This is a genomic window from Acinetobacter sp. OYA S30, from assembly GCF_033599315.1.
Classification (GTDB): Bacteria; Pseudomonadota; Gammaproteobacteria; order Pseudomonadales; family Moraxellaceae; genus Acinetobacter; species Acinetobacter baumannii.
Genome location: NZ_JAWVAV010000003.1, coordinates 1 through 57,400, shown reverse-complemented (window position 1 = coordinate 57,400; position 57,400 = coordinate 1). Strand labels below are relative to the sequence as shown.

Annotated in this window: 58 protein-coding genes, 1 tRNA gene and 2 pseudogenes; 21 read left to right on the top strand and 40 right to left on the bottom strand. The window is 37.3% G+C overall.

What is annotated here, in order from left to right; all coding sequences use genetic code 11:
• Nucleotides 1-68 precede the first annotated feature (68 nt).
• Complete coding sequence (gloB, locus tag R5R67_RS02465; protein ID WP_001270564.1) at nucleotides 69-800, top strand: hydroxyacylglutathione hydrolase; 732 nt, start codon at nucleotides 69-71, stop codon at nucleotides 798-800.
• A gap of 356 nt (nucleotides 801-1,156) precedes the next feature.
• Nucleotides 1,157-1,360 (top strand): hypothetical protein, encoded by a 204-nt coding sequence (locus tag R5R67_RS02460; RefSeq protein WP_000758190.1) that lies wholly within the window; start codon nucleotides 1,157-1,159, stop codon nucleotides 1,358-1,360.
• 234 nt (nucleotides 1,361-1,594) lie between these two features.
• Here the strand turns inward: R5R67_RS02460 and R5R67_RS02455 are convergent, their stop codons facing one another.
• Both R5R67_RS02455 and R5R67_RS02450 read right to left on the bottom strand, forming a co-directional pair.
• Nucleotides 1,595-2,893, bottom strand: a complete 1,299-nt coding sequence (locus R5R67_RS02455) for a dicarboxylate/amino acid:cation symporter (RefSeq protein WP_000347180.1) — start codon at nucleotides 2,891-2,893, stop codon at nucleotides 1,595-1,597.
• 427 nt (nucleotides 2,894-3,320) lie between these two features.
• Nucleotides 3,321-3,887, bottom strand: a complete 567-nt coding sequence (locus tag R5R67_RS02450) for a TetR/AcrR family transcriptional regulator (RefSeq protein ID WP_001151710.1) — start codon at nucleotides 3,885-3,887, stop codon at nucleotides 3,321-3,323.
• Between the two features lie 139 nt (nucleotides 3,888-4,026).
• Between R5R67_RS02450 and R5R67_RS02445 the strand changes: the two genes are divergently transcribed.
• A complete protein-coding gene (locus R5R67_RS02445) occupies nucleotides 4,027-5,229 on the top strand; it encodes an MFS transporter (RefSeq protein WP_001066089.1) in 1,203 nt (400 codons plus the stop codon).
• Nucleotides 5,230-5,286: 57 nt separating this feature from the next.
• Here the strand turns inward: R5R67_RS02445 and R5R67_RS02440 are convergent, their stop codons facing one another.
• The gene (locus R5R67_RS02440; protein WP_001166574.1) at nucleotides 5,287-5,739 is read right to left on the bottom strand and encodes a GNAT family N-acetyltransferase; all 453 of its coding nucleotides are present in this window, start codon (nucleotides 5,737-5,739) and stop codon (nucleotides 5,287-5,289) included.
• A 27-nt stretch (nucleotides 5,740-5,766) separates the two neighbouring features.
• A complete protein-coding gene (locus tag R5R67_RS02435; protein ID WP_000957810.1) occupies nucleotides 5,767-7,134 on the bottom strand; it encodes a PQQ-dependent sugar dehydrogenase in 1,368 nt (455 codons plus the stop codon).
• A gap of 350 nt (nucleotides 7,135-7,484) precedes the next feature.
• Here R5R67_RS02435 and yddG point away from each other — a divergent pair, with 350 nt between their 5' ends.
• A complete protein-coding gene (yddG, locus tag R5R67_RS02430; RefSeq protein WP_000042007.1) occupies nucleotides 7,485-8,396 on the top strand; it encodes an aromatic amino acid DMT transporter YddG in 912 nt (303 codons plus the stop codon).
• A 14-nt stretch (nucleotides 8,397-8,410) separates the two neighbouring features.
• Here yddG and R5R67_RS02425 read toward each other — a convergent pair whose 3' ends face one another.
• On the bottom strand, nucleotides 8,411-9,139 hold the full coding sequence (locus tag R5R67_RS02425) for an aspartate/glutamate racemase family protein (protein WP_000848617.1): 729 nt from the start codon (nucleotides 9,137-9,139) through the stop codon (nucleotides 8,411-8,413).
• 137 nt (nucleotides 9,140-9,276) lie between these two features.
• Between R5R67_RS02425 and R5R67_RS02420 the strand changes: the two are divergent.
• From R5R67_RS02420 to R5R67_RS02405, 4 genes and pseudogenes are all read left to right on the top strand, one after another.
• A pseudogene (locus R5R67_RS02420) lies at nucleotides 9,277-9,782 on the top strand (GNAT family N-acetyltransferase).
• Nucleotides 9,783-9,936: 154 nt separating this feature from the next.
• Nucleotides 9,937-10,509 (top strand): nuclear transport factor 2 family protein, encoded by a 573-nt coding sequence (locus R5R67_RS02415; RefSeq protein ID WP_000692363.1) that lies wholly within the window; start codon nucleotides 9,937-9,939, stop codon nucleotides 10,507-10,509.
• Nucleotides 10,476-10,970, top strand: a complete 495-nt coding sequence (locus tag R5R67_RS02410; protein WP_000350280.1) for a chalcone isomerase family protein — start codon at nucleotides 10,476-10,478, stop codon at nucleotides 10,968-10,970. Before R5R67_RS02415 ends, R5R67_RS02410 begins: the two co-directional genes overlap by 34 nt.
• A 17-nt stretch (nucleotides 10,971-10,987) precedes the next feature.
• Entirely contained in the window at nucleotides 10,988-11,683 is a 696-nt protein-coding gene (locus R5R67_RS02405) for a response regulator transcription factor (protein ID WP_000526534.1), read from the top strand.
• On the opposite strand, the gene R5R67_RS02400 is transcribed toward R5R67_RS02405, so the two are convergent.
• The 10 genes from R5R67_RS02400 to R5R67_RS02355 form a co-directional block, all read right to left on the bottom strand.
• Nucleotides 11,680-13,008, bottom strand: a complete 1,329-nt coding sequence (locus R5R67_RS02400) for a sensor histidine kinase (RefSeq protein ID WP_016653888.1) — start codon at nucleotides 13,006-13,008, stop codon at nucleotides 11,680-11,682. The two genes, R5R67_RS02405 and R5R67_RS02400, sit on opposite strands and share 4 nt — an antisense overlap.
• A 32-nt stretch (nucleotides 13,009-13,040) precedes the next feature.
• Nucleotides 13,041-14,087, bottom strand: coding sequence for an SAM-dependent methyltransferase (locus R5R67_RS02395; protein ID WP_000345898.1), 1,047 nt, complete (start codon nucleotides 14,085-14,087; stop codon nucleotides 13,041-13,043).
• An 8-nt stretch (nucleotides 14,088-14,095) separates the two neighbouring features.
• Nucleotides 14,096-14,875 (bottom strand): DUF1295 domain-containing protein, encoded by a 780-nt coding sequence (locus tag R5R67_RS02390; protein WP_000498735.1) that lies wholly within the window; start codon nucleotides 14,873-14,875, stop codon nucleotides 14,096-14,098.
• Between the two features lie 29 nt (nucleotides 14,876-14,904).
• Complete coding sequence (locus R5R67_RS02385) at nucleotides 14,905-16,104, bottom strand: SAM-dependent methyltransferase (protein WP_000598001.1); 1,200 nt, start codon at nucleotides 16,102-16,104, stop codon at nucleotides 14,905-14,907.
• Nucleotides 16,101-16,892, bottom strand: coding sequence for a DUF1365 domain-containing protein (locus R5R67_RS02380; protein WP_000925860.1), 792 nt, complete (start codon nucleotides 16,890-16,892; stop codon nucleotides 16,101-16,103). Before R5R67_RS02380 ends, R5R67_RS02385 begins: the two co-directional genes overlap by 4 nt.
• A 21-nt stretch (nucleotides 16,893-16,913) precedes the next feature.
• Entirely contained in the window at nucleotides 16,914-18,176 is a 1,263-nt protein-coding gene (locus R5R67_RS02375; protein WP_000684184.1) for an NAD(P)/FAD-dependent oxidoreductase, read from the bottom strand.
• Complete coding sequence (locus R5R67_RS02370) at nucleotides 18,173-19,144, bottom strand: acyl-CoA desaturase (protein WP_000032710.1); 972 nt, start codon at nucleotides 19,142-19,144, stop codon at nucleotides 18,173-18,175. The genes R5R67_RS02375 and R5R67_RS02370 overlap by 4 nt, the downstream gene beginning before the upstream one ends.
• Before the next feature lie 119 nt (nucleotides 19,145-19,263).
• Entirely contained in the window at nucleotides 19,264-19,827 is a 564-nt protein-coding gene (locus R5R67_RS02365) for a lipocalin family protein (protein ID WP_000770554.1), read from the bottom strand.
• A gap of 96 nt (nucleotides 19,828-19,923) precedes the next feature.
• Complete coding sequence (locus R5R67_RS02360; RefSeq protein WP_001009557.1) at nucleotides 19,924-21,327, bottom strand: heavy metal sensor histidine kinase; 1,404 nt, start codon at nucleotides 21,325-21,327, stop codon at nucleotides 19,924-19,926.
• Nucleotides 21,324-21,995: a heavy metal response regulator transcription factor gene (locus R5R67_RS02355; RefSeq protein ID WP_001221365.1), complete on the bottom strand. Its 672-nt coding sequence runs from the start codon at nucleotides 21,993-21,995 to the stop codon at nucleotides 21,324-21,326. The genes R5R67_RS02360 and R5R67_RS02355 overlap by 4 nt, the downstream gene beginning before the upstream one ends.
• 125 nt (nucleotides 21,996-22,120) lie before the next feature.
• On the opposite strand from R5R67_RS02355, the gene R5R67_RS02350 reads away from it, so the two are divergent.
• On the top strand, nucleotides 22,121-22,588 hold the full coding sequence (locus R5R67_RS02350; protein ID WP_085941192.1) for a GlcG/HbpS family heme-binding protein: 468 nt from the start codon (nucleotides 22,121-22,123) through the stop codon (nucleotides 22,586-22,588).
• 10 nt (nucleotides 22,589-22,598) lie between these two features.
• Nucleotides 22,599-23,000 carry a hydroxyisourate hydrolase gene (gene uraH / locus R5R67_RS02345; protein ID WP_000167347.1) on the top strand — a complete coding sequence of 134 codons (402 nt, stop codon included), beginning with the start codon at nucleotides 22,599-22,601 and terminating at the stop codon, nucleotides 22,998-23,000.
• 58 nt (nucleotides 23,001-23,058) lie between these two features.
• On the opposite strand, the gene R5R67_RS02340 is transcribed toward uraH, so the two are convergent.
• The 6 genes from R5R67_RS02340 to R5R67_RS02315 form a co-directional block, all read right to left on the bottom strand.
• Nucleotides 23,059-23,766, bottom strand: coding sequence for a membrane integrity-associated transporter subunit PqiC (locus tag R5R67_RS02340; RefSeq protein ID WP_000791368.1), 708 nt, complete (start codon nucleotides 23,764-23,766; stop codon nucleotides 23,059-23,061).
• On the bottom strand, nucleotides 23,756-25,423 hold the full coding sequence (locus R5R67_RS02335) for an intermembrane transport protein PqiB (RefSeq protein WP_002040619.1): 1,668 nt from the start codon (nucleotides 25,421-25,423) through the stop codon (nucleotides 23,756-23,758). The genes R5R67_RS02340 and R5R67_RS02335 overlap by 11 nt, the downstream gene beginning before the upstream one ends.
• 7 nt (nucleotides 25,424-25,430) lie before the next feature.
• Complete coding sequence (locus R5R67_RS02330; protein ID WP_001062698.1) at nucleotides 25,431-26,237, bottom strand: paraquat-inducible protein A; 807 nt, start codon at nucleotides 26,235-26,237, stop codon at nucleotides 25,431-25,433.
• On the bottom strand, nucleotides 26,225-26,842 hold the full coding sequence (locus tag R5R67_RS02325) for a paraquat-inducible protein A (protein ID WP_000768111.1): 618 nt from the start codon (nucleotides 26,840-26,842) through the stop codon (nucleotides 26,225-26,227). The genes R5R67_RS02330 and R5R67_RS02325 overlap by 13 nt, the downstream gene beginning before the upstream one ends.
• A 232-nt stretch (nucleotides 26,843-27,074) precedes the next feature.
• Nucleotides 27,075-27,965: a DMT family transporter gene (locus tag R5R67_RS02320; RefSeq protein WP_318754741.1), complete on the bottom strand. Its 891-nt coding sequence runs from the start codon at nucleotides 27,963-27,965 to the stop codon at nucleotides 27,075-27,077.
• Between the two features lie 234 nt (nucleotides 27,966-28,199).
• The gene (locus R5R67_RS02315; RefSeq protein ID WP_000792948.1) at nucleotides 28,200-28,754 is read right to left on the bottom strand and encodes a TetR/AcrR family transcriptional regulator; all 555 of its coding nucleotides are present in this window, start codon (nucleotides 28,752-28,754) and stop codon (nucleotides 28,200-28,202) included.
• A gap of 650 nt (nucleotides 28,755-29,404) precedes the next feature.
• Between R5R67_RS02315 and R5R67_RS02310 the strand changes: the two are divergent.
• The 3 genes and pseudogenes from R5R67_RS02310 to R5R67_RS02300 form a co-directional block, all read left to right on the top strand.
• Nucleotides 29,405-29,527 (top strand): annotated as a pseudogene (locus R5R67_RS02310) (ADP-ribose pyrophosphatase); the annotation flags it as partial.
• 389 nt (nucleotides 29,528-29,916) lie between these two features.
• Nucleotides 29,917-31,404 carry a glycine betaine/L-proline transporter ProP gene (gene proP / locus R5R67_RS02305; RefSeq protein ID WP_001260521.1) on the top strand — a complete coding sequence of 496 codons (1,488 nt, stop codon included), beginning with the start codon at nucleotides 29,917-29,919 and terminating at the stop codon, nucleotides 31,402-31,404.
• A gap of 429 nt (nucleotides 31,405-31,833) precedes the next feature.
• On the top strand, nucleotides 31,834-32,067 hold the full coding sequence (locus R5R67_RS02300) for a hypothetical protein (RefSeq protein WP_000437833.1): 234 nt from the start codon (nucleotides 31,834-31,836) through the stop codon (nucleotides 32,065-32,067).
• Nucleotides 32,068-32,124: 57 nt separating this feature from the next.
• On the opposite strand, the gene csuE is transcribed toward R5R67_RS02300, so the two are convergent.
• The 6 genes from csuE to csuAB all read right to left on the bottom strand — a co-directional run bounded on the left by csuE (nucleotide 32,125) and on the right by csuAB (nucleotide 38,146).
• Complete coding sequence (gene csuE, locus R5R67_RS02295) at nucleotides 32,125-33,144, bottom strand: Csu fimbrial tip adhesin CsuE (RefSeq protein WP_001022720.1); 1,020 nt, start codon at nucleotides 33,142-33,144, stop codon at nucleotides 32,125-32,127.
• The gene (csuD, locus tag R5R67_RS02290) at nucleotides 33,141-35,639 is read right to left on the bottom strand and encodes a Csu fimbrial usher CsuD (protein WP_000603300.1); all 2,499 of its coding nucleotides are present in this window, start codon (nucleotides 35,637-35,639) and stop codon (nucleotides 33,141-33,143) included. Before csuD ends, csuE begins: the two co-directional genes overlap by 4 nt.
• On the bottom strand, nucleotides 35,636-36,469 hold the full coding sequence (gene csuC, locus R5R67_RS02285; RefSeq protein WP_157832715.1) for a Csu fimbrial biogenesis chaperone CsuC: 834 nt from the start codon (nucleotides 36,467-36,469) through the stop codon (nucleotides 35,636-35,638). Before csuC ends, csuD begins: the two co-directional genes overlap by 4 nt.
• Nucleotides 36,463-36,981 (bottom strand): Csu fimbrial biogenesis protein CsuB, encoded by a 519-nt coding sequence (csuB, locus tag R5R67_RS02280; protein ID WP_000876480.1) that lies wholly within the window; start codon nucleotides 36,979-36,981, stop codon nucleotides 36,463-36,465. Before csuB ends, csuC begins: the two co-directional genes overlap by 7 nt.
• A 5-nt stretch (nucleotides 36,982-36,986) precedes the next feature.
• On the bottom strand, nucleotides 36,987-37,535 hold the full coding sequence (gene csuA, locus R5R67_RS02275) for a Csu fimbrial biogenesis protein CsuA (RefSeq protein WP_000577000.1): 549 nt from the start codon (nucleotides 37,533-37,535) through the stop codon (nucleotides 36,987-36,989).
• Nucleotides 37,536-37,609: 74 nt separating this feature from the next.
• A complete protein-coding gene (gene csuAB / locus R5R67_RS02270; protein ID WP_000790104.1) occupies nucleotides 37,610-38,146 on the bottom strand; it encodes a Csu fimbrial major subunit CsuAB in 537 nt (178 codons plus the stop codon).
• A gap of 583 nt (nucleotides 38,147-38,729) precedes the next feature.
• On the opposite strand from csuAB, the gene R5R67_RS02265 reads away from it, so the two are divergent.
• Entirely contained in the window at nucleotides 38,730-39,368 is a 639-nt protein-coding gene (locus R5R67_RS02265) for a TetR/AcrR family transcriptional regulator (RefSeq protein WP_000590088.1), read from the top strand.
• A 68-nt stretch (nucleotides 39,369-39,436) separates the two neighbouring features.
• Here the strand turns inward: R5R67_RS02265 and R5R67_RS02260 are convergent, their stop codons facing one another.
• Together R5R67_RS02260 and R5R67_RS02255 are read right to left on the bottom strand one after the other, a co-directional pair.
• Nucleotides 39,437-39,628, bottom strand: coding sequence for a hypothetical protein (locus R5R67_RS02260; RefSeq protein WP_000637306.1), 192 nt, complete (start codon nucleotides 39,626-39,628; stop codon nucleotides 39,437-39,439).
• Nucleotides 39,629-39,655: 27 nt separating this feature from the next.
• Nucleotides 39,656-40,354, bottom strand: coding sequence for a FadR/GntR family transcriptional regulator (locus R5R67_RS02255; RefSeq protein ID WP_000572520.1), 699 nt, complete (start codon nucleotides 40,352-40,354; stop codon nucleotides 39,656-39,658).
• Between the two features lie 96 nt (nucleotides 40,355-40,450).
• Between R5R67_RS02255 and R5R67_RS02250 the strand changes: the two genes are divergently transcribed.
• Nucleotides 40,451-41,353 (top strand): ATP-binding protein, encoded by a 903-nt coding sequence (locus R5R67_RS02250; protein ID WP_000423653.1) that lies wholly within the window; start codon nucleotides 40,451-40,453, stop codon nucleotides 41,351-41,353.
• A 52-nt stretch (nucleotides 41,354-41,405) separates the two neighbouring features.
• On the opposite strand, the gene gltS is transcribed toward R5R67_RS02250, so the two are convergent.
• On the bottom strand, nucleotides 41,406-42,641 hold the full coding sequence (gltS, locus tag R5R67_RS02245) for a sodium/glutamate symporter (RefSeq protein ID WP_000397471.1): 1,236 nt from the start codon (nucleotides 42,639-42,641) through the stop codon (nucleotides 41,406-41,408).
• A gap of 360 nt (nucleotides 42,642-43,001) precedes the next feature.
• On the opposite strand from gltS, the gene R5R67_RS02240 reads away from it, so the two are divergent.
• The 4 genes from R5R67_RS02240 to R5R67_RS02225 all read left to right on the top strand — a co-directional run bounded on the left by R5R67_RS02240 (nucleotide 43,002) and on the right by R5R67_RS02225 (nucleotide 46,698).
• Entirely contained in the window at nucleotides 43,002-44,153 is a 1,152-nt protein-coding gene (locus R5R67_RS02240) for an alpha/beta fold hydrolase (RefSeq protein ID WP_000054919.1), read from the top strand.
• A gap of 158 nt (nucleotides 44,154-44,311) precedes the next feature.
• Complete coding sequence (locus R5R67_RS02235) at nucleotides 44,312-45,148, top strand: AraC family transcriptional regulator (RefSeq protein ID WP_000097862.1); 837 nt, start codon at nucleotides 44,312-44,314, stop codon at nucleotides 45,146-45,148.
• Between the two features lie 50 nt (nucleotides 45,149-45,198).
• Complete coding sequence (locus tag R5R67_RS02230; RefSeq protein ID WP_000429466.1) at nucleotides 45,199-45,804, top strand: LysE family translocator; 606 nt, start codon at nucleotides 45,199-45,201, stop codon at nucleotides 45,802-45,804.
• A 567-nt stretch (nucleotides 45,805-46,371) separates the two neighbouring features.
• The gene (locus tag R5R67_RS02225) at nucleotides 46,372-46,698 is read left to right on the top strand and encodes a hypothetical protein (RefSeq protein WP_000469224.1); all 327 of its coding nucleotides are present in this window, start codon (nucleotides 46,372-46,374) and stop codon (nucleotides 46,696-46,698) included.
• On the opposite strand, the gene R5R67_RS02220 is transcribed toward R5R67_RS02225, so the two are convergent.
• The 6 genes from R5R67_RS02220 to R5R67_RS02195 all read right to left on the bottom strand — a co-directional run bounded on the left by R5R67_RS02220 (nucleotide 46,695) and on the right by R5R67_RS02195 (nucleotide 50,949).
• The gene (locus R5R67_RS02220) at nucleotides 46,695-47,165 is read right to left on the bottom strand and encodes an AnBLUF65 family BLUF photoreceptors (RefSeq protein WP_001102887.1); all 471 of its coding nucleotides are present in this window, start codon (nucleotides 47,163-47,165) and stop codon (nucleotides 46,695-46,697) included. The genes R5R67_RS02225 and R5R67_RS02220 overlap by 4 nt on opposite strands.
• A 163-nt stretch (nucleotides 47,166-47,328) precedes the next feature.
• A complete protein-coding gene (locus R5R67_RS02215; protein WP_000721826.1) occupies nucleotides 47,329-47,691 on the bottom strand; it encodes a NirD/YgiW/YdeI family stress tolerance protein in 363 nt (120 codons plus the stop codon).
• A gap of 286 nt (nucleotides 47,692-47,977) precedes the next feature.
• Complete coding sequence (locus tag R5R67_RS02210) at nucleotides 47,978-48,622, bottom strand: glycosyltransferase (protein ID WP_000690470.1); 645 nt, start codon at nucleotides 48,620-48,622, stop codon at nucleotides 47,978-47,980.
• Nucleotides 48,619-49,218: a class I SAM-dependent methyltransferase gene (locus R5R67_RS02205; protein ID WP_025466909.1), complete on the bottom strand. Its 600-nt coding sequence runs from the start codon at nucleotides 49,216-49,218 to the stop codon at nucleotides 48,619-48,621. Before R5R67_RS02205 ends, R5R67_RS02210 begins: the two co-directional genes overlap by 4 nt.
• Nucleotides 49,193-49,987 (bottom strand): PIG-L deacetylase family protein, encoded by a 795-nt coding sequence (locus R5R67_RS02200; RefSeq protein WP_000536983.1) that lies wholly within the window; start codon nucleotides 49,985-49,987, stop codon nucleotides 49,193-49,195. Before R5R67_RS02200 ends, R5R67_RS02205 begins: the two co-directional genes overlap by 26 nt.
• Entirely contained in the window at nucleotides 49,975-50,949 is a 975-nt protein-coding gene (locus R5R67_RS02195) for a hypothetical protein (protein ID WP_000947662.1), read from the bottom strand. Before R5R67_RS02195 ends, R5R67_RS02200 begins: the two co-directional genes overlap by 13 nt.
• Before the next feature lie 298 nt (nucleotides 50,950-51,247).
• Between R5R67_RS02195 and R5R67_RS02190 the strand changes: the two genes are divergently transcribed.
• The gene (locus R5R67_RS02190; RefSeq protein WP_001094391.1) at nucleotides 51,248-51,481 is read left to right on the top strand and encodes a DUF2171 domain-containing protein; all 234 of its coding nucleotides are present in this window, start codon (nucleotides 51,248-51,250) and stop codon (nucleotides 51,479-51,481) included.
• Between the two features lie 149 nt (nucleotides 51,482-51,630).
• On the opposite strand, the gene R5R67_RS02185 is transcribed toward R5R67_RS02190, so the two are convergent.
• From R5R67_RS02185 to R5R67_RS02175, 3 genes are all read right to left on the bottom strand, one after another.
• Nucleotides 51,631-53,028 carry an amino acid permease gene (locus R5R67_RS02185; protein ID WP_001058173.1) on the bottom strand — a complete coding sequence of 466 codons (1,398 nt, stop codon included), beginning with the start codon at nucleotides 53,026-53,028 and terminating at the stop codon, nucleotides 51,631-51,633.
• A gap of 103 nt (nucleotides 53,029-53,131) precedes the next feature.
• Entirely contained in the window at nucleotides 53,132-54,700 is a 1,569-nt protein-coding gene (locus R5R67_RS02180; protein ID WP_000181278.1) for a CoA-acylating methylmalonate-semialdehyde dehydrogenase, read from the bottom strand.
• A gap of 106 nt (nucleotides 54,701-54,806) precedes the next feature.
• Nucleotides 54,807-56,189 (bottom strand): aspartate aminotransferase family protein, encoded by a 1,383-nt coding sequence (locus R5R67_RS02175; RefSeq protein ID WP_085943472.1) that lies wholly within the window; start codon nucleotides 56,187-56,189, stop codon nucleotides 54,807-54,809.
• A gap of 97 nt (nucleotides 56,190-56,286) precedes the next feature.
• Between R5R67_RS02175 and R5R67_RS02170 the strand changes: the two genes are divergently transcribed.
• Complete coding sequence (locus R5R67_RS02170) at nucleotides 56,287-57,204, top strand: LysR family transcriptional regulator (RefSeq protein WP_000802863.1); 918 nt, start codon at nucleotides 56,287-56,289, stop codon at nucleotides 57,202-57,204.
• A gap of 57 nt (nucleotides 57,205-57,261) precedes the next feature.
• Here R5R67_RS02170 and R5R67_RS02165 read toward each other — a convergent pair.
• Nucleotides 57,262-57,335, bottom strand: a tRNA-Trp gene (locus R5R67_RS02165).
• Between the last annotated feature and the right edge of the window lie 65 nt (nucleotides 57,336-57,400).

Sequence of the window (57,400 nt, the reverse complement as noted above, 5' to 3'; positions counted from 1 at the left end):
GGTAATTTCTGTTATTATCAAAATTAGCCCGTAGATACTGCTTTTGGATTTAGTTTCAGGATAAAAAAATGCGTTATAGAATTCATTATATTGATGTGCAAAATGCCCTACAAAACTATATCTGGATTTTAGAAGATACTGAGACTCATGAAGCTGTTGCAGTTGATCCAACAGAGGCTGAGTTAGTCACACACTTTTGCCAAGAACATCAATTAACTCTAAAACAGATTTGGCTTACCCATTGGCATAAAGACCATATCGGCGGTGTTGCTGATTTAACGGCTAACACGCCTATGGCGGTATATGGCCCAAGAGATGAACTAAGTAAAATCCCTGGCATTACTCATCCCTTACAACACGATGATCATCTAAAATTTAATGATTTAAAAGTAGAGATTATTGCAACACCAGGCCATACCTTAGGTCATATTGTATATTTTATTGAAGAGCTTAATGCCCTCTTTTGTGGAGATACCTTATTTGCAATGGGATGCGGGCGACTATTTGAAGGTACAGCAGAACAGATGTACCACTCACTAAATCGTCTTGCTGCACTACCCACTGCAACAAAAGTGTATTGCACACATGAATATACACTTTCTAATGCGGAATTTGCCTTAAGTGTAGAACCTGAAAACCACGCACTGCAAGAACGTGCTGAACAAGTCCGCATGCTTCGTCAAGAAGGTAAAATTACCTTGCCAAGTAGTATTGAACTTGAACTAGCAACAAATCCCTTTTTACGTGCTGAAAGTGTAGATGAGTTCGCTCACTTACGTAGCTTAAAAGACAATTTTTAAAATTATAAGCTTTCAACCAAGATACAGTTTAATTTTATGAACTGTATCTTTTTGAATAAAGCATGTTGCATGAAATTATTTTTTACATTTATTGATTTTAGATTAATTTAAATTGATTAAATTTTAACCCAATATCATTATTTTAAAATCTATATAAAAAACAAAAACTTAAAATTTATAAATATCCAGATTAATTACATAAAAACTTAATAAATTTATAAAATGAAGGATATTGCTTTATCTATTTTACTTTTTTTACAAGATGCAAAATAAAACAAAGTTTTCCCCCTTTAAAAAATTCGAGTAAATCCCTATTAATAAATAAGGTGTAAGACACGGATAGAAGGAGTTCTCACGTGAAAAAGGTTGTTAAAGCGAAAAATTTAATTGCGTTCCGTATTTGGTTAGAAAAATTAGGGTATTCGGTTAAAAACCTTGCTGATGGAAAAGGTTTTACTTTCAGTTTTAAAAAAGAATATGGCTTAGTGACCTGTGATTTGGCAGGTAATGCTTTAGCAATGCAATTAGGTGAAGAGTTTGAGGATCACTTAAAAGCATAAACCCAGGCGAGTTTGTATACTATTTTTATAGTGTAGATAACTCAAAAGTTCTGCTTTTTAAAAAGTAGTTCTATACGAGAATTTGCGAAATTTTTATAGTGGCTTTCCTTAATAACTATTAATGAGTAGATAGTTTTTAAATTATATTTTTTGATCATTAAATAATAAAACCTGTAGCACAGCACCTCTCCCGATTTGCCAGTTGCTACAGGTTTTTTATTTCGAATTAAAAAATTAATTCGTTTTCGATTTGCGTAAAGCTTTATCTAGAACGTCCTTGTCCAGAGCTTTGTCCCAACGGGCAACCACAATGGTTGCACATGCATTACCAATTAAATTGGTTAATGCACGACACTCAGACATAAAACGGTCAATACCTAAAATAAGCGCCATACCTGCCACTGGTACAGCAGGTACTACCGATAAAGTAGCTGCGAGTGTAATAAAGCCTGCGCCCGTTACCCCTGCCGCACCTTTAGAACTCACCATTGCCACTAAAAGCAATGCAACCTGCTCACCAATTGATAAATCAACATTACATGCTTGTGCAATAAATAAAGCCGCCATAGTCATATAGATGTTAGTTCCATCAAGGTTAAATGAGTAACCTGTCGGAATGACAAGACCTACTACAGATTTTTCACAACCTGCTTTTTGCATTTTATCCATTAAAGATGGTAAAGCAGCTTCAGAAGAGCTTGTACCTAAAACTAACCAGAGTTCGTCTTTGATGTAACGAATTAAATCGATAATTGAAAAGCCATTGTAGCGTGCTACAGCCCCTAAAATGATTAATACGAACAGCACTGCCGTGATATAGAAGGTCATAATCAATAGTAATAAATTACCGATTGATTCGATTCCATACGCACCGATAGTAAATGCCATAGCACCAAAAGCTCCAATTGGTGCAAGTTTCATTAACATGCCCACCAAATAGAAAACCGGAGCCGTGAGGTTATTTAAAAAATCAGTAATTGGACGTGCACGGTCACCCAAGGCAGCTAAAGAAATACCAAATAGGACTGCCACAAATAGAACCTGCAAAATTTCACCACCAGCAAGCGGACTCACTAATGTTTGCGGGATAATATTCATGAAAAAGTCAGTGATATTTGTAGCATGAGCTTTTTCAACGTAACTATTTACTTTATCGTTGACTAAGGTTGCCGGGTCAATATTTAAGCCTTTACCAGGTTGAATGATATTAGCCACAATCATACCAACCACAAGCGCAAGGCTAGAAAAAGTAAGGAAGTATAGCATTGCCTTACCTGTCACTCGCCCAACTCGACTCATGTTCGTCATGCTGGCAATACCGGTAACCACTGTCAAAAAGATTACGGGAGCAATAATCATTTTGACGATTTTGATGAATGCATCACCAAGCGGTTTTAAGCTCTCGCCAAGTTCTGGGTAAAAATGACCAATTAAAATGCCCAAAATAATTGCAAAGATGACCTGTACATACAAAATTTGATGAAACTTTTGTTTTTTCTGTACCGTTTCTTGGTCAAGGGTATTGAAATCCATTATCTAAATACCTTTTCGATGGTGATAAAAAAATAAAATATAAAGCGTGCACCACAAGCTGCTTTAAATGAAGTGGAGCCATTGTAAAGAATAAAAAACACCCTGTGTCATAAATTTAAAAAATGTAAAATTTAAAAACCATGCATATTTTTGTATAGAAAATATTTATCTTAATAAGTTTCATAAAACTCAAAGTCTTTAAAAATTTACATAAATGCATGTTTATAAAATAATTTAATTAATTACATCATGCATTATCTATGTTTATTTTTGATTTTTAAATGAGCAGAACAAGTATTTCAAAAATAAATGATTAACTCATTCTCATACCAATCTCAAATTATGAGAATTTATTTTTTAAATAATAAAAAATATTGATATATGTTTATTTAATAAAAACAAGGGACTAGTTCTTTTATAGATCTATCTACTTATTTTTTATAAAAAGACGGTTTAAAAGGTCATATACATACTCAAGACTAAGTTCATGATTGGTGAATAAAATTCGAAATAACATAGGTGCAATCACTGCCTCGATGATTACCTGATTAGGTATAGTAAGCTCATTACGTAATTTTGCCCTGTTTTGAATAATATCGAGTTGCTGGATAATTAAAGTCTCACATTTACGGGCATTAGAATCCGAGTTTGATGTATAGAGTACATCTCGCAATAAGTCTTGCCCAACCTCTGAAGCATATTCTTCAAAATATTGCTCAACCCATGCTGTAATATCTTGTTGGAACGAACCTAAATCTTTGGGTTCCATATCAGGTTTGAGTTCATTTAAAGCTACATCTGAAAATAATTGATTGATGTCACCCCATCGACGGTAAATGGTTGAAGGCGTAACCCCTGCCTGCGCTGCAATCATAGGAATAGTAATTTGGCTTTGCTCAAAATGTTTTTGTAGTTCTTTTACAGCTTGATGTACCGCAGTTTGTATTCTTTCGCTGCGTCCACCAGGGCGTAATCCAGTAACAACTTTTGCCATTTATAAACTCTGTAAAGGGATAAAAAAAAATTTATAAATATTTATAACTATATACAAAATACACTAAAGCTAAGGATTTGCTTTAGTGGAAAAATAATGTATAAAAGCTAAATATTTGCTTTTATGTTATTCATCTTATATGAACAATTCAAGTTCAAAACAGTCAAGAGCTGTTTTTCAATTAGATGCGGCAAGTGCTTTGACACTTAATACCATCACGCTCATGACATTCATGGCTGCATCTAGTGCGCCGACACCACTCTACCGCCTATACCAACAGCTTTGGCAATTTTCACCAGTTACATTGACTTTGATTTTCGCCACCTATGCTTTTACGCTGCTTGGCTCATTACTCATTATTGGTTCTTTGTCTGACTATATTGGACGCCGCCCAGTCATTATTGCAGCTATTTCTCTACAAATTATTTCAATGAGCTTTTTCTTATTTGCTTCAGATGTTTCGATGTTATTCATTGCACGAGGCTTACAAGGAATCGCAACAGGGCTTGCTGTTTCAGCTATAGGCGCAGCAATTTTAGATTTTAGTAAGCTTCATGGCTCACTGATTAATAGTATTGCACCAATGATAGGTATGGCTGTTGGGATTTTTCTGACTTGTTCTATTTTGCAATTCTCTGCCCACCCCTTACAGCTTGTTTTTGAGTTCTTATGTTTTCTTCTTATTTGTGAACTCATTTTAAGTTTTCTTACTCCAGAAACCGCACAAAGAAGATCCGGTGCACTTGCTTCATTAAAACCCAATATGGCTATTCCCCCACAGACAAAAAGCGCTTTATTGAGTATTAGCCCGATTAACATTGCACTTTGGATGGTCAGTGGTTTCTTCCTATCGCTTATGCCATCTTTACTGGCAAAAATTTTCCACACGTCATCGGCATGGCTAAACGGGATTATGTTTATGGCGCTCGCCCTTTCCGGTGCGGTAGGTATATTAACGCTTAGGAAGTCGACAAATTTCCGTATTTTATTAACCGGTACGCTCTCGATTGCTATTGGTGCCATTGTCTTATTCATCGCCATTAACCTAACCAATGCAGTAGTTCTATTTTTAGGTTCTATTATTACTGGAGTTGGTTTTGGTACGGCGTTTATGGGGGCTATTCGTAGTGTAATGCCATTGGCACTTCCCGAAGAACGTGCGGGTCTTATGGCTGCTTTTTTTGTTGAAAGTTATTTGGCTTTTAGTATTCCTGCAATTTTAGCTGGCTATTTTGTAGGAAAAATTGGGCTGATGAGTACGGCAAATAGTTATATTGGTTTTATTATCTTATTGTCACTGGTCGCCCTTCTAATGATTATTAAAAATTTTAAAAATAAATAAGCCATAAAAATAGCCTCACTAGAGGCTATTTTTTTAATAGATGCTCTTTAAGTTCTATTAAAAAGTATCTGCTACATACATACGTACCATCTCGCCTTCCTCATCCTTTACCAACGTTAAAAACCGCCAACCACATTTTTCATAAAACTCGGTATGGTCTGTTATTAAATAAAGTGTTTGGATGCCCTGATTACTCAAGTCTTCACGTACAAAATCTAAAATGTGTTTTGCAATGTTTTGGTTTCGATAGTTCTCTTCTACAAATAAAGCACATAAGTTTGGTGTTAAATCTTTACGCTCATGGAAGTCATTATCAATGACTCCTGCTCCAGCAATTAAATGCTTATTTTCATTTAAAACAATGTACCACTGTGGAATAGCATGCCTTTGATCAATGGAAATCTGAATACTCTCAAGATAGGCTTCCACAGGGATTTGCCATTTTTCAGAAAACCACTGTGCAGCCATTTCTTTGTATTGAGGGTAATCAGATAACCGTAATATTTGCATAAAATAAACCTATTTTGCCCAACCTTTTTAAGGTTGAGTTACTGAACTACGAATGGATTGCTGGGTTGGACTCTCATAAGTTGTTTCAGCAACTGGTGAAACACGCCATATTGTATTACCAACATCATCTGCGACTAATACTGCACCCGAAAAATCAATTGCTACCCCGACAGGACGCCCATACGCTTTGCCTTTTTCACTTAAAAACCCTGTCAAAATATCTTGCGGTGGACCAGAGGGCTGACCACTTCTAAATGGCACAAAAATGACTTTATATCCACTATGTGGTTTACGATTCCAAGAACCATGCTGTCCAATAAATGCTCCGCCTCTAAATTGTGGCATGAGTTCGGCTGTATAAAATGCAAGACCTAACGAAGCAGTGTGGTTACCTAGAGCATAGTCTGGTTTAATTGCTCGAGCCACCATGTCAGGATTTTGTGGTTTGACTCGTACATCTAAGTGTTGACCATAGTAACTATAAGGCCAGCCATAAAAAGCGCCATCTTGTACCGACGTCATATAGTCGGGCACTAAATCACTACCAATTTCATCGCGCTCATTTACAACTGTCCAAAGTTTGCCACTTTGAGGTTGCCAAGCCATACCATTTGGATTACGCAGTCCTGTTGCAAATGGACGTGACTGACCACTTGCAATATCAAACTCCATAATTTGTGCACGGCCTTTTTCTTGATCTAGACCATTTTCGGCCACATTACTATTGGAGCCAACGGTAATGTAGAGCTTTGTCCCTTCACGATTGGCAATAACATTTTTGGTCCAATGGTGGTTTAGAGGCCCACCCGGTAAGTCCAATACTTTAGTACCAGTTGAAGTAATATGGGTTTCACCTTCTTGATAAGGAAAACGCATGAGTGAATCCGTATTGGCAACGTATAAATGATTACCTACCAGTGCCATACCAAACGGTGAGTTTAGGTTTTTAAGGAATACCGTTTTTTGGTCAGCTATACCATCGCCATTCGTATCACGGAGTAAACTAATTCGGTTTGCACTTGGATGAGATGACCCTGCCCGTCTCATTACGAAGGTCATAATATTGCCTTTAATCCCTTTGCTGTCTTCAGGTTTAGGCGGAGCATCCGTTTCAGCCACCAGCACATCACCATTTGGTAACACATAAAGCCAACGTGGGTGCTCAAGTCCTTTAGCAAATGCTTTTACTTTTAAACCTTCTGCCGGAGTCGGCATAACACCACTTGGCCAACCTTGTGCCGGTGCTATATTTACGGTTGGAAATAAGCTTGTTTTCGGTTCAGGCAACTTTGGTTCCGGACCATAACTCTCGTTAATCGGATATTGAGAGGAAGAAGCACAGCCTGTAACTAAAACGGTAGTGCCCAAAATCGGCAGTAAAAAACGTGTAAGCATCTTTTATCTCCATTTATTATTTTTTCGCAATAAACACAGGGTAATGCTTTAGAAGAGAGACTTATAGTTGATTTATTTAACTGTACTGAGCATTACAGTCTATATTTTTAAAATTTTAATACATAACTGGGTGTTTTCTAGAGGTTTAGCTTACCCTAATGCTTAGCTATAAATTAATACCTGACATTTAGTTTAATTACCCAAAGTATTTATGTTGGCTGATAATACTTATTAAGTAATTTGGTTTATTGTGCCTATTTTTTAATTAAAAATTCCATTACCCTGACTTACCTTAATTATTTTTAACTTTCACTGTAGCTCAGGTGTTCAATTAAGTTCATTTATTTCTTATGTCAAAAAATTTAGCAACTTTGATTGGTTTAAGTGCCATCCTAATGTGGGCCTCTATGGTGGGTTTTGTAAAACATATTACGACCGCAATCGGTCCAGATGTTGGCATTACGCTGATCTATTCCTTAAGTGCTTTACTCCTGCTCATTATTTTTAGGGTGCCAAATTTTAAATTAATTTCTAAAAAATACTTAATTTTAGGGGCAATTTTATTTATTGCTTATGAGCTTTGCTTTTCGTTTGCACTTGCCTATTCAAAGACGGCGCAACAAGCGATTGAAGTAAGTATTGTGAACTACCTTTGGCCAAGCCTGACTGTTTTAGCTTTTGTTATTTTTAGAGAGTTAAAATTTAATGTGTTTATTATTTTAGGATTACTCATTTCAATTTCCGGTATCATTTTTATTCAGACCGGGAACGGAGATTTTAGTTTAGGTAGTGTTGTCGATAATTTTCATAGTAATCCTTTAAGTTATGTTTTGGCCTTTATAGGTGCCATTATTTGGGCTTTTTACTGTGTGTTGACCAAGAAAATGGGTAAAGGACAAAACCCTATTTCTATTTTCTTTCTTGGTGTTGCCATAACCTTATGGCTAAAATTGCTTTTTAGCGGCCAAGTGAGTTTGCCTTCACTCGATTTAAATACAATTTTATCTTTAATCGTTGCTTCTGCTGCAATTGGCCTCGGTTATGCAGCATGGAATATTGGCATTATTCATGGCAACATTACCATGCTGGTGGTTGCTTCTTATTTTACCCCAATCATTTCATCTTTACTTGCCATGCTGGTTTTACAGACAGAGTTATCAATCAGTTTTTGGCAAGGTACAGCCATGGTCACGGCGGGTTCACTTATCTGCTGGCTGTCAACAAATTGGGCTGTGATACGTTCCTATTTCAGAATAAATTAAAAGCTGATGAGTATTTATACCGAACTAGCAGCAATAGAACGGGCTGCCGTTTTTTGCTCTAATGCAAAATTTACAGCTTCTTTCGCATGAATGGTGGTGGTATCAAATAGAGGCACAGAAAATTTGATATCACCAATCAACATACAAATTTCGGTACACCCCAAAATAATCCCCTCGGCACCCTGCTCAATCAACTCTTCAACAATGGTCATATACTTGTTTTGCGAATCGGGGTTGATCACACCTAAACAAAGCTCGTCATAGATAATGCTATGTACTATTTTCCGATTTGCATCATTTGGAATAATCACCTCAATTCCATGATCTTGTAATCTGGCTTTATAGAAGTCTTGCTCCATGGTGAAAGCTGTCCCCAACAGTGCAACTTTTCGGATATTTTGACTTAAAATTTCTTTTGCTGTGGCATCAGCAATATGTATAAATGGAACCGTAATGGCATCTTCAATTTGAGGTGCTACCTTATGCATGGTATTAGTACAGACTAAAATACAGTCTGCCCCTGCTTTTTCTAAATTTTGTGCTTGCTCAGCTAAGTAGGCTCCAGCTTCTTGCCACAAACCTTTCGATTGTAATACTGCTATTTCTTCAAAATCGACACTATTTAGAATGATTTTGGCTGAATGTAGTTTCCCTAACTTGTTCTGAACCATTCTATTAATTTGTTGATAGTAAAGTGCTGTAGACTCCCAGCTCATGCCGCCTAATAAGCCGATTGTTTTCATTATTGAATCCTTCTATTTATGCAAAACTTATCTATATCTCTTATGGGTAAAGCGCAGCTAGAATAAAATTGCTTTCTTTATTGAATTATTATTCATCTTATAAGCTATAATTTTTTAAACTATTTAATAAGAACTCTATGTTAGAAACAGAACGTTTAATTTTACGGCCATTCCTTGAAGAAAACTTACCTATTATGTTGGAGATGTTTCAAGACAAAGATTTTATGGCTTTTTCACCTCATGGTGCCTTATCAACTGAGGCAGCAACTGATCGTTTTTTAGAAATTTTGGAGCACTATAAAAATCATAATTTTGGCAAGATGGCTATCGTTTTAAAAGATACCCATAAAATTATTGGTTATTGTGGTTTTGAAACTTGTGAGGTTGATAGCAAGACAGAAGCTGAACTAGGTTTAGACTTATTAAAACTGAGCGAAATAAAGGTTATATTGTTGAAGCTTCACTTAAGTTACTAGAAGACATGCAAAGTCGAAACTTTAAGCATGTGATCGCTTTTTCAGAAAAAGATAATTTACCTGCCCACAACCTATTAAATAAACTTGGTTTTGAAAAAACAAATTCATCTAGTTACATGAATATGGATGTTATCTTTTTCAAAAAAGACCTGTCATTTCTTCGATAAAAATAACGTATTACCTTAAAAAACTTTAAGTGAATGAAGATCTATTGGTTTCAAGAAAACCACTATTAAACCCAAATCATAAAACATAAGAATTCACGCAAAATTCACGACCAGCTCTTTAATTTAATCTTATAAAGTTGGCTCGGATATAGACATGAAAATTATAACTACAGCCCTAGGGCTGATTACCTTGGCAGGTTTAACGGCGTGTAAAAGTGTGCCTAGCTACTCAGGTGACTATGGCAAAGCTGAACAAAAAATTACTGGTATAGAATTAGATGACCAACAGGCGCTAGATCTGGGCAATCGTTTTGTCGCTGCATTTAATACGCTCGGTACTCCTTCTTTTGTTAATAATGCTAGCAATCTTTACGCTGATCAGCTCTATATCAACGATACACTCTCGCAGTTCTCTCAAAAGAAAGATCTGATTAAGCATTTTGAAGGCATGAATGCCCGAGTGAATAATGTCACGGTAAAACTCATTAGTGCAACTCATCACCAAGATACAGCCTACATTCATTGGTACATGACCTATGACTTTAAAATGCTAGGTCGTTCAAAAACGATGGCTTCTTATGGAATTAGTCAAATTAAGATTAATGACCAACAAAAAATTATTTTCCAGCAAGATTATTGGGATCCAGCGAATGGCCTCTACCGTTCTTTACCCATATTTGGAGGAGTATATAAATGGATATTGCCGTTCAAAAAAGTCGAATCTTGATATTTCTAGGAATCTTAATCGTATCTCAAGCCAATGCGGCTGAATTGAAAAAATGCAGTTCAGCACCTTTAATGGTTACGAGTAAAAAGGTGGGAAATGTCAGTTACTTTGCTGAAGATTGCCAAAAAAATTGGCAAAGCCAAAGCATCAAAATGGACTTTAGCTATAACCGCGATATTCCCGAATGGGCATTTAAACGCGCAGCCACGCACTTTTTGAAGAAAAATGTTAGCGGCTTTGATGCTAAATCTCCGCTTAATCATATTAATGAACTATATAGGCCAATTAAGAGTGGAGATCTTTATAGTCTCTATTATCAACATGAAAATCAAAAACTAGAACTGAAATTAAACCAGAAGCTACTCGGTTCTTTGAACAATCCGAATGCAAATCAATATTTTAAAATCTGGTTTGGTAGTGAACCGTTTAATGCTAAATTAAAACAACAATTATTAAATTAATGGCTTAATAAAATCTCATGGGTAATCACTTTATCCTCATGGTTGAGGACCATTTTGAACTTGCAGCAACGGTCTGCGAATTTCTTGAAGTGCATGGTTATGTTGTCGATCATGCACGTAATTTAGAGGCTGCACGGACTTTTCTCAAATCTCAGCATTATCATCTTTTGTTGCTAGATATAAATTTGCCCGATGGCTCGGGTTATGACCTATGCAACTGGCTACGCACCGAACAAGGCGTTGATATTCCTGTTCTTATGCTCACAGCAAGAGATACTTTAGATGACAAACTTAAAGGTTTTACCGCTGGAACAGATGATTATTTGGTAAAACCTTTTGATTTTAATGAACTAGTGATGCGGATTCGTGCATTAATAAAAAGAGCAGCTGGCGAAGTCACTCACCATAAAATTCAAATTCACGACTTAATTCTTGATAGCGCAACTCAAACCGTGGTTCGTGCTGGAAATAATATCGAGTTACCCCCTATTCAATTCAAACTATTAAAAATTTTGATGCGCCAGTCTCCAAAAGTGGTGACCAAGCAAGAACTGATGATGGAATTATGGGGCGACGAAGAGCCTGAAAGTGATGCGTTACGCAGTCATATCTATAACTTAAGAAAAATGGTTGATAAACCTTTTGACCCAAAGCTATTACATACAGTGGCAGGTGTCGGTTTAAAAATTGCTTTGGAAGATTCCGCGACTTAACTTAAATAGACCACAACAATTAAGCCTGTGGTTGGCTCCAAATCGAGTTCAGGATGAGTGGTTAAATAATATTGTCGATCAAACAGCTCCACTCTCCATCCTAGTTGTTTGCAAAGCTTTTGTACCAATTGCAAACCAATGCCATGACCTTTAGCCTTTAAGGAAAGTTGCGAATCGCTGAGCTCTTGCACTTTCACATCGTTAGGTAAAGAAATTCCAATTCCATTATCAGCAATAATCAGGCTGTTTTTTTGTTGAATAATGTCGATTTGTGAGCCTTGAGAATAGTTCAGCGCATTACGTAAAATATTACCTAAAACCATTTGAGTCATAGAAGGATATAACCAACGCGGCTGTTCAGAAACATCAGGTTGAATATTAATCTGTATCCCTTTACCCGCGCTCACCGCTTCTAAACTTTCAACAAGATCTTTTACCGTTTTGGATAATAAATTTTTCTCAGACGGCAAGCTTTTTACCGTATTCCGAGCAATCGCCAGTAAGGTATCGACGAGCAACTGCATATCTTCAATTGTGTTATGAAGACGGACTAAAGATTTATCGTCTCCGTATTTCGCCTGACACAGTTGTACATTACCTTTCAAAATGGTGAGTGGAGTGCGTAACTCATGGCTCACATCTCCAGTAAATTCTCTTTCACGTCGAATAAAATCACTTAAAACCTGATGATATTTTTCTAAAGCTTGTTTGAGATATTCGGCTTCCATATTGCCATTGGTATTAATATCTCTAAAAGGAGATGCCTGAGTGTCTTGATGTGCCCAATCAATATTTTCTAAAGCATTTGCTAAACGCGTAATTGGGGAAAAATAGCGTCTTGCTCTTCGGTTTGACCACCACAAAAAACTATATAGAACAGATAAGCTGAACATGAGTGGAGCAAGACCAAATAACCAGATCAGCTTATTAACATTGCTTTCGCCAAATACCAATAGAACATGTTGACCATTACGCTCACCATAGACCGTCATTCGTTCTTTACCATCAACGAATACTCGGTGCACGCCACTTTCTAAATGCATGCCCCGAAAAGGTTGAGGCGCGACCTGTGTATTCCACCGATATCCATATAAATTTTTAGTATCTGGTAAATCAGCATTTGGGTTACGTTCTATACGTAACCAGTAATGCTCCATTTCCTGTTCTAAAGCGGTTTTAAGTAAAGAACCCTTAATCACCCAAGCACTACAAGCCAACCCGACCACGATCGATAATGCAATCAGACCAATTTGCAACCAGTAATATCGATTGAACATTTGGGCTAATGGATGACTCGTTTTGCCATCATGTCGAGTTCTTATCATATCTTTATCGCCGGGATAGGCTATAGAAATTACTATGATCGCTTTTTAAATAAAAAGTGACCAATGACCCATTCTTGTCCTTGCTCAAAACCGAATAGCTCAGCACAAGCCATGAAGAAAATACGCCAGCGTTGCCACCAAATATTGGCATCTTTTCCATAGATTTTTTTAAACAGTGGTTTCAGTTCGACTTCTTGGTTATCCATATTCTCAAGCCAAGCATTTGCCGTTCTCATATAGTGCTCACCCGACCATTGCCACTGTTGGGTCAACTCTAAATGCTCTTGAAAATGCAAAAAAGTCGAAGTCGAAGGCATTAAACCACCAGTAAAGAAATACTTGGACATCCAATCATAATCTGATTTCACTTCAAAAGGATAATGTAAAAAGCGATGGCAAAAAATATGACACCAAAGTAAGCCGTCTGCCTTTAACCAGCCCTGAATTTTTTCAAAAAGAAGTTGGTAATTACGAACATGTTCAAACATTTCGACCGATACAACACGATCAAACTTGTCTTGGTCCAAGTCGAGTACATTCACATCACAGGTAAGCACTTCAACATTGGTTAAACCTCTCAATTCTGCTTGCCGAAGAATATGCTTTTTCTGCGTTGCAGAATTTGAAACAGCAGTAATCTGTGAGCGTGGATAGTTTTCTGCCATCCACAAAGTTAAAGAACCCCAGCCACAGCCTAACTCTAAAATCTGTTGACCGTTTTTAAGTTGTGCTCTTTCACAATAAATCTGAAGAGCCAACTCTTCTGCCTGATCTAAAGTTGTCGTTTTAGTCGGGAAATAGCACGCACTATATTTGAGTCTTTTTCCAAGCACCGCCTGAAAAAACTCGGTCGGCAATTCATAGTGCTGCTCATTTGCCTTATCCGTTTCAACCGCGATTTCGCTCTTCTTCAGCATATTAAGCACATCCATGTAGCGATGCGCCCCTTGTTCAGGGTCATAACGGCCTTCTTGGATTAAGCGCTTTTTACTTAAAGCTCGAATTGCAGCTCGAATTGCATGATCTGGAATCACACCACTTTCAACAATTTTCAAAGACTGATGAACAATAAAATCCATATACGCACCTATTTTTTTGGTTTTCGCGGAATAAACATTGATGTTTTTTGTTGATAATCAAGATAATTTTGACCGCGACTTTTAATTGCTTGTTTTTCACTAAATGGAATACCCGTGACGTAATATAAAAATAGCCACATCAGTAACGGATAAATCCACAATACATATTGGCCTGCCGCTAAACCAATAATTGGATAGGCAAACCAGTGTAACCATTCAAAAAAATAATTGGGGTGACGTGAATAACGCCATAAACCCTGATCCATCGTTTTGCCATGATGATCTGGATTTAATTTAAATCGGTATAACTGCTGATCAGCGAGCTGCTCTCCCATGAAAGCAATTGCCATGATGACAGCAGCAATTACTAAAGCGACTTTATATCCACTACTCCATTCAGTTGCCTCTACATTGAGTAGCGTCCACATCGGTAAAAAGAACAAAATCACTAAAAGTGTTTGAAAGATAAAAAAGAATAAAAAGCCAATATGCTGAAACTTACCCATCGCTTTACGCATGCTCGCGTAACGGCCATCTTCTTTTTGTTCAGATTGATAACGTCTTAACAGGTGCCAAAATAATCTTAAAAACCATAAGCCGCTAAAAATACCGATAAAAAGACGCACTTCAACTGGGGCAACTGAAATGAGTAAAGAAGACACGATAATGTTTACTGCCAGACAGAAACTCCATGCCGCATCTACAATTCCAGCTCTGCCATTTAGAGTGGCAAGTAGCCAGCTCAGCAACATGATCATTAAATCTAGAATCAGTAAATTCCAAAACATGAGCAGTCTCCTTACTTGAGCTGTTTGATTTAGTAACTGGTACTTTCAAACAACAAGTGAACATTGCTTATCACGCCTTCTTTAAAACCACCTTCGCAATAACATAAATAAAAATCCCACATGCGAATGAAGTTTTCATCAAAACCTAGAGCCAATACTTGTTCCCGCGCTGCTAAAAACCGCGCTCGCCAGTGATGAAGTGTGTGCGCATAACTTAAACCAATATCATTTAAATGCTTTAACCTTAAACCACTCTCAGAGGCGGTTTGAGTCAACACACTCACGCTAGGGATAAAACTACCTGGGAAAATATAGCGCTTAATATAATCAACTGTATTTAATGCTTTTTTATATCGGAAATCTTCAATAATAATGGCTTGAATAAATGCCAAGCCTTTCGGTTTTAAGAGTGCTTTACATTGATCAAAGTATGTCGATAAATATTGCGCACCAACTGCCTCAACCATTTCAATTGAAACCAGCTTATCGAACTTGCCTTCGAGCAAACGGTAGTCTTCAAGTTGCACATCAATTCGATGCGCCAAGCCAGCTTCATTTACACGAGTAACGGCTTCATCATATTGAGCTTGTGAAATGGTAATGGTGGTTACTCTACAGCCATAATGTTGAGCTGCATAAATGGCAAAACCACCCCATCCACTTCCAATTTCAACTAAATGATCTAGTGGTTTTAAATCTAACTTTTTACAAATGATCTCTTTTTTTAAATCAGATGCTTCTTCGAGAGTCATGTTTTCATTTTCAAAAACGGCGCTCGAATACATTAAAGATGGATCTAAAAATAATTTAAAAAAGTCGTTGCTTAAGTCGTAGTGCTCGGCAATATTTTTACGGCTACCACTTATAGAGTTCTTTCGATTTTGATACCACGCTTTAAGAAAAAACTGGCTCGCTTGAGCAATAACATTCTGGTTGATTTGGTCCAATACAGCTCGATTACGTGCCAAGATCTGAATCAACTCGACAAGGTGCTCGCTGCTCCAGTCACCACGGATGTAGCCTTCTGCTGCTCCCAAAACACCATTTTTTAAAATGAGATCCATCAATAAAGGATTGTGAACTTCAATCACAGCATGTAAGTCTGAAACTTCACCGACCGTCCCATTCCACGCGCCCTGAAAAGTGATCTGTCCATGACGTAGTTTGAGAAGACTCTTGAGCAATAACGGCAGTGAGTCATCTTCACCATAAAGAAATGTTTTTATCATGTCTTATCTACCTTGATCTTTTTAGGATGACGATAAAATGGAACTTTTTTTCGCCACAACTTAAATGCCTCTAAATATATTGAAAACAACATTTTAAAAGGCGCTAGGCTGTTTATAAGAGCATATCGATATTGCTGTGAAGGAAATGTGATGGGCACAAGCTCAAAACGCATAGTGGCATCAAAGACTTGTTTCTGCTCTTCAAAAAGCTGCATGTGAATGACATTCTGCTGATCTGAAAAACTAAATCGCCAACGGTAAGTCAACTGCATGGGCATGAATGGCGAAACATGAAATGATTTTTCAAAGTTAAAATCGAAACTTTGGTAATCACCTACCTGACCTTGTTGTTTTATACAGTCGTGTGTATAGACTTCTCGTTCATTCCACGGAGTATTGGTGATTTCACTAAGAATAAAGAGCGGTTTTCCGGCTTTATTTAAAACAAAATAAAATACGACCGAATTAAACCGAAAGCCCAAACAACGAGGCAAAGCCAACACTCTGATTTGCCAGTCTGGCCGAAGGTGTAAGTGATTATTTTGCAGTATCGCTTTCTCTACTCTATCCCTTATAGAACCGTGATACATGTTTAAAAAATCATTTTTAGATAGTTTTAATACATTCCAGTGATCCGTCGACCAGAGTGAACAATCGTTTGTGATATCAACTAATTGATCTGGATCGAACCATAAATAATTTAAGGTCGATGTAAACTCATGCGGTTTAGGGCTATAACGCCGATGACGAATAAGCGCAGGAGCGATAGCAAGTTTATTTAATAACATTTGATAGCTCCTTATTTATTCTTATAACGCTAAGAGTTGCTCAACAACACGTGCCGCACTGCGGGCGCCGTCTTCATGAAAGCCCCAGCCCCAATATGCTCCACAAAATGAAGTCCGATTTTGACCATTAATTTCGTGCCAACGAGATTGAGCTTGAATCGCTTTTGCATCAAATACGGGATGCCGGTATTGCCGCTCAACCAAGATGTCTTCGGCTTTGATTTTCATATTCGGATTTAAAGTAGAAAAAATTTGCGTAGCGCAGGATAAATTCTGCAAATTGTTCATCCAGTAGGTAAAACCATAATGTATGTCGGCCTCATCGTTTTGGACTTGAGATTTTGGTGTTACATGTACATGCCAGCTTGCCCACTGCAAACGGCTTTTAGGCATAATTGAAAGATCACGATGAACGACCATTCGATTATCTTGATAACCAAATTGGCTTAATATTTCTTGTTCAAGCTCTGACGCATCTTTAATTAAACTTAGGCTATCGTCAGCATGGCTTGCAAAAATCACCCAGTCATATTGCTCTTGCCCTTCAACGGTTTCGATTAAAACTGTTTCTGGTGAACGGCTCACAGCTTTTACTTCTGCAAATTTCCACTCAATGGGTGGGCATTTCTTTTGAATAGCACGAATATAGCTTGCTGAACCGTGTTTAACCGTTTGCCATTGCGGCCGCTCTTTTAACTGTAACATGCGGTGATGCTGAAAAAAGCTCACGACAAATCGATATGGAATTTGGCCTACCTGCTCAACGGGTGCCGACCATAAGGCACCGCACATCGGATAAAGATGTTCATAACGAAACTCATGACTATATTTGTGAAGGTCCAAATACTCTTCAATCGATAAATTAGGATCGATATCCGCCACATCTATATCTTTATTGTCATCATAAAAACGCAGCAAATCTGAGAGCATTTGCAGAAATTTTCGGTTTAAAAAGTTCTGCGGACGGGCAAAGAGCGACCATTTTTTTGAAGGGTTATATTGAAGTCCACTGACCAGATTATTCACCGAAAAACTCATATCGCTGCTTTGAGTTTCTACGCCTAATTTTTTAAGCATGTCAGTAAATAACGGATAGTTATAGTCGTTAAACACAATAAAACCACTATCTACCGCGACTTTAGTGCCTTCTATCTCTAGCTCGTGAGTGTCAGTATGACCGCCAAAATAGTTATTTTTTTCATACACAGTGACTTGATGTTGTTCTGACAATCTCCAAGCTGCGTAAAGTCCAGATATACCTGAACCAATAATGGCAATTTTCATAACACTTCACCGTTTTCAATTTTTTCTATCGATAGGTTTTTAATCTTTTTATATTGATAAACCTTGTCTGGTACGGGCTTTAGGCCCCACACTAAACCAAATAAAGACATCAGCTTGAGCACATAAAAAGTGATATCTATCTGCCACCAATAAAAACCTTGACGCACACTGCCTGCGTAAAAGTGATGATTGTTATGCCATCCTTCACCCAAGGTAATTAAAGAAAGTAGGAAGTTATTACGGCTATCATCTGGGGTGTTAAACTCACGTGAACCATAACGATGAGCGAGTGAATTAATACACAAGGTTGCATGTGTTAATAGAACAGTGGAAATCACAAATCCCCACACTAAAAGCTGTAAACCATTGGTGCCCAACTCAGGGAAATGTTGTGCAAGCCATGAACCTAATCCATAAATTGCTAAGGCCGTCAAAATCACAATAGGCAAACTAAATCGGTCTAGCCAAATCAGCTCTGGATATTTCAACCAGTCTTTAATGACTTTTTTTCGAGTAGCAAAATTTTGCTCATTTAAAAACCAGCCTACATGCGAATACCAAAAGCCTGCTTTTGCTGAATGCGGGTCCTGATCGGTGTCGGTAAAGTGATGGTGATAACGGTGATGGGCTGCCCACCATAAAGGTCCGCGCTGCGCACTCATGGTTCCGATCAGTACAAAAATGAATTGAACAATACGTGATGTCTGAAAAGTTTTATGCGAAAGATAGCGGTGGAAAAAAGCAGTAATTGCAAACATGCGAAGAAAATAAAACCCCAGCATGAAGATCACAGCAAACCAAGATACGCCCACCCAAAATGCAGCTAAACAAGCGATATGTAATAAAATAAAAGGAATAATTCTTAACCATTGAATTTTCTTTTCAATGACATATTCGCTAGAAGCACCCACTTGCGCATTTTCTGAATCTGACCAGCTATCGATCCAGCGCAGAAAAAATTTAGACATTGATTCTTCCTGATCTAAAGCATTTCTTTTGGTTCTAATTTAGAAAATGCGCAATGAATTTTATGTGAAGTTCACTCGGTTACGAGATAAATATAAGCATCTACGCAACCAGAATTTCACTATTTAGATTGTGTTGTTTTAACGAGTTTAGAAACGTCGTAGCCATAGTTTTTCGCGGTTTGCAGATAAGATTGATATGTCGCCTCATCAAGTTGAGGGCTACGAGAAAGAATCCATAAATATTTATGGCTTGGACCACCCACTAAAGCGACCTGATAATTTGGGTCAACTCTTAAAACCCAGTAATCGCCTTTTGTAAAAGGAATCCATCTAAGACCAGAAGGTAAAAAGCTCACCTTCAATTTACTGTTGCCTTCATTTTGCGGATAAGCAACTCCTTCAGATGAGATCATTTCGCCTTTTTTTGTCGTACAGCTATTTAAAACACCAACGGTTTTGTCCGCGTTAATAGAATAGTTTGCAGTTGTATTTGCTACACAATTACGCTGAAAAAACATCGGTAAATGCGCAATTTCATACCACTTACCTGCGTATTTATTAATATCAATAGAATCAACAGCGACAGGTTTAGTATTGGTGTCTGCAAAGGTGCTCAAAGGAAGCATTAAATTGACCGCTGCAAGGCTGCTGCTGATGACAAGTGATTTAAATAATAATTTCATGATTGCCCTCTTCTGTTTATTTCATACGTTTAAACATACGTCAGAGGGCTGTGAACAAAGTGTGAATTTTAAAAATTAAGCAACATTAATAAGGATTTAATTGTATTTCTTTAGTGCATCTGCAACTGGAAAATCAAGCTCAAAGCACACACCCTCAACCGTGTTATAAACTCGATAGCGGCCATGATGTAGATCCAGAATTGAAGCAACAATCGACAAACCTAATCCACCTGTTTGATTCTCATCACTTCGACTTGCGTGGCATTGGTAAAATCTTTCAAAAAGATGCTCAAGTTGATGTTCAGCAATTGAAATACCACCCGTGACCACAGTCAGACTCACCCATTGCTTATGCTCAATCATCTTATGTTTTGTTGCGATATAAATAGTTCGCTTGTCACCACCGTGAACCAACGCATTTAAAATCAGGTTATAAACGGCTCTTTGAAAAAGCTCAGGATCTGCAAATAACGTTTGAGCTTCTAAGTTAAAACTAAAATGACAGTCTTGTTCCTCGGCCTGATATTCAAAAATCTGGCATAACCTATCCATAACATCTTGGAGGTTTATTTCTTGTTTATTTACAAGCACCATTTTCTGATCGGCTCTTGCCAAGAAAAGCATGCTATCAATCATGCGTTTTAATCTGTGATAATCATCTAAATGAGAAACCAGTAAATCTTCATATTGTTCAACCGAACGTTCACCAGTTAAAGCAATCTCAGTTTGCCCAATCAGATTATTTAAAGGTGTGCGGAACTCATGTGCGATATCTTCAGAAAAACGGTTGAGCTGCGTATAGCCCTTTTCAATACGCTCAAGCATGTGGTTTATATCTTTTGAAAGCAGATCAACTTCTAAAGGTGTATTTGGGAGGTTTAACCGTTTTTGTAGCTGATTTACGTTAATAGAATGAGTTTGCTTGCGAAGCTGTTGTAGCGACTTTAAACCTAAATGACACACTAAAATGCAAAGCACAAAGATCGCAAACACGCCCCCGACCACATAGATCAAGAGACTTTCTTGAAAAGGTAAAAGAATATTAATGCGTTCCGACCATTGTTTACCTGCAATGAGCAGATAAGGTTCGTTATTAATTTTTATGGTTTTCCACGCAATTCTCGTTGGATATGAGTTGTTAGCTAAATCTTGAAATTGAAGACTGTCGCGCTGTGCAAGCGGAGGTAGTTGAATGTGAAGCGGATTGATATTAATTAAAGTTTTGTCTTTATGAATAAAAAGAAATAAGTTGTCTTGATTGCCAAGCATGTTTTGATACAGCTTAGGCCGCGCAATGATTTGCTCTACATTTTCGCTATCTTGCAGCAAAATTTCCAAACGGTTAATTCTGTCTGCTAAAGCTTTATCTTGCTGCTTTAACAAAATCTGGTTAATACCCAAATAGGTCATAAAGCCGACTGAACATAAAATTAAGGCAGAACAAAGCGTGACCAGTAATGTAATACGGACTTCAAGAGAACGCACAAATTTAAAGTTCATGAACTAACCGAAATTTTATAGCCCAAGCCACGTATGGTATGAATAAGTTTTAATTCATATCCCTCATCAATTTTGCTTCGTAAACGGCGTACTGCGACGTCAATAAAGTTGGTATCGGTGTCAAAGTTAATATTCCAAACTTCGGAACCAATTTGTCTGCGCGTCACAATTTGCTCTTTGTTGAGCAACAAATAACGCAACAAATTAAATTCGGTTTTACTCAGCTCAATTAAGTTGCCACTACGCCATACTTTATGACCAACCATATCCATTTTTAGATCACTAATAGACAACTCATTTTCTTGCAGATATTGCTGTCGTCTTAACAGACTTTTAATGCGTGCCAACAGTTCAATATAGGAAAAGGGTTTAGCCAAGTAATCATCTGCTCCCAACTCCAAACCTTTCACTCTATCCATCACCTGATCTTTCGCCGTTAAAAAAATCACCGGAATTTTTGAAAACTGGCGTAGGACTTGTAATACGCTCCAGCCGTCTATGTCTGGCAGCATGACATCAAGAATAAGCAAGTCATATTGATCTCTCTTTAGCATTTCCAAACCTTGCAGCCCTAAGTGAACACACTCCGCTTGATATCCAGACTCTTTTAATCCTTTGACCAAATAAGTGGCGATCTTGATCTCGTCTTCAATAATAAGGATACGCATTTTGTAGAGACTCATTTGAAAGATGACAACTTTGTAATGTGATTGTCATGCTTGAAATTAAGCAATTTGTTTAAGATTTTCAAAGCGACATAGAGGCAATCATCATGAAAAAATTGAACTGGCTGATGTTAGCAGCCATGCTATTCGGTAGTAGTACTTTTGCACAGCCCCCTGCTTTGAATCAAGTTTATTCGTTAGATCTTCAAACTGCCCACCTGCTAGCCGACAGTGCAAAAGAGGCATGCAAAAAATTAAATCAAAACATTGCGGTTGTTGTTGTAGATCGCGGTGGTAATCCATTAACTGCCGAACGGCATGAGTTGGTGGGCCCGCATAACTTAATGGCTGCCGAGAAAAAAGCCTATACCGCGTTATCTACCAAAACATCGACCTTAGTTTTAAGCCAAAATAGTAACCAAAACCCCGATGCAAAAAATTTAACTACCGTAGCAAATTTACTTTTGTTAGGCGGTGGCGTACCTGTCCGTTTTGAGAACCAAGTGATCGGAGCCATTGGGGTTGCAGGTGCTGGCGGCGCACAAAATGACAATCAATGCGCAAGCAAAGCCATTGAAACCGTTTTTCGTTCATAAGGAGTTCATCATGACTAAATCATTTATTGCTTTATCTTCATTATTTATAGCTTCAGCTACATTTGCACAAACTAATCCACTAAGTGTTCATGTGTTAAACCTAGAGACGGGTTTGCCCTCTTCTCAGGTTGAAGTGGTTTTAGAAAAAAATACCAATAACCAGTGGGTTAAACTCAACCAGCAAGTGACCGATTCAAATGGTCGTATTACTGCGCTCTATCCAGAAAATAAAAAACTAGAGCAAGGAGTTTATAAAGTTACCTTTAAAACTGAAGACTGGTTTAAGAAGAACAAACAACAAACTTTTTTTGCCGAGGTTCCAGTAATTTTTAAAGTCGATGGAAGCGTAAATCACTACCATATTCCGTTACTACTTAGCCCTTACGGTTATTCAACCTATAGAGGCAACTAAAATAAAAACCCCCTTTATCTGTTGTACAAATAAAGGGGTTGATTAAAAACGATGCGTTTTACGAACAGACACCATTGCTAATAATCGATTTTTTATTTGAATCTAGCGCCACAATTGAAGAAGAGATGGTATTAATAATTTGGCTCATCGCTTCATTTGAAGCACCTACAATTGCTTCCATTTTTTTAGCTTTTTGATCAATCGGCTGTTTAAACGCAATTCTACAATTGAGCTGCGCTCCTCTATTCGAGATTACTTTAGGATTCGTTGACTCTAGTTGAGTGGGCGGTATTTGGCGCTTCACTACCCAAGATACGGCAACGTTGATATTGCTATTATCTACAATATCAAAATGAGAAAAGTCAGTAGAAACTCGATATAGAGGCTGATTGTTTCCAGAAAGCCCACTGCTATAACTGTCAATTGCTCCAAGTTTTTGTTGCAAACCAGCCGATAAGGTATCGCGTAATTGTGTACCCAAAGTCGATGTCCAGCGCTCATTATCAAGTACCGTCGACTTACCATTACTGTCTTGTAGCACCAGTGGCGCACGGTCTAAGCGATCTGGAATCCCGACCGGCAAGACCTCAATCACCTGCACGGTCGAGTTCGAGACCGGAGTCACTTTAGGTGTAAGCGTATAATAGTTTGGTGTTGGTGAACTAGAACATGCTGTCATGGCTATCGCTGTCAAAAGCACTCCACTCCCAAGCAGCCATTTGGCTACTTTAGAGTGTTGCAATGATCGGTTCTTTTTATTTTTCATCGTTGGCCTCTGGTCTCTTACCACGAATAATAGATTCAGGATGTTGTTCAATATAGTCTGCCATTAACTGTAATGACGCAGCCGCACGAGTCATTTGTTGTAGTGCTTTACGTACGTCTTGTTGTAACGGCGCATCGCTCGACAAAATAGACTCGGAAGATCTTACAGTTTTACGAACATCGTCTAAGGTTGCTTGTAAACCAGGAGCAACTTTACCATCCAACTGTTTAACCAGCTTGTCGGTAGACTCAATGGCTGTATTCATATTCTTAAGCGTTTTGCGAACATCCTGCCCAATTTCGACTAGTGGGAATTTTGTTAACTTATCAGCAATTTGGGAAACCTGTGCCTGTAAACCACTTAACTCTGTTGCAGTGGTTGGAATTACCACACGGCCATCATTCAAGATTTGTAGAGTGGCAGGTTTTGCTTTAGGGAACTTATCTAAAGCAATATAGTTTTGACCCGTTAAGAGGTTGCCAGTTCTCATTTGGGCACGCCATCCATGCTCAACAAAATCTTTGAAAATGTCGCTGTTTGGATTGAGTGCTTGGCCGTTTTCAACGCGTGAAGGATAAATCACTGCCTCAACACGCATGCGAATCTGCTTATAGTTGTTATAAAACTCTGCATTAATTGATTTAATGCTACCAATTTCAATACCCATGAAGTCAATTGGCGCACCCACAGCCAAACCACGTAATGAGTGATCAAAGTACATAATCACGCCACGCGGTAGACCATCCGGTTCTTTTAATGCTTCAGCTTTTGAGTCCCAAAGATTAAAACGGCTCTTGTTGGCAGCAACAGTCGCATTTGAGTTTTCAGGGAAACCAAACGCAATACCACCAGCAACAATACTTGCAAGCGATTGAGTATCTAAGTTAAAGCCTGAAGCATTTAACGTTACATCAATACCACTTGCCTGCCAGAAACGTGTGTCAGTCGTTACAAATTTATCGTACGGCGCACGAATAAACGTCTGAAGTTCTACGCTTTTACCGTCATCAGATAGCTTATAAGCTGTAATTTGTCCTACGTTAATTCTTCGGTAATAAATTGGCGAACCAATATCTAAAGATCCCAAATCATCGGCTTTCAAGAAAAACTCTTTACCCGGCACATCGGACGTAATTACTGGCGGTATTTCCAGACCTGTGAATTCAAGTTTTTTCTCGGGTGATTTCCCGCCATCCACTTCAATATATGAACCCGATAATAAAGTGTCGATGCCTGAAACCCCACTTGTCCCAATCCGTGGACGCACTACCCAGAACCGTGAATCTTGAGCAGCAAAATTACTTGCATCCTTACGTAAATCAATGCGCGCAATAATGTGAGATCGGTCTTCTGCAAGATCGATTTGCCGTACCACCCCAATGTCTACCTGCTTATAGCGTACTGTTGTTTTACCTGCGACTAAACCTTCGGCAGTACGAAAAGATACTTCAATGGTTGGTCCATTAGAAAGTAATGCTTTCACCGCCAAAGAAAGCGCAATCAGCAGCGCAATAAGCGGAATAATCCAGATTAGTAGAGGCTTCCACCGATTTTTCTTTTCTTGGGGTTCTGGTAAATCATTCATGTTTTCCAGTTCAACATCTGTTTCATGATGATCTGAGGTCTCACTGGTTGTTTTTTTTTCAGACATACTCATTGTTCTTTTATTGACTGGGATTAATGGAATCATTATTCAAAGGCGAGTGTTCTGCCTGAATAATTGTGTTTTTTTCCGAAGAAACACGGTTAGGTTTATTTGTATTTTGAGATGCATAAAAATTATCCCAAATAATACGTGGGTCAAAACTTAAAGATGCAAACATGGTTAAAACCACAACCGCACCAAAAGCAATTGAACCGGGTCCCGCTAAAATAGTTGCAAGTGATTGAATTTGAATAAGAGCGGTAAGTAAGGCTACCACAAACACATCAATCATGGACCAGCGCCCTACAAATTCAACAATGCGGTAGAGTTTAATGCATTGCTCCGGTGCAAACTTCCACGCCGCGGATGACTGTATATATACAACCAACAACAGGAAATACAAAATAAGAAGCTTTAGCATCGGAATAAAAATACTCGCCATAAAAATGACCACCGATACCAAATAGTCTCCACTTTGCCAAAAGTAAATTACCCCACTCATGATGGTATCTTGCTGACGGCCCAAAAGAGAGTCAGTTACCGTCATAGGAAGTACATTTGCAGGAATATAGAGAATGGTCGCAGCTACCACTAAAGCGAAGGTACGATTTAAACTTCCCGGCTTACGCTCGTGCAAAACGCTATGGCATCTAACACAGCGGAGAAATTGGTTTTTATGAGCATCAGTTTTATTTACTTTTGAAGAATTCAATAACCCACAGCAATGACACAATATCAGTGAAAGATCTTTGGCTCTTGGATATTGTTTTAAAATCATATTGGTATTTGTGATTTTTTCAGGAGTCACATTTTTTATTTTTGCCATGGCTGTGACCTATCAATTTCATTCCATATATCACTCACCTTTACGGAAGTAATATAAACCATTAATAGGCTCAAGACCGCAAATGCCCATAGAGCAATTTCCGGAATAACAAGAACCATGCCCATTAATTTTACAAGCGTGACCAGAATTCCAATCAGGAACACCTCAACCATTCCCCATACTCTCATAAAATAAAGTGTTCGCAAGGCACCGACTAAAAATTGGGGGCGTTTCTTTAATATACTGACCGTACCGAGTACATAGCCCAGCAATAACAAATATGTAAGTGGCACAATGAATGTAGTAATTAAAATAAGAACACCGACAAATGCCCGATCGTAATGAAACATTACCCACACGGCACCCAGTAAAGTGGTTTCGGATATGTTGCCTTGCAGTTCAATTTTGACAATGGGAAAGCTATTGGCAATAACAAATACAATGAGGGCCGTTAAAATTAGAGCTAACAATGTAGTAAAAGGCTTGGTATGCCGATAAAGCTCTGCACCACAGCAGACACAATAAGCTCTTTTTCCGTAAGCAAGCGGGACTCTACGATAGACGGTATCGCACTCCTCACAACCTGCTAATTCTTTAAGCTTCATAGTTATACTCTAAGATTTATCGTTTTACTGTGCTAATAACTGCTTGCTATAACGCTTGCCTAAAATAGTATTTATAAGCAATGTGCCAAACTAATCTCATTTCTTCAAGAAAAAATTAGTGACTGTATCAATGAATTATTTTATTAAATAAAAGAAAAAGAACTAAAAGCCCCTTTTCTCAAAGGAGCTTTTAACACGTTTAAAATTAAATGGATATTGTATTTGAATAAAATTAGGCGCTCTTCAACGCAAAAATATTCCAATGCAACTTCACACCCAATACGCCTAATAAAATTAAACCTGCACCTAAAACTTGAGTACTCGTCAACACATGATCAAAGAAGAAATAATCAATTACTATGGTCGATATTGGATAAATAAAAGATAAGATCGCAATATTATTTAAAGGTATTTTCTTAATTGCCGAATACATTAAATAGTAGAGAAATGCGGTATGCAAAACTCCCAATCCGACCACAAACAGCCATTGTTGACCGATCGGCGGGTTTTCAAAAACCGACATAAATGGAGTCATGGCAATGGCCCCGCTCAGAGTTTGTATAAATACAATTAATAAAGGCGGTGTATTACTTAATTTTTTAGTGATTAATACCGATATTGAATAAAGTGTTGTGGCAATAAGAACCAGCCCCAAGCCGACTAACTCATTAGAGTTCACCGAAGCACTGCCTAAGCCTATAATCACGATTAGCCCTATAAAAGCAACGATGGTCCATAGCACATCATTTTTATTGAGCTTTTCGTGAAAGACCAAAGCCCCTAAAAATAAAATGACAAACGGGTTCACGTGATAAACAATCGTCGCTAAAGAAATAAAAGTTTTAGGAAAAGCGGCAAACAATAGAACCCAGTTAAAAATAATTAGAAGGCCCGAAGTCACCATTAAAAACAGTTCTTTTTTACCGAAGTATACTTTTCTAAAATGACCATAGAAGTAACAAATCGGTATTAAACATAGCGCTGAAATAAGGCAACGGAAAAATACAATATTAACGGGTGATTGACCTGACTTAATCACAAATAGACCAATACTCCCTGAAAGCAGCATGGCTACGACCATTTCAAGCGTGCCGACTTTTCTTTTTAAATGATGATCATCCACGAATTTCTCCAAAAATTTATATTGTTAAGTCTTCATCTATTTTTATTTCAGATTTTATAAACTCACTTTTTCTTAGTATTTGGTGAGTTTTCAGTCTAAATAACTTGTCCTTTTTAAAATCTAGAGCAATAAAATAAAAGATAAATCATGTTAATTTTTAATTAAGAAATCATTATTTTAAAATAAAAAGATAGTTAATTCATTCTAAAATACTGATTCTTTAGCTCAATAAATTTAGTTAACCCTCACTAAAAAATAATCTAACAACTTGGTTTGTTCTTCGACTCTGTCTGAAGTCAAAAGTCCTAAAATTGCCCCATCTATCATAAATATAAAAATTTCCGCTTCGGCATATGAAACGGCTTTTTTAGTTTCCATAAGCAGGCAGAAAATTTCATTTTTAATCCATCGTCTATAGCGTATTGCCGTTTGGTAAGCTGTAGGATAACTTGTTTTAATTTCAAAAATTGCTTTAAACAACAGATAATAAGCGCTCTTTAAATTGGCATGTAAGTGATAGATTTGCCTGAGTTTATGAGCGAAAGTTGAATAGTGAGTCGTTTCTATCTCCACTCTTACTTTTTCCATTAATGTGTCTTTTTGAAGTAGAAAGCACATTTCAATCAGACGTTCTTTTGAATGAAAGTAGTTATAAAAAGTAGCTTTGGAAATTTTAGTTTCGCTAATAATTCGGTCTACCCCAACCTTATGAAACCCGTATTGTTTAAATAAATCCGATGCTATGTAGAGCACGTGTAATGCTCTAAATGAAGTGCCTAAATTTTTCATGTATACCGCTTAAAATAATTTTTTGTTGTATGTAAAAAGAGATAAAAATGCCGTCACTCTTAAAATGAGTGCTAAATACAGGCATGCGAAAACCGCACAAAATGGTGTGCTCGCTTATCTCGGGTTTATTGTTGCTATGATTTTGAGTCGTAACGATACTTAAGGCGTAGAAAACCTACGGTCTAGTGAGCCGTTTTAATGACTGTTTAGGCGGTATAAATAGAGAGAATTTGGCAAAGGCCAATGAATAAGAAGAAATAGTACGCATAGAAAACTCCTCATGTCTAAAGAAGTTCTACCGAATCACTGTCAAATGATTATGGTGGCAGAACGAGAGAAGGTTGACAGACTGGTTAGACGCCAGCACACCCGAAGGTGTCCCTCTCCCGTCCTACCGCTACGGGAGGAGACGAGAAGCTTACACACAGAACTATTCCTCAGAAGAAATAACTCTGATGCGGTCTAAATCAGCCTGTCAAAGCCGGCTGGCAATGTAGGCCAGCAGGCAAAGGATAGTGCCCTGCCCTATTACAGTCAAGCACACAAAATGACATTTGTTTTAAATTAGATCATTAAAAAAGTAAGGATAAATAATTAAAATCTATTGTTAAATTGGAGTGTATAAAATACTTATCAACGTTACATAGGTAGATATCGGTTTCTTGGGTAGAGATGAATTGGCCCCGATTTCTACAGCACGTGTAACTGAAGAACAGATTCAACAATTTTTTGATTATTTAGAGTCAATCCCTGAAGCAACGAAGTTTGATTAATGAAAACCTGATATAAGGCAAGTTCAGTTTTTGTATATGAAAAGTAAAAAAACTTGGCCTTTTAAGCTCAAAAAATAGTGCTTAACTTTTAGCTAATCTCATGTCTTTTATCAATTTTTATATAATTTTTTTCCCCCATAATTCAGTTTTACCACTAAGTAAACTTATGTAACTTTATCCATACAATTTCTCCACAATTTAAAACTCTAACATAAACAAATAATTAGTTCTCTTTTGCTATCTTGTTGATCATTAAGAGAACACCTCTTAATTCCCTTTTCTTGAGTAACTTATCGTTATTCTGTCTCTTTATTCTGCAATTTTTTAATTCAGTATTTAAAACCGTATATTTTCACTTTAAATACTGAGATTCAATTCTTAGGCTAGATATGCGCACATCTGAAAAACAAGTAAAACCTATTGAGATTGATGATATCAATATCATCGAGAACGAAAAAACCAAAAAAGCGATTACTGCAGCTGCATTAGGTAATGCAATTGAATGGTTTGATTTCGGAGTTTATGGTTATGTGGCATACGTTCTCGGTAAAGTATTTTTCCCAGATGCTTCACCAAGCGTGCAAATGATTGCCGCGCTTGCTACATTTTCAGTACCTTTTATTTTCCGTCCATTAGGTGGTCTTTTCTTTGGACATTTAGGTGACAAATACGGACGTCAAAAAGTTCTGGCCATTACTGTCATTATTATGTCCATCAGTACCTTTGGTATTGGCCTTATTCCATCTTATGAAACAATCGGTTTATGGGCACCTATTCTTTTACTCATCGTAAAAATTGTACAAGGCTTCTCCATTGGTGGTGAATACTCAGGTGCTGCGATTTTTGTAGCTGAATATTCTCCAGACCGAAAACGTGGCTTTATGGGAAGCTGGCTTGATTTTGGATCGATAGCCGGCTTTGTACTTGGGGCTGCAACTGTCGCCTTGATCACACACGCCGTGGGTGAGGCACGTTTTGCCGAGTGGGGTTGGCGTATTCCATTCTTTCTCGCTCTACCACTGGGCATAATCGGTTTATATTTACGAAACCGCCTTGAAGAAACCCCTGTATATCAACAGCATTCAGAGCAACAAGCACAAAAAAGCAAACCTCAAAAATTTAGTTTCAAAGAAATTTTTGTTAAACATAAGCGTAGTTTATTGGTGTGCATTGGCCTCGTAATCAGTACTAACGTTACTTACTACATGTTGCTAACTTATTTACCAAGCTATTTTTCGCATAACTTAGGCTATTCAGAAGCACATGGTGCACTTATTATCATTGCGGTTATGGTTGGCATGTTATTTGTACAACCTGTGATTGGTTATTTGAGTGATAAGTTCGGACGTCGCCCATTTATTTTTATTGGAAGCTTTTCTCTTATTTTCTTGTCCTATCCTGCCTTTGTATTACTTAACTCTGGGGTAAATTATCAAATTTTTATAGGCTTACTTATTCTTGCTTTATCTCTCAATATGTCTATAGGAGTGATGGCATCAACTTTACCTGCCTTATTTCCAACTGAAATCCGTTATAGCGCTTTAGGTATTGCCTTTAATTTCTCAGTGGTTATTGCTGGTTTAACCCCAACTCTTACCGCAACGCTGGTTGAAACTACCCACAATCTGATGGTTCCAGCCTATTACTTGATGATTTGCGGGGTGGTAGGTATTGCTACTGCAATGTATTTAAAGGAAACAGCCAATAAGCCTTTAATCGGGGGCGTGCCTATTGCTCACAATATAGAGGAAGCACAAGAGTTACTTGAAGAGTTTCATGAAACTATTGAACAGAAAATTGAAAATATTGATCAGAAAATTCAGGAGCTTCAACAAAAACGTCAAAAACTTGCTGATAAACACCCTGATATAGCATGAGTAAAGCAACGTTTTTTATAAGAGTAGCGACTTAAATGTCGCTATTCTTTTAATATATTTTTCATTCAATTTGATAGTAAAAAAGAATTAACTTAGTAAATCTATTATTAGGAATAATATTTAATAAATAAAAAAGCCAATTCTTTCGAATTAGCTTAATTACAGCAGACCAGCTTTAGTTGAAAATTGCTTCTTGGTTTTATTGTTCGCAACAATCTTCATTCGTTTTTGTTATAGGTCTAACTTAGCTTTCCATTGTGACAATTCAATTAAAAAAACTCCTCTACCTACCCCAAAACAAACTTAATACATATATAAGTGATTTTAGAGAATTCCATCACAATTTTGATGGGTGCTTATGATAAACAGCTACACAGCAAAAGGTTTAAATCTATTATGCTTGAGTTATCTAATTGTTAAGTATGTATGATGGAACAGCAAACTTTATTACAAGAACTGAACTCACTCATTGAATACTATTCAAAAAGAACCGATTGCCCGCCTAGTCGAATACGCATCGGCTATAGAGCTTATGCAAAACTCATGCAGTGCCCGCCTTTTGCCGATGAAGTAATAAACTCGGCGCTAGATCCAAATAAGCGGAAATATAAAAAGATAAAAATTAAAATTACCAAAGATGATGATCAGTTAGAAATTGAATAGTTTGGTTAAAGATAAAAGCCCATGAACTGAGCTTTTATTTTCTATATAAAACAGCTTTTAAAACTCGACTTGTACCGTGACCGTATCTTGATAAGTTCCCGCTGGTACCGTGTCTGCGTTTTCATCCACAATTTTTGTAGTAAACACATAGTTCTGCTGCGTTACTCCATTATGTACGCCTGGGTTAATCGTTGCATTTAAACTCGACCAACGCTCGTTACCGCTTCCCCATCGGTCATTCGATGAATTCTTGAAAATATCGTATTTTAAAAATGTATTTCCCGTTTGTGACTTCATAGCTCGCTGGTTGCCGTTTTGCGGGGAAAGTCCATTATTTAAACTCACATAATATGGTGTATTTACAGAGCAACGTATTCCCATAGACGACTGAACAGGTTCAAGCTTGGAAGCAAACGCCGCCGTACCAAAGTTTACGTCTTGAGCTAAAATTCGGCAGTCTGGAAGTACGGTAATTGAGAGTGAACCAAGCGAGTCTGCCCCACTTCCCCAGTTAAAACCAATACCCAATGCACCGCGTCTAAACCCAGGACTCTCAAAGAACACCCCGATTCCCACAATCGCGACTGCGGGCACAGAATAGAACCATTTTACTTTTAACGGTGAGTCGGCTTGATAAACACCCGGCGATACACTTTGCCCAGCCGGAAGCCGTATGTAGAAAGGTAAATTGCCATCAGGCCCGCTAAAAAGATTGACCAGCGTAAAGCTACTCATATCTTTTTCTTGGCCTAAACTAATGATTTCATTGTTACTGTCTAAAATAATGGCGTTAAGTTTTTCTCCAGTCTGAGCATTGGTAAATGAATTCGACATTTGCTCAACCCGATATTTTAGGTAGGTCATGTTTGCTAAAGCCAAGCTAAAACCTGTACACGACAAACCCGAATTAAATTGTGATGAGTTTTCACCATTTTCCATTAAGTAAATAGAAGGGACCGAAATAGAGGATGTACCTGAAGCGCTCACGCTACATGCAGCATGAGCCATATTTCCCGTCAACATCAGTCCAGAGAACATGCATAAATGTTTGAGTAATTTTTTTGTTTTTATATTCATGGCAAAGATACCTCGTGACAAATAACAGGTTTAACCACCACAATCTGCTGCTTGGCTTGTTCTACATCTACAGAAAAATCTGCTTTACAAATACTTTGGTCCGAACGCTGAACCGTTACGGTGTTATTCGGTTTTAAATTTTCTAAATAGACAATGCCATCCATTCCCACATAAGAAGACTCTTGATCAGCTCTATGTACTACAGACCCTACCGGTACAGGTTTGCCATCTGCCTGAGTCAAATAGACATTGGCAGCAATAGACTGATGAACAGGGAACTTAATCACAACGCCCGAACCGCGTTTAGCCGCTATCCGTTGTTCAACTTGTGTGATTGTAAAGTTTGAAGGTAAGTCGATTGGGTCGACGCTGTATTTACCCGAATAATAAGGTGTTACCGATGGCACAAAAATATGGCCTTTTTTATTACTGCGGCCAATTAAACTGTTTTCGTATCTGACCAGAACATCAGGCACTTGATTTGTATCGATCAATGCAAAAGATTCACCTAATCGGTTTGAGGCAAATAAATCTCCTGCCATATAAATTAGGGAACCGGATAGGCCAAACCAGTAGTTATAGTCATGGTTTCCAGACAGACCAAAGTCAGTATTAATATAACTGTTGCGGTAATTGACGCGTGCCTGATTTAAATCTTCACTATTTTCATTGAAGCGTCGGGTTAAATCGACACCAAAACCACCTTCAGACGGAACAGAGCGGTTGAAGTTAAGGTAGCCAGTATCGCCCTGCTTATTAAATGCATAACCTGAGTTAACAGTCGCGTTTCGCTGAAACAGCGGTATCGAAAGCTGAAATGCAGCACTCCATTCTTTTTCGATGAAATCACGGTTGGCACTTAATGAAACAGTCACGCCATTCATATAAGTCGGTAAAACAGGCGCCCAAGACAAGTTTAAAAAGCGATTTTTGAAGTCATTCGCCTTGGTATTGATATAACCAACGCCAAAAGTTCCTGAGTTTTTAGTGGCAAAGTAAGTATTGGCCGTTAGGCTTTTATTGCTATTAACTGAAATTAAATTGCTATATTGCAGCCGTGAAAGGTCGGTATATTCATCATCACGTTGGTTATGGTTAATGCTAAAACCAAACCGATTACGGTTATAGCTGTATCCAACTGTATATTGATTACCTTCCAAGTCTTTCGTTCGATCTTCAGACATAGATTTGTCGGCTTTACTTTGGGTAAAAGAGGCACTCAGCACACCTAAATTTGCAAGCTTGAGTACAGACCCAGCACCCAATAACTGTAAATCTGAAGAAAGTTCGGTGCGTCCTTCTACAGTCAGCCAGTCATTTACCCCATAACGGGCATCAGCTGCACTTGCAAATTTTCCATAAGAAAAATTCTTAAGTCCGTAGTCTTCACGGATTTTCCCTAAAGACAATGAGTAATCAAATAAGCCGGGCTTGAGCAAAGTATTAGAAATATAAAATGGGACCGATGTTGTGACCTGGCGCCCGACTGCATCAGTCGTGACCACAACAGCTTCCCCTTTACCGTTAATAAAAGGAACATTGTTTAAAATAAACGGCCCAGACTGTACTTCTGTTGAGCTGGTCTTTTGCCCATTAATAATTAAATCGACTGTACTTGGCAATGCAGCTTGCCCAATAAATTGTGGCAATGGATAGGTAATTAAATCCGGTCGGGTTGAATAGTTTCTCTGTACCTGAAAACCGCCTAGTCGAACAGAACTTCCCCATGTCGTTTTACTACCGGTAATAATGTCACCCAGTAAAAAAGATGTAGCATTCTTTTGGTTATCAAACTGCCAAGATGTGTCATAACGACGATAGCCATCATTATCTACAGACTCGGCGTTACCTTCATTTTTGTAATGGTTTTTGACATAGACACCAGAGTTTTTAATGACCCCTAACGGAGAGAAAAAACGCTGCTCAGTAAATAAACTACTGGTTGAACCGCCTTGATAGGGTCTATATGTATAAAAATCATAGTTATTGAGCAGCCCTATACCAGACTGAGCGACTTCCGGCTTATACCATGAGTCTTTACCCAAAACTTGAGTGGGCATCCAAGCGGGCGGAAAATTGAGCTTAAAGTATTGGTTCGAAGATTGATATTCATAACTTACATCTTTTAATTTATCTAAAGATATCCAATCACTCGCGTCACCACTAAACCCCAAGGTCAAAACATCTTGATTCGATAAAGATGTGTCAGTGTTTGTTAATAACTCTTGAGGGATCTTAATTTCTAATTCATCAATCAGCTTCTTTTTTTGTATGAAATACTCATCATTTTTCACAATAACAGGCACAACTTGCTGGACCGAATATTGGTTCACAACCAAATCGAGATACAGTTTAAAAAGTTGATTAATCTCATTAATGTCTCTTGGTGGTGGAGGCAAATCGCCTGCAAACACAGTATTTGGAATATTTAAACATCCACCCGACAATAAAATCAGCAAAATACTTTTGCATAAATTATTATGCCGAAGGATCATGATGGATCCTCCATTTTGGTGATTTCGATCAATTCTTGTTTAATACCAGAACTGTCCACACCATAAATTTTAGATGTTTTTGCCAACTCATGTGCCGTTGACTGATCAATAGCAAACTTTACAGTGCTATTTGATAAAACATAGCCAAAAGCAGCCTTTCCTAAAGAGATATCATTACCTGTTTTTGAAGTTTTCAGTGCCGAAAGACGCGCAAACTTCTGACCATTATTTTTAAGATATAGCTCAGACTGGCCTTGTTGATTATTGCGAACTGACCACTGTAAAACCGGTTTTGCTAAAGCATTTTTTGCATTAAGTTTTTGACTTTCTTCGGTTAATCCACTGCCAATTCCTTTCCCATAAGCAAACAATGGAATTGAGTAACGCATTTGGAAACTTACTTTAGAAGCATCTTGCTCGTTGCCATCAGAAAGTCGGATCGGCAACTCATCTACAATCAGACGATATGACTGCTCTTTGCCATCCGGCAAATTGGCGCTTTTGGTTAAGCGAAGCATATGCTTCTCGCCTGCTTTAATTTTAGCTACAGGCGGGCTTGGTATAATTTCTGATTGCTCACTATAGTTATCTTTTAAACCATCTTGATTCCATTTAAATACCCGAATTTGCACCATTGCATCGGTCTTACCCGTATTTTGAAGCCAAACCGCAGTTGCCTTTTCATTGGCTTCAATTTTTGGATAAATCGGCCAAATTAGAAAAGTTGCTTGTGCCATCACAGGTGTAACAAGTGATAATGTACTTGCAAATAAAAAAGATTTTAAAATGCCATTTTTAATAAATGCAGAATTGTTCATACAAATCACCATGTAATCATTATTGAAACAGTATCTTTATAAATTCCGGCCGCATGGGGTTCATTATTATTTTCTAAATCAACGACACCATATATTTCAAAATTTGCCAGACGGTTTGTAGGTGTTGTAGCAGGCAATAAATATTTATTACCTACAATATATTCATTGGATAAACTGCTAGAGTTATACAGTTTGTAAGATAAATAATTAGGGGATGAACTATTCTTCATACGTCTTGTATTATTTTGAAGGTTTTCACCACCATCTATAGAAATACTTACAGGTAAACTTTCCGTACAACGGATATTCCAAGAACCTTTGCTATTAATAACATTAGTCATTACTTTATTTTTTGATAAAGCAGAGTATTTACCAAAATCCATGTTTTGCTCAATATTATCTATTGAACAGCCATTTTCAATTTTAGCTTGTACTTTAAAACTTGAATTGAGCTGAGGATCTGCTGCATATATAAATTGACTAACAGATAGCAAAAATATTGCTTTAAAATATAAGTATTTCATTTTTCTTAAAACTCAATCGTAATTGGTACTATATCTTTATATTCACCCTTAGATATACGACTACCATCATGGGCTGCTTGACCAAAAATATCGATATTCTTTTTATTATTCATATCATTAAGAATAAAAGCTTCATTTGCTTTAATGACTTGTTTATTTAAACCATAGAGCAAGTTATAAGCAATAAAATCTCTACCATTACTTAAAGCATGATAATAATTTTGTGAAAATGAAGCTGGAATATTACTATCATTATTTCCTGCTCCAAATATTATTTTTACAGTCGAAATACCTGCACACTCAATCTGAAAACCTGAATTACCATTATTAACTAAACTGGCTTCTAAAACCCCTTTAAAACCTGTGGTAGCTTCACCAAAATCTATAGTTCCAAAATTTAAATTTGCTGCATTATTTTCTACAATGTTATTATTAATAGAACAAGAAGGCAATAATTCAATTTGACTAGTTAATTTAGCTCCAATTTCACCCGCATTTACTAAAGAAATTAAAAAATAAGAAATTATAAATGCCGAACCACGATTGAATATCATCTTCCCTCCATTTAAAACAGGTCTACTCATATTTGAGCAAACCTGCTACTCAATTAATTATTTCTTTTTTATATTTAGAAGTTTACAGTGACTAATAGAGTATCTTTATAATCGCCTTGTGCTTTTGGTGTACCTGTGTTTGGAGCAATTGCACCGAAAATTGGTACAGCAGTAGCTTGGCCACTTACTGTAGTGAACTGTTGTGGTTGGTTTACAACATATAGGTTTGTACGTGCAGCATCGCGATAAACGTTATATGCAACTACATCAGCAGAAGCAGTATTTTTTAAAGTGCGGTCTGTACGTTCACCACCGTCAATTGCGACTGTAAAATCAACAGGATCTGTTCCGTCACAAGTCACAGAAATATTGCCACCTGTTGCTGCTGAAGCAACTTCAGCTGTTAATACGTTGTTCCAAGTACCGGAAGTTTTACCAAAATCTAAAGTACCAAACTTGTTCATATTTCCTTCAGTTTGACTACCACCTACAGTACAGCCTGTTGAGATATTTAATTTAACGTCAACCTGTCCAGTAACAGCTGCTTGAGTATTTACCGCATAACCAGCAACTATTAATGCTGCAAGAAGTGATTTCTGAATGTTTTTCATATTCATAACCTACATATATAATGATTAGATTTGTAGAACAAAATGAATCAAACTCGACAAATAAAATATGGCTAATCTGTTTTATATATAAAACAAACTACCTTTTACTATTGTGTGATTCTCTTCACAATTTAATAACAATTATTTAACTTGTATACACATATTACAAAAAGACTATGTTGAGTTATTTAAAATCAATTTTTTTAATCTTACAAAAACTCCCAATTAAATACCCACCCCTACTTTATTAAAATGGCTAAAAATTAGAAAAAGAAATTATCTTTTTAACGATCATACTTTTTAAATAATTATTCAAATACAATTATTTATACACACAACAAAAACAAGTATTATTTGTTTTTATTAAAATAGGTAACATGACCTATTTTAACCCTACCTAAAGAAATAAAAATAAGTCATTTGACCCATTTTTTAACCATTAATCAGGTCGAATGACCTAGATTAAAAAAATATAGGTCGTTCGACCTAATTTTAGTTTAATAGAATTTAAATATTTTATTTATATTTTTTTAATTTCATGGTTTAGAATGCCTTTTTTTAAATAGTACTTACAGGCTGGATAATGATCAAAATTGATACCTTTGATACTATGCAAATAAAGAAGTCCTTTACCACTCTAAAAGGGCAAGAAAGAATAAAGCAGATCTTAAGAAATGCTGAAATAGTTTTTCTTACTAAAGGTTATTCCGGATTTAGTATGAGAGGAGTTGCAACTCAATCAAATATTAGTTTAAGTACTTTGCAACATTATTTTCAAAATAAAGATATTTTATTAAAAGCTTTACTTAATAAATTAATTTGTGACTATATACAGCGTATTGAAATTTTAATTAATTTGAATGCAAATGAACCACCTTTAATTCGGTTTATGAATATTATCACTAATATAATTTATGAAATAGAGCAACCGATCATCACAAATGCATTTAAAGAGTTTTTCTCTATTTCAGATCATTTGCCCTATGTATATGAAGCTTTGTCAATCATACAAAAGTATAATCTCGAACTTATCTATAAAATCATCCTCCCCATTCATAATAAAATATCTTCAGAAGAATATAAAGAAAGAGCGATTATTATAATCACTCAACTTAATGGATATTTAGTTCAACATTCGAACAAAAATACAGATGAAAGTTATAAAGAATTTTTAAGAAGTATACTGTTAAAAAATATATTAAGATTAGTCAGTGAACCATAAATTTTAAAACATAGGAGCCAGTTCTCCTATGTTTTTAATATATGGTGGTGTTGTACTCAATTATTATATTACTGAGCGAAAGCTTTAATTTCACTTCGAATCAAAATATGTCGAGATGGAAAGTAAAAGCGATAAGCCAATTCGTAAGAGTCAAATAGAGCTAACTGAGATTGATGAGTTGCCCAATAATAGGCCGTCATTCCCTTTTCTTTCCTCACATTTAAATAGTAAGGAACAGCAAAGTTGTTCGAAACAATCATAAAACTCATAGTATTTGATCTAGCTATTTAGTGGTTTTGGACAAAGTCAGCTTTAATTGAATCTAGCGAACGTAATATGGGCGCCAACATAGACTCCGCAATTCGCATGGCTTCTGACTCAGACTTGTGTTGAATAGCTTGAACAAGTTCACTATGTATTTGCTGGTTTGGGTCAGGTAAATTTTTATTAGTCACTAGCTCTAAGGTGTATTGATAGCTTGAGTTTAAGAAATACTCATAAGTTGCCTGTAAAGCTTTATTATGAGTCGCCTTGGCAATTGCCAAATGTAGTTTCTTATCACTTAACATGAAGTTAGCAACATCTTGTTGATTTGTTGCTGCTCTATGTTCTAAACACACTATAACATCGCGCATATCTTCAGGCGTGCTATGTCTAGCAGCTAATTTAGCAATTTCGATTTCTAATAAACATCTTACTTCTACGTGTTCATATAAATCAGAATGATGAATTGAATTAATCACAATTGAAAAGTCATTTTTCGTGCGTACAAAAGTACCCAGCCCCTGTTTGACTTCTAAAACACCTAAATATTCTAAAATTTTAATTGCTTCACGAATGGTGTTTCGGCCCACACCCAAACCTTGAACAAGCTCAGGTTCAGTGGGAATTTTCTCATCTACTTTCCAAATATCATTTTTAATATTCTGACGTATGACATGAATCACTTCATCGACCAGTGATCTTTTTTGAATTTGCTCAATCATTAAAATTGGTACTAGTAAGCTTAAACATACGGTGATACTATCATCCTATGTTTAATTGTTCAATTTCTCTTTCATGCATTTTTAAAGGTTGAGCTCATGGAATTAAGTCAGACAATTTCAAATCTTATTTTTGAAATTCAAAAGCTTACTCAAGCAGTCGAAAAAATTTCTAAAACCCAAGAAATTTCTGTAGATGTCTTAGATGAGGCGATTGCCTTTAGATGGGAAAGAGAAAATAACAAAGGTTCGCTCGTCGCGATCCGTAAACCTCAACTCATTTCTTTTAATCATCTTTGCAATATCGACAGCCAACTCACCAAAGTAAAGTTAAATACTGAAGCCTTTGCAAAAGGCTTGTTGGCAAATAATGTACTCATGACAGGCTCACGTGGTACAGGCAAGTCGTCTATTGTAAAAGCCTGTTTAAATGAATATCACCACTTAGGCCTTCGAGTGATTGAACTTGAGAAAAAGTATTTAGAAGATTTGCCTAAGATTATTAACTTACTACAAGACCGTACTGAGCGTTTTATCATCTTTTGTGATGACTTGGCCTTTGAAGCCGGTGACTCAAGTTACGCAACTTTAAAAACTGTATTAGATGGTTCACTGGCCTCTAGTTCAGACAATACACTCATTTATGCAACATCAAATCGAAAGCATATGGTGGCCGAATACAATAAAGATAATACCGAGTTAAATGTCGGGGAAAATGGCGAATTACGCCCTGGCGACAGCATTGAACAAAAGATTTCTTTAGCAGACAGATTTGGTTTACAAATTAATTTCTATGGCTTTAGCCAACAAGAGTATTTAAAAACTGTTCAATACTGGCTAAATGAATACAAATGGCAACAACGCGAAACTTGGGAAACGATTCAGTTAAAAGCTATTCAATATGCAACTCAGCAAGGCAACCGCTCAGGAAGAATTGCCAATCAATTTGCCAAAATGATTGTGGGTCAAGAAATGCTAAGTGCAGCAGATTTAACGGTTTAAGTTGTTGGCTATAAAATGCCCCATAAAAAAAGCCCTTACGGGCTTTTTTTAATTAAGCAATAAATTTCAACATAAGCTGAATCACAGTTGCATTAATCAAGTCGACAAAGAATGCACCACAAAGCGGAACAATTAAGAATGCTTTATGCGATGGGCCATACATATTGGTAATCGCCTGCATATTTGCAACGGCGGTTGGTGTAGCCCCCATACCGAAACCACAGTGACCTGCTGCCAATACTGCCGCATCGTAATTTTTCCCCATTACACGGAAAGTCACAAATGCTGCATATAAAGCCATAGTCAGTGTTTGAGCACCTAAAATAACCACAAGTGGACCTGCTAAGTCAGCAAGTTGCCAAAGCTTTAATGAAAGCAATGCCATTGCTAAATAAAGAGATAAAGACGCATTACCAAAAACGTCAATCGCGCGGTCAAAAATATCAACCTTCAACACGCTTTCTAAAATATTTCTTAAGATTACACCGCCACCAAGCGCCCAAACGAAAGTTGGTAACTCAAACCAAGTTCCCTTACTGAAGCCAGTCATAAATTCAGCAAATGCTAAACATGCTGCAAACATACCTAGTGTGGTAATTGCATTGTCGGCAGTAATTAAACGAACTTGATGCGGGTTTTCAAACGGTGCAAGATCATCTGAATTTTGTTCAACATGCGTGTCACGCTGCTGAATCTCAGCATTGGTTTTTGCTTGAGCAAGGCTATAACGATTAATGAGCAATTTGGCTAAAGGACCACCAATGACACCACCAATAATCAAGCCAAACGTAGCACTTGCCATACCTAACGCTAAAGCACCCTGAATACCATGCTGGCTTTCTAGAATTTCACCCCAAGCACCTGCTGTACCATGACCACCGGTTAAAGTAATTGAACCTGCAATCAAACCAATAAGTGGGTCTAGACCCAATAAGGTTGCAAGGCTCATACCGACAGCATTTTGAACAACAATAAATGAGGCTACACAAATTAAGAAGATGACTAAAGCAGTACCACCCTCTTTAAGCTTCATAAAATTGGCACTTAAACCAATTGAAGCAAAGAACACGAGCATAAAGCTGGTTTGTAATTCACTGCTAAAAACAATACTGTATCCCCAGAAAGTGTGGACAAGTAAAGAAACTACCGCAGCGACCAAACCGCCTGCTACTGGTTCAGGGATATTATAACGTTTTAAAAAATCAATCCGATTGACAAGAAAGCGACCCAACAATAGAACGATGACCGCCGAAATTAGTGTATAAAAACCATTAAAAACAAATTCCATATATACTACTTTCTGATTACATTCCTAACGGATTGTAAAATAATTATATTTTATTTTTTAATATGTAAAAAAAACACAAATAAACTTTACAAAATTACCCTACCAATAAATTTTTACTATTCTTAAGAATAGCTTAAATTTTTAAATATTTTATACAAAATCATGCCCTATAATTTAATTTATCAATTATTTCAAAATCTTATGTAAATAAATTATTAATTTAGTATAACTTCACTTTGATCTCTTAAACAGAAAATCCTGTCTTTTAGGTCACTGAACTCATCTTTTATTCCCTTTAATATCCGCAAAAGACCAGCTCGTTATTTGCTCTGGGCAACATCTTTATAGGTTTTATATTCAATGAGTTTATTGCTTAAAGTTCGACAGAATGTTCCACAGGTACAGTCGATTAAAACATCTCTTAAAAAGCGTGCTGGTCAGAAAATACCTCACATGCTCTCCAATGCATCAGATCTGTTTTTTAGAGGATCGGAAATTGCCCTGTCAGGAAAAACACCTTTTGATGTAATTTATAAGCATGAAATTATAAGCCTTCGCCATTATAGAAATGAGACAGAGGCTTCTGCACACAAACACCGTGTGCCGTTAGTGATTGTTCCACCTTTAGCTGTGAACATGCTCATTTACGATTTGTTTCCTACCCGCAGTCTCATACGTTATTTTTTAGATCAAGGCTTCGAAGTTTATTTAATAGACTGGGGCGTACCTACCCGCAATCAAGCCAAATACAATTTTGGCACCTACGTAAAAGTCTTTATGCCTGAAATGTTAAAGCAGGTCCGTATACATAGTGGGCAACAACAGCTTTCATTACATGGCTGGAGCTTAGGCGGCGCACTTTCACTTTGCTATACCGCGTTATTTAAAGATAAAAATATTAAGAATCTGATGATTCTTGCTTCCCCGATCGATACACATAAAGCAGGTTATATGGGTAAGCTCTATGGAAGTCTGACTAAACCTGCACAGTGGGTCCGTAAGCATACGCCTTTTCGTATTCGCCAACATGTACCAAGTGAAGTGTTTCATATTCATGGATGGCAAAACACACTCGGTTTTAAATTAACGGACCCCATTGGCAATTTAAAAACCTATTGGCAACTTCTTAAAAATCTGGATAACCGAGAATTTATTGTTGACCACGCTACCTCTAGTTCTTTTATCGACAATATGCTGGCCTATCCGGGTGGCGTTATGCGCGATATTATTTTACGTTTCTGGATTGATAATGAACTCTCAACAGGTGTAATTAAATTTGGGGAACTTACAGCTTATTTAAAAGATATTGATTGTTCAGTGTTGGCTGTAGGTGGAGATACAGACATTATTGTGACCGCCGATGCTGTTAAGCCCCTTATGGATTTAATTAGTAGCCAAGATAAAACGTTCAAAACTGTACCCGGCGGCCATATGGGCGTAGTGTCCGGTAGCCAAGCACCGACCTCTGTTTGGCCTGAAATGAGTAATTGGCTGGCTACACGTTCAGATTAATCAATTCAAACGTTAATGAAAAACCAGCCTGTTAAACCTTAGGCTGGTTTTAATGCACACTAAATTTTTTAAAGTTTTTGCACAAATCTTCTAGAACTACTTTTATCTCTTTTATACTGTTTCAGAGGCCAAAATTAAAAGTTTATAGGTCAGTGCTTATGAGTAGTAACTGGGTGGATATTTCAAAAGATACCAATACGGGTATCGAAACAATCCGTGCTCATTTTACTGGCCATGCTTATGATCCCCATTGGCATTCAAGTTATTTAATTGGTGTAACTGAATCTGGCATTCAACAATTTCATTGCCGTAAAAAGCAAATCAATAGTCATGCTGGGCAAGTTTTTATGCTTGAGCCAGAAGAAATTCATGATGGACATGCGCCTGCATCTGATGGTTTTACCTACCAAATGCTTTATCTACATCCAGAATGGTTAAAGCAACGCCTTCAAGGTTTGTTTCACAACAGCCCCGATCATTACGAACTAGTGATTGATGCGCCATTAAAATCCGATGATCAACTTGCAATCATTACTTCGCAAGCATTTCGACACTTACACTATAAAGAAATGAATATTGTGAAAGACAATAGTCTAGATATGCTTATTCAATATATTGCCCAAGGTAAATGGTTAAAAAAAGTATCTCAATCTTCTTGTATTCATGTTCCCCACATCGCCCATCAAATCCGAGATATTCTGCATGATCATTTATTTGAAGATATTGGGTTAGAAGATATATCACGTATGGTGGGACTAGACCGTTACCATATTCACCGTATTTTTAAATCAACTTTTCATTTAGCTCCTCATCAATATCTTATTCAACTGAGACTTACACGAGCACGTGATTTACTCGCTAGAAGTATTTCTCCAGCACAAGTTGCTTCTGATTTATGTTTTTCAGACCAAAGTCATTTAAGTCGTTGGTTTAAACGCTGTTATGGACTAACACCAGCCGCTTACAGAAAAATCTGCACAAATCTTCAAGATTAAAAACCTTAATTATTTCATCTTGTCTCTCCCAATTAACTAAGGTAGACAAGATGGAAAACCTCACTGCATTTTCATTATTTGCAATTGTTGCCTCAATTACTCCAGGCCCGACCAACTTTATAATTTTAAGTTTAAGTAGTCATTATAAAATTTCTAAAACACTTCCCGTTATTTTAGGTTCTTGTATTGGAGCAGCCTTACTTGTATTAGTGGTTGGTATTGGCCTTGGCTCCACTATTCTGGCTTACCCTGTTATTCAAAAAATTATGACATGGAGTGGTTTAATCTGGCTCACCTTTCTAGCTTGGAAACTATATAACTACAATCCTGTTATCTCTTTAGAAAAAAATGAACAATACCCTCCTATTGGTTTTAAAGCTGCTTTTTTAATGCAAGCGATTAATCCTAAAACATGGATGATGGCTTTTGCAGTTATTAGCGTCTATACAAAACAGGGACAAGATATCTTGATAAATGTCTCAATTTTATCCTGCATTTTTTTACTTATAGCATTTCCTTGTCTCTACCTATGGGCCTTAGTAGGTAGACTAAGTACTCGGCTTCTTTCAAAACCCAAACATATAAATATTTTTAACAAAATAATGGCTATTATATTACTAGCCTCGGTCTGGTGGCCCATGTTCTCTATATTTTGATCATCAAAATCTAATCAAAATAGATAAGGAAATCTATTTTTAACAAACATATTTTAAATTTATAAGTTCAAATTATTACTTCCCATTATACAAATTATAAAAACTCATATTAATTAACTTTTTAATAATAATATTTTTAATTCATCAAATTTTATTTAAAAATAATAATTGAATATCTGATGTTACTTTTTGTTATTTATGTAAAGACCATTCCAACAATGATTTTAAATAAACATATGTAAAATATAAATTTTTATTCATACAACTTTGTAAAATTAGGTTATTTTTTATAAAAATGTAGGCAATATCTCACAATTATGTAAGCCAAAACTTACAACATAATTGATTGTTTTTCCTATAATTAATTTCAGTACATATAAGCACTCTTTACTATTAAATAGAAAGCTGAATATTAATAAAGAGATCTGGAGAAAATGATAAAGTCATCTTTATTAATATAAAAAGTCTCAATAATAGAAAAAGAATCTCAAAAAATGAATATGTACTATCTTTCCTCTGGAAACAGAGGAAAGATTACTTTTTAAATCTTCAGATAGGATATAAAGAATGTTTATTGCAAAAAATATATTTGTATATTTACTATCAATGTTAGCTTTATGCTTACTAATTATTCTTTTTAACTATCTAGGAATGAATCAGACACTAAATCTCATCATTTCTTCAGCGCTCTTTGGAATATTTATTACTTGGTACTACAAAGGAAGCGGACTGTGTATTGCCCTTTTTAGCTTTTTTTACTGGGCAATGTTTGTGATTAGTCAAAGTTTAGAAGTGATATGGATGTTGTCGATTTCAGTAATTGTCTATTTAGTCATGACACAAATCGTACCTAAACTCAAACACATCCATATCGGTATCGCATCTAATAGCTAGAACGGGTTTACTCCCCGATTCACCATTCCAACTTTTTTAACCGTATTAATTTTAGTTTGCTCTGCAATTAAGAGTTCATTTAAGAAAAATTTGAGGTTTTGCTGGTTCAGTAAAAGCGGGTTAAAGGTATTCTCTCCCATGTTAAGAAAGAAAGCTTCAATATTTGTATTACGCTGCACGTATTTCATTGACCAACGCTGAAAAGAGTGTTCATCAATGGAGTATGTGCATAACCATTTAATATTATAATGCCTTTGATCTTTTTGAATTTTTTCAAATAATCTTTCAACGACCTCTTGTTCGCCTTCTAGACATTGAAAAAATGCATTATCGGCATAATAAAGCACCCCACAAATCCCGTTTAAATCGTTGAAATCACGAGCTTCTGTCAGAATATCACGTAAATCTTGTAGCAAATCTTCATTTTTTTCATTTCGTTGGCTGGCATAACACAGGCGAACGTTCATAAGACTTCCGTGAAATATAAAATTTCATTATTAATGGAATTTTCAACTTAACATATCTTTATTTAAAATACTTTATATTTCATTATTATAAAAAATTTATAAGCTTGCTTATTTCAATAAAAAAGCCCGAATCTAGTTCGAGCTTTTTATTGAAAATGAAAAATTATTTAACACGTTCAATTTGTAACACTTCAATATCAGTCGGTTTAACGCGGTGGGTATCAATCTCACCTACAATACGTACTTTATCTCCAACCTTTAACTGCCAACCATTTGCCAAATCATCATCGACATCAATCACGATTGAACCTGTTTTATCTTTAAATTCATAATGGTCGCCAGCAATATGCTTAACGATAGTACCCGTTAAGGTTACCCCTGTTTCATCAGCTAAAGTTTTAGCTTTTGAAACAGTGACGACATTTTTTGCTGCTTGATTAAGTAAAGCGGGATCTGTTCTTGCAAATGCTGCACTACTAGTTAATAAAACAAGTCCAGTGAGTGTGGTAAATAATATTTTTTTCATGAATGTTCTCCTCGTTATTTTATCTATAGCTATCTAAACAATTTATGAAAACTATGAGTTTTAGCTTTTGTGATTTTTTGTGTCATCGTGTCAGATATACAGCACTATTGTTGAGAAGGTCTTTGCGTTGGCCTAGATATTTGTATGGTCATAATGAAAAAAAACCACATCAGGTGATGTGGCAAAAAGGTATAGCTCAATGAACACTAAACTACTATGTATAACAGAGGATCTGAGTTTAGAATATATTTTAATTATTAAAATAATCTTAAGAAAATAAGTTTAATTAAAGATTTTCTAAAAATTTTGATAAGCCTTCTGGCGCTCTTCCTTCGAGTCGACTACTGGTAGTTACCCGAACTAAATTGCTCCATGTAATATTACAGCACTGCCTTATCAGTTTTTGAATGAGTGAAACATCTTCATGGCAAGGAACAGGTTCAAAACCGCCTACTTGCATATAAGCAGCAGCACTAAAACTTAAATTTGCGCCATGAATATGGTGATGATCCATACAATCCTGATAATGCGATAAATATTTTTTTTGTTTCATAACTGATAAACGGCTAAGGTCATCTAAAGTCACAATGCCACAAATTGCATCTGTAGGTTGATGCAAAATCTGGCAGCGTAACCAGTCAGGACTGACCACACTATCAGCATCGGTACAGGCCAGCCAAGTTGCGCCATTTTGAATAAGTTGGCGGATACCTAAATCCCGTGCCTTTCCGACACATGCATAATTGCATTCAATCCAGCTTACTCCGTAGCGCTGTACAATTGAACGCGACTGATCCGTACAACTATCAAGTACGACCATGACCTCGACTTGTTCATCCGGTACTTTTTCAATCGCCTCCTGAATTGATTGCAAACAGGCTGGCAAATGTTGCTCTTCATTATGCGCTGGAACTACAACACCTATTTTCATCGTAATTGTTCTCGCTGAGCTATTGATGAAGGATTAACCGTCCAAACATCGACCATAAAGTCCGGATCGTTCAGACTTAAATAGTGATGAAATGGAAAAGATTGTTGAAAGCTTTGGTGGACTTTTTGGGCATTCAATTCAAAATCCTGAATATCCTGTCGCCAATGGCAACATAAAATTTCCCCTTCCGGGTTTAAGGCCTGCTTTAACTGTTCAATAAACTCACCTAACTCATCGAATGTGAGGTAGTACGCCACTTCGCTAATTACAATCAGATCAAATTTTTGTTCATAAAAATCTTCGGGTATTTTTCTATTTTCAACAGTCACATGTTCAAATGCTTCTAACCGTTGAGATGCGAGCTGAACGGCTTGCTCAGAGACATCTATACATAACAGATGAGCAGCACGCTGAGCTAGATAAACGCTTAAATGCCCATTTGAACAGCCAATTTCTAAAACTCTTTCGTAGTGTGGTCGCGTTAATAATGCAAGGCAGATTTGTCTTTTACGGGCTTCATACCAGTGATAATCATAGCCCCACGGGTCATTATTACTACGATACAACTCCTCAAAATACATACGAGAATGAATCACTCAGATATACCTCATAAGGCATTAAAAGACGGCTAATCGCACTTGAGGATAAAACGGCGGAATTTCCTGTGCTCTCATCGACTTCAAGTTGTGTTTTAAATTGCATAACCGCCTGATGTTTTTTAATTAACTGGTTTTCAGTTAAGGCATAAGCTTTTGCTTTGGACCAGTTAATTCGCGTGTCAAAAGGCTCTGCCCAATGCCATGCCCAGATCAATACGTGCAAACATAGTAAGTCCCGCACTTCAGCAAAAGCTTGTACTGTTTTCCCGACAGCCTCATGATCTGGATGGCCATCAAGTGCATAGCTACAAATTAAAATATCTTCGGGCTGAACTATTTGGCTAAGCGCCTGATTCAATTGATCAGTCTGTAAATGAATTTGACCATCCATTAGATTTAAACCAATCCGTTCAGAAAAAGCTGAAATACCTAAAGTGTTTAAAGCAGCCAGTGTTTCTTGCGGACGTAAATCGTTCAATTGGTCAGGAGTATATTTCACTGAATGAGGATGGCTTTGTGTTCCATTACTGACTGCCAAAATGACAATATGGCAGTTTTGCTCGACTAGCTGCTGCATTAAACCGCCACAACCCAGCACTTCATCATCAGGATGCGGAGCAACAATTACCACTCTTTTAGACTGAAACAATTTTAAATTCAGCCGATCTAAAGGATTTTTTTTAAATGCCTCAAGCCACATGAATTCGGGTGTGCCTTCACCTGAAATCATACGGTCCTCTACTAAGGGATGCTTCAAAGTTCCCATAAGCTTTTCTCCGGTAAACAGAGCTCAGCAATAGACTCATAATCAAAAGCCGCATGACTCTGTCGGATAAATACTGGTAAATCAGCGATGAGCTGTGAAAATGTAGGCTCTTCACAATAAGGACGCGCGCCCAAAGCGTTACCGACGAGTTGAATAACACTCTGGCAGCATTGTTCTGTTTGAGCACGTAATATACGGATTTCACGCTCATGGCTGAGCGCAGGCTCATCATCAATGAGCTTGGCAATATATTGAAAATACTGTTTGGTTACAGAGAGCTGTTGAGCCAACTCCCCTAAATACATTTTTTTAAATGCGTTTGGGTTAAGGGTGCAACTTGTATGTAAGAAGCTAACCAAGCGTACCGCCGCACCATACCAACAAGCCGCGACACCAGCAGCTCCATGCCAAAACCCCGGACGTTCCAAATAGCAATTTGGCAGTCCAATAGGAATAACAGGAGTATTATCAAAATGCACTTGAGCTGTTTGGGTTCCCTGCATACCGACTGCTTGCCAGTGGCTCAAGTCAACATGAACAGAGGGATGAGCTAAATCAACGATACAAAGCTGTGCTTGGCCTTCTTTGTCCTTATAACTCATTAGGGCTTTTTGAATAAACTCTGCACCTGAACACCAGGTTTTTATGCCATTACAGTGATTGTTCTGGACCTGTACAGGTGCCGGCCCGCCATCTGCTGCCCATACCGCCCAAGTTTGGTCATCGATTTCGTCTTGATAGCCCAATTCATTTAAAATACTTAAAGCATCATGATGTGACTCAAATAATTTAGCGAGACTTAAATCATACCCTGCAAGCTGAGCAAACAATTGCCATCGCTGATAGGTATGACCTGAAGCTGGATAAGGCAAACTTTTAGATAAACTTACCAATTGGTAGAGTAAATCTTGGCGGAGCTGACTTTTGTTTTCAGCCTGAGCATGTTCAAATTCACTCAACATACTCAAGATTGTCATATTTATAGATATTTTAATATTCATTACAAATAATTATTCAAAAGTATTCACTTAAACATATCGAAATAATTCTGTTTAATTAAAGATATAAAATGTAATAAAAAGATATTTTCTATAACTTTATTCAATGAATATTTCTTTTTATTTCATTGTTACCTAAATATATCGCTTAAGTGAAATTATAAAATAATCATGTAAGGTTTATTAAAAATTAAGGATTTCTGCCGTTTTATCCAGTAATTTAGTTTCTACCGTTTTTCTATTTCCAAAGAAGAGGTCAAAGATGAATACTTTAAATATTAATGATATTAAAAAACATGCAGACGTTATTGCTTCTTGTGGCACCAAAGTAGGAACTGTCGATCATCTTGAAGGTGAAAATCAGTTAAAACTCACCAAAGATGAAAATGATCAACATCATCTGATCCCTACTTCTTGGATTGGGGAGGTAAAAGAAGATCAAGTCATTTTAAATAAAAACTCAGAAGAAGTTAAAGAAAACTGGCAAGCGATTTAAACATCTTTGCTTAGTTAGCTTTTAACTCTTTATATTATTATAAAAACCCAACTACAATTAAAATAAAATAATTAGAATTAAAAAAATAAAAAGCTCCTTTTTATTAAGGAGCTTTTTATTTATATGGTTAAAATTTTAATTTAATATTTTTATAAATTACTCTGATTGATCGCAACCGAACGGGTTGCTTTACGCTTTCGGGTCACAAACAAACCGCAAACCACCACACCTAAGGTTACACCTAAAGATAGAGTCGTTTCATAACTATAGGCTGGTGAGAAGAACATATAAGCCAATACACTTAAAATAATGATAATCACAAACCAAGTCAGCCATGGGAATAACCACATTTTAAATGGAATTTCCGCTCCAGCCGCTTCTAGCTTATGTCTTAAACGTAGTTGCGAAAACGCAATAACCAAGTACACGAGTAAAGCAATTGACCCTGTGCTTGAGAGCAATAAGCCAAAGACTTTTCCAGGAAATACATAGTTAATGACACAGCATACTAAACCAATAAAAGTTGAGGAAAACACCGCAATTGCCGGTACACCGGCATAGTTCACTTTAGTGACTGCCTGTGGTGCTTCATTGCGTGTTCCCAAACGAAATAACATACGAGAAGACGTATAAATTGCCGCATTCATACAGCTCGCCACGGCGATAAAAACGACCGTATCAATAATAAGTTTAGTGCCTGGTACGTTTAAGCTCATTAAAACGTATTGGAATGTCCCGTACTTTTGTAAGTCCGGTGAACGCCAATCGACAAGTGAAACCGCAATAAACATTGAGACCACGAAAAAAAGAATAATACGGTACAACACCAAATTGGTGGCACGTCTAATTTTCTGTTTAGGGTTAGATGACTCTGCTGCGGCAATCGAGACAATTTCCACACCAAAGAATGAAAATGCCGTAATTAAAATGGCAGATAAAATTCCCCCCATACCGTGCGGCATAAAACCAGCGTTGTTGTATAAATTAGCAACACCACTGACATTTTTAGCTAAAGGCCAAATACCTGAAATTGCCAAAATACCAATAATAATAAAACCAATAATGGCAACCACTTTGACCAAAGAAAACCAGAACTCAAACTCACCAAAACTTTTGGTACTAAAAAAGTTGGCCAAGCTTAAGAACACAATAAAGCAAAATGCATAGATAGAAACCGAAACGCTCGGAAACCACGAATGTAAAATTTCAGCACCTGCGATGGCTTCTACCGGAATCGCAAGTACCCAAAACCACCAATATAACCAACCAATGGTAAAGCCTGCCCACGGGCCAATGGCTTTACGGGCATAGGTAGAAAATGAACCGGTGTCCGGCTCTAAAACGGCCATTTCACCTAACATGCGCATCACCAGAAAAACCATAATGCTGGTAATCAGGTATGCAAGAATCACTGCGGGGCCTGCTTTGGCAATTGCAGAAGATGAACCGACAAATAAACCTGCACCAATAACACCGCCAATACTAATCATTGTGATATGGCGATTTGAAAGTCCTTCGCCTAATTTTTTTGTTCTATCATTATTCATATTTCATTCCTTAAAAATATATCCATCAAAACGATCTATTACATGTTCAAAATCCTATGTTATGAAAAAGGGAAAACCTAATGTTTTCCCCTTGTTGCAATAATTAATTTAAAGTTGGCATTGAAAATTGTTTTGCTTCACGGACTTGAGCAGATGGCCAACGCTGTGTAATGGTTTTACGGCGTGTGTAGAAACGGACACCATCTGGACCATACGCATGTAAATCACCAAATAACGAACGTTTCCAGCCACCAAAGCTATGATAAGCCACAGGTACTGGTAAAGGCACGTTAATCCCCACCATACCGACTTGAATGTGATTGCTAAAATAGCGTGCTGCTTCACCGTCACGAGTATAGATACAAGTACCGTTACCATATTCATGGTCATTAATGAGTTGCATCGCTTCTTGCATGGTATTTACACGCATAACTTGCAACACAGGACCAAAAATTTCTTGTTGGTAGCTGGTCATGTTTGGTGTGACTTGATCAATTAAAGTTGGTCCAACAAAGAAACCTTTTTCATAGCCTGCTGGTTTTGCATCGCGGCCATCGACCACAATTTTTGCGCCTTGCTGCTCTGCACTTTGAATATAGGCTTGTACTTTGTCTTTATGTGCTTGCGTAATAAGCGGACCAAAGTCGTTGCTTGCATCTGCATAGTGGCCGAACTTCAATTTTTTCATTTCCTGAGTCAGCTTATCAATCACAACATCGGCAACTTCATCACCAATGGCAACCGCAACCGAAAGTGCCATGCAACGTTCACCAGAAGAGCCAAAAGCTGCGCCTAACAATGAAGTCACTACGTTATCAATATCGGCATCAGGCATAATGATCGCATGATTTTTTGCACCGCCTAATGCTTGGCAACGTTTACCTGTTGATGTTGCGGTACGGTAAATATATTCAGCAATTGGTGTTGAACCCACAAAGCTGACTGCCTGAATGCGAGGATGATGCAATAAGGCATCTACCGCTTCTTTGTCACCATTCACCACGTTAAACACGCCGTCAGGTAAACCCGCCTGTTTTAAAAGTTCAGCAAGGTATAAAACCACTGAAGGTGCTTTTTCAGAAGGTTTTAAAATAAAGCAGTTACCGCAAACCAGTGCCATTGGGAACATCCATAACGCCACCATGGCCGGGAAGTTAAACGGTGTAATTCCAGCCACAACACCTAACGGCTGGAACTCACTCCATGAATCGATATCTGGTCCGACATTTTTTGAATATTCCCCTTTTAAAAGCTCTGGTGCGCCGCAAGCGTATTCAACATTTTCAATACCACGTTGCAATTCGCCTTGAGCATCATGAGAAATTTTACCGTGCTCTTGCCCAATCAAAGCGCAAATCTTTTCGGCATTTTGCTCTAATAATTGTTTGAACTTAAACATGACACGTGCACGTTTAATGACTGGTGTATCACGCCATGCAGGAAATGCTTGTTCGGCCGCCTGAACTGCTTCATTTACCGTTTGTGCATCTGCAATTTCGACTTCTTTACTAATTTCACCCGTCGCAGGATTGTAAACTGGCTGTTTTCTTGCCGTTTTAGATACAATTCTTCCTTGAATGAAATGCCCTAGCACTTTTTTGGCTTGTTCACTATGCGTACTATTTTCAGTTGAAACTTCGTCATAGCTAAAATCTTCTAGGCCATTTGTCATTGTTGTTACTCCTTACTACAATTAGTTTTCAGATCAAACTGCTTTTTCATTTGGTTTTTAAAGAGCATCCAGAGACACCCCCGATGCTCATAAATATCTATAAGGCTTATTTCACTTGATAAAGTGCATCGCCCACGGCATTCAATAAGCGGTCAATATCTGCTTCCGTACTGTTGAACATTGGACCGAACTGAAGCGTGTCACCTCCAAAGCGGACATAGAAACCTTCTTTCCAGAGTTTCATACCGAGTTCAAAGCCTCGAATGGTGGCATCGCCATCACGCGGAGCTAACTGCAACGCACCAATCAAGCCACAGTTGCGAATATCTAAAATGTGCGGCGCGCCTTTTAAGCCATGCAGCACCTTTTCAAAACTTGGTGCTAACGCCGCAGATTGCGCTAATAAGTTTTTCTTTTCTAGAACTTCAAGCGCAGCTAAAGCCGCCGCGCAAGCAACCGGATGTGCCGAATAGGTATAGCCGTGGGTAAATTCAATGGCATGCTCTGGTAAGTCTTGCTGCATAAAGGCAGAGTAAATTTCATGGCTTGCCACCACACCACCTAAAGGAATAGCACCATTGGTCACCTGTTTCGCAAAGTTCAAAATATCTGGTGTTACCCCAAAGTACTCTGCCCCTGTCCAAGTTCCTAAACGCCCAAAACCTGTAATCACCTCATCAAAAATTAACAAGATGTCATGCTGATCACAGATTTCTCTTAAACGTTGTAAATAGCCAGTTGGCGGTACAATACAACCCGCAGAACCGGAAATAGGCTCCACAATGACAGCTGCAATATTTGAAGCATCGTGCAGCTCAATTAACTTAAGCATTTCATTGGCAAGTTCTACCCCGCCTGTTTCTGCACAGCCTTTGGTAAAAGTTAAATTGGGCTGCAAGGTATGCGGTAAATGGTCTACATCCATCAGTTGTCCAAACATTTTACGGTTGCCGCCAATCCCACCTAAACTTGTCCCTGCAACGTTCACACCATGATAGCCACGGGCACGACCAATCAATTTGGTTTTACTTGGTTTGCCTTTAATGCGCCAATAGGCGCGTGCCATTTTTATAGACGTATCTGCCGACTCCGAACCTGAGTTGGTAAAGAAAACGTGTTGTAGTTTTTCAGGCATATGCTGAACAATTTTATCTGCCAGCTTAAAAGAAAGCGGATGACCAAATTGGAAAGCCGGTGAGTAATCGAGCTGACCTAACTGAGCGCTCACCGCTTGTTGAATTTCGGGCAAGGTATGACCTGCACCACACGTCCATAAGCCTGAAAGTGAATCGAATATTTCACGGCCAGAATCATCAATCAGATAAGACCCTTTGGCACCCACAATCATACGTGGGTCTTTAGCAAAGTTTCGGTTTGCTGAAAAAGGCATCCAGTGTGCCTGATAATTTATATGCATATTATTATTGGTTTGAACCGCCTCCAAAGTATGTTCAGAGTCGCTGAATTTATCCGTATCAAACATAACCATTCCTGTTTATTTTCAAATTATGGTTTGAGTGTACATAGCGAGATAAGTTTGATAAATTCAAATTATCTTGAGTTTAGATTTAAAAAAACAAAACTAAATGAAACCTAAAAAATTAAATCAAGTTACTGATTTTGATATAAAACTTCTCAAAATATTTAAAACGGTTTGCGACTGTCACAGCTTTACATCTGCAGAAAGTATTTTAGGTATTAGCCGCTCTGCAATTAGTTTGCATATGAGTGATTTAGAAAATCGTCTGGGCATTCGGCTATGCCAACGTGGCCGTGCCGGCTTTGCCCTGACCGATGAAGGACGGGAAATTTTAGAATATATTGAAGTACTCACAGCAGCCATTGAAGACTTCCGTTCTAAAGTCAATCAAATGCATAACCGTCTTAAGGGTGAATTTAATATCGGCATTATTAACAACCTTGTGACTATGCCTAGAGGCTATATCACCAACACCTTGACACAACTTGCCGAGGAACATGCCGAGGTTATTATTAATATCAGTATGAGCACCCTTTCAGATATTGAGTGCCGTGTACTTGATAACCGTTTGCACGCAGGTGTTATCCCCCTTGTTACGCCTTTGTCTGGTTTAGACTATTTCGATTTATATAGTGAAAGTTCATTTTTATATTGTGGCAAAAATCATCCTTTATTTAACCAATGTAGCAACATTCATTTAAATGAATTAAAAAAATGGCAAGCCATTCTTCCTAATTATGCAATTACCTCGGAAGCAGCCAAGTTACATCAGCTTTTAGACTGTAAAGCGACCGCAAGTGACCGCGAAGGTATTGCCTTTCTCATTTTAACCGGAAAATTTTTAGGTTTTTTACCCGACCACTATGCAAAAAAATGGGTTGAAGACGGTGTTATGCAGCCTGTTTTAAAAGACAAAATGCACTACAGCACCCCTATATGCTTAATTACTCATAAGGGTAAAAATCACAATAATATTTTAAAAACCTTTATGGAAATGCTTGAGAAGCGAATAGCTAACAATTAAAGGTAGGTACTGATATTAAAATAAAAAAGCTCCACAAAAGGAGCTTTTTTAGAATCTTGGCAGAGGATCAAGGACTCGAACCTTGACGAACGGTTTTGGAGACCGTCATGCTACCATTACATCAATCCTCTATAGATAATTAAACCATTCAGATTTAATCATAAAAAAAGCAAGATCATCGTCTTGCTTCTTTCTA

Bases quoted from the DNA above. Each gene is read 5' to 3' on its own strand.
- gloB (WP_001270564.1), top strand. From the start codon at position 69: ATGCGTTATAGAATTCATTATATTGATGTGCAAAATGCCCTACAAAAC.
- R5R67_RS02455 (WP_000347180.1), bottom strand. From the start codon at position 2,893: ATGGATTTCAATACCCTTGACCAAGAAACGGTACAGAAAAAACAAAAG.
- R5R67_RS02450 (WP_001151710.1), bottom strand. From the start codon at position 3,887: ATGGCAAAAGTTGTTACTGGATTACGCCCTGGTGGACGCAGCGAAAGA.
- R5R67_RS02445 (WP_001066089.1), top strand. From the start codon at position 4,027: ATGAACAATTCAAGTTCAAAACAGTCAAGAGCTGTTTTTCAATTAGAT.
- R5R67_RS02440 (WP_001166574.1), bottom strand. From the start codon at position 5,739: ATGCAAATATTACGGTTATCTGATTACCCTCAATACAAAGAAATGGCT.
- R5R67_RS02435 (WP_000957810.1), bottom strand. From the start codon at position 7,134: ATGCTTACACGTTTTTTACTGCCGATTTTGGGCACTACCGTTTTAGTT.
- yddG (WP_000042007.1), top strand. From the start codon at position 7,485: ATGTCAAAAAATTTAGCAACTTTGATTGGTTTAAGTGCCATCCTAATG.
- R5R67_RS02425 (WP_000848617.1), bottom strand. From the start codon at position 9,139: ATGAAAACAATCGGCTTATTAGGCGGCATGAGCTGGGAGTCTACAGCA.
- R5R67_RS02415 (WP_000692363.1), top strand. From the start codon at position 9,937: ATGAAAATTATAACTACAGCCCTAGGGCTGATTACCTTGGCAGGTTTA.
- R5R67_RS02410 (WP_000350280.1), top strand. From the start codon at position 10,476: ATGGATATTGCCGTTCAAAAAAGTCGAATCTTGATATTTCTAGGAATC.
- R5R67_RS02405 (WP_000526534.1), top strand. From the start codon at position 10,988: ATGGGTAATCACTTTATCCTCATGGTTGAGGACCATTTTGAACTTGCA.
- R5R67_RS02400 (WP_016653888.1), bottom strand. From the start codon at position 13,008: ATGATAAGAACTCGACATGATGGCAAAACGAGTCATCCATTAGCCCAA.
- R5R67_RS02395 (WP_000345898.1), bottom strand. From the start codon at position 14,087: ATGGATTTTATTGTTCATCAGTCTTTGAAAATTGTTGAAAGTGGTGTG.
- R5R67_RS02390 (WP_000498735.1), bottom strand. From the start codon at position 14,875: ATGTTTTGGAATTTACTGATTCTAGATTTAATGATCATGTTGCTGAGC.
- R5R67_RS02385 (WP_000598001.1), bottom strand. From the start codon at position 16,104: ATGATAAAAACATTTCTTTATGGTGAAGATGACTCACTGCCGTTATTG.
- R5R67_RS02380 (WP_000925860.1), bottom strand. From the start codon at position 16,892: ATGTTATTAAATAAACTTGCTATCGCTCCTGCGCTTATTCGTCATCGG.
- R5R67_RS02375 (WP_000684184.1), bottom strand. From the start codon at position 18,176: ATGAAAATTGCCATTATTGGTTCAGGTATATCTGGACTTTACGCAGCT.
- R5R67_RS02370 (WP_000032710.1), bottom strand. From the start codon at position 19,144: ATGTCTAAATTTTTTCTGCGCTGGATCGATAGCTGGTCAGATTCAGAA.
- R5R67_RS02365 (WP_000770554.1), bottom strand. From the start codon at position 19,827: ATGAAATTATTATTTAAATCACTTGTCATCAGCAGCAGCCTTGCAGCG.
- R5R67_RS02360 (WP_001009557.1), bottom strand. From the start codon at position 21,327: ATGAACTTTAAATTTGTGCGTTCTCTTGAAGTCCGTATTACATTACTG.
- R5R67_RS02355 (WP_001221365.1), bottom strand. From the start codon at position 21,995: ATGCGTATCCTTATTATTGAAGACGAGATCAAGATCGCCACTTATTTG.
- R5R67_RS02350 (WP_085941192.1), top strand. From the start codon at position 22,121: ATGTTAGCAGCCATGCTATTCGGTAGTAGTACTTTTGCACAGCCCCCT.
- uraH (WP_000167347.1), top strand. From the start codon at position 22,599: ATGACTAAATCATTTATTGCTTTATCTTCATTATTTATAGCTTCAGCT.
- R5R67_RS02340 (WP_000791368.1), bottom strand. From the start codon at position 23,766: ATGAAAAATAAAAAGAACCGATCATTGCAACACTCTAAAGTAGCCAAA.
- R5R67_RS02335 (WP_002040619.1), bottom strand. From the start codon at position 25,423: ATGAGTATGTCTGAAAAAAAAACAACCAGTGAGACCTCAGATCATCAT.
- R5R67_RS02330 (WP_001062698.1), bottom strand. From the start codon at position 26,237: ATGGCAAAAATAAAAAATGTGACTCCTGAAAAAATCACAAATACCAAT.
- R5R67_RS02325 (WP_000768111.1), bottom strand. From the start codon at position 26,842: ATGAAGCTTAAAGAATTAGCAGGTTGTGAGGAGTGCGATACCGTCTAT.
- R5R67_RS02315 (WP_000792948.1), bottom strand. From the start codon at position 28,754: ATGAAAAATTTAGGCACTTCATTTAGAGCATTACACGTGCTCTACATA.
- proP (WP_001260521.1), top strand. From the start codon at position 29,917: ATGCGCACATCTGAAAAACAAGTAAAACCTATTGAGATTGATGATATC.
- R5R67_RS02300 (WP_000437833.1), top strand. From the start codon at position 31,834: ATGGAACAGCAAACTTTATTACAAGAACTGAACTCACTCATTGAATAC.
- csuE (WP_001022720.1), bottom strand. From the start codon at position 33,144: ATGAATATAAAAACAAAAAAATTACTCAAACATTTATGCATGTTCTCT.
- csuD (WP_000603300.1), bottom strand. From the start codon at position 35,639: ATGATCCTTCGGCATAATAATTTATGCAAAAGTATTTTGCTGATTTTA.
- csuC (WP_157832715.1), bottom strand. From the start codon at position 36,469: ATGGTGATTTGTATGAACAATTCTGCATTTATTAAAAATGGCATTTTA.
- csuB (WP_000876480.1), bottom strand. From the start codon at position 36,981: ATGAAATACTTATATTTTAAAGCAATATTTTTGCTATCTGTTAGTCAA.
- csuA (WP_000577000.1), bottom strand. From the start codon at position 37,535: ATGATATTCAATCGTGGTTCGGCATTTATAATTTCTTATTTTTTAATT.
- csuAB (WP_000790104.1), bottom strand. From the start codon at position 38,146: ATGAAAAACATTCAGAAATCACTTCTTGCAGCATTAATAGTTGCTGGT.
- R5R67_RS02265 (WP_000590088.1), top strand. From the start codon at position 38,730: ATGATCAAAATTGATACCTTTGATACTATGCAAATAAAGAAGTCCTTT.
- R5R67_RS02260 (WP_000637306.1), bottom strand. From the start codon at position 39,628: ATGATTGTTTCGAACAACTTTGCTGTTCCTTACTATTTAAATGTGAGG.
- R5R67_RS02255 (WP_000572520.1), bottom strand. From the start codon at position 40,354: ATGATTGAGCAAATTCAAAAAAGATCACTGGTCGATGAAGTGATTCAT.
- R5R67_RS02250 (WP_000423653.1), top strand. From the start codon at position 40,451: ATGGAATTAAGTCAGACAATTTCAAATCTTATTTTTGAAATTCAAAAG.
- gltS (WP_000397471.1), bottom strand. From the start codon at position 42,641: ATGGAATTTGTTTTTAATGGTTTTTATACACTAATTTCGGCGGTCATC.
- R5R67_RS02240 (WP_000054919.1), top strand. From the start codon at position 43,002: ATGAGTTTATTGCTTAAAGTTCGACAGAATGTTCCACAGGTACAGTCG.
- R5R67_RS02235 (WP_000097862.1), top strand. From the start codon at position 44,312: ATGAGTAGTAACTGGGTGGATATTTCAAAAGATACCAATACGGGTATC.
- R5R67_RS02230 (WP_000429466.1), top strand. From the start codon at position 45,199: ATGGAAAACCTCACTGCATTTTCATTATTTGCAATTGTTGCCTCAATT.
- R5R67_RS02225 (WP_000469224.1), top strand. From the start codon at position 46,372: ATGTTTATTGCAAAAAATATATTTGTATATTTACTATCAATGTTAGCT.
- R5R67_RS02220 (WP_001102887.1), bottom strand. From the start codon at position 47,165: ATGAACGTTCGCCTGTGTTATGCCAGCCAACGAAATGAAAAAAATGAA.
- R5R67_RS02215 (WP_000721826.1), bottom strand. From the start codon at position 47,691: ATGAAAAAAATATTATTTACCACACTCACTGGACTTGTTTTATTAACT.
- R5R67_RS02210 (WP_000690470.1), bottom strand. From the start codon at position 48,622: ATGAAAATAGGTGTTGTAGTTCCAGCGCATAATGAAGAGCAACATTTG.
- R5R67_RS02200 (WP_000536983.1), bottom strand. From the start codon at position 49,987: ATGGGAACTTTGAAGCATCCCTTAGTAGAGGACCGTATGATTTCAGGT.
- R5R67_RS02195 (WP_000947662.1), bottom strand. From the start codon at position 50,949: ATGTTGAGTGAATTTGAACATGCTCAGGCTGAAAACAAAAGTCAGCTC.
- R5R67_RS02190 (WP_001094391.1), top strand. From the start codon at position 51,248: ATGAATACTTTAAATATTAATGATATTAAAAAACATGCAGACGTTATT.
- R5R67_RS02185 (WP_001058173.1), bottom strand. From the start codon at position 53,028: ATGAATAATGATAGAACAAAAAAATTAGGCGAAGGACTTTCAAATCGC.
- R5R67_RS02180 (WP_000181278.1), bottom strand. From the start codon at position 54,700: ATGACAAATGGCCTAGAAGATTTTAGCTATGACGAAGTTTCAACTGAA.
- R5R67_RS02175 (WP_085943472.1), bottom strand. From the start codon at position 56,189: ATGGTTATGTTTGATACGGATAAATTCAGCGACTCTGAACATACTTTG.
- R5R67_RS02170 (WP_000802863.1), top strand. From the start codon at position 56,287: ATGAAACCTAAAAAATTAAATCAAGTTACTGATTTTGATATAAAACTT.